58 protein-coding genes, 1 tRNA gene and 1 pseudogene (2 of these 60 only partly in view) are annotated in these 55,199 nt (G+C 71.7%); 18 read left to right on the top strand and 42 right to left on the bottom strand.

Annotated elements, in window-relative coordinates; genetic code table 11:
• The 3 genes from ACZ6Z8_RS26220 to ACZ6Z8_RS26230 all read right to left on the bottom strand — a co-directional run.
• Positions 1-47, bottom strand: partial view of an RICIN domain-containing protein gene (locus ACZ6Z8_RS26220; protein WP_465612500.1) — the beginning only. Its footprint begins 454 nt before the window's first position; only the first 47 of its 501 coding nucleotides appear in the window; the start codon lies at positions 45-47; its stop codon lies off the left edge, out of view.
• 252 nt (positions 48-299) lie between these two features.
• Positions 300-803 carry an RICIN domain-containing protein gene (locus ACZ6Z8_RS26225; protein WP_465612501.1) on the bottom strand — a complete coding sequence of 168 codons (504 nt, stop codon included), beginning with the start codon at positions 801-803 and terminating at the stop codon, positions 300-302.
• Positions 804-1,012: 209 nt separating this feature from the next.
• Positions 1,013-1,510, bottom strand: a complete 498-nt coding sequence (locus ACZ6Z8_RS26230; RefSeq protein WP_465612502.1) for a ricin-type beta-trefoil lectin domain protein — start codon at positions 1,508-1,510, stop codon at positions 1,013-1,015.
• Positions 1,511-1,868: 358 nt separating this feature from the next.
• Here ACZ6Z8_RS26230 and ACZ6Z8_RS26235 point away from each other — a divergent pair, with 358 nt between their 5' ends.
• From ACZ6Z8_RS26235 to ACZ6Z8_RS26245, 3 genes are all read left to right on the top strand, one after another.
• Positions 1,869-2,279 carry a VOC family protein gene (locus ACZ6Z8_RS26235; protein ID WP_465612503.1) on the top strand — a complete coding sequence of 137 codons (411 nt, stop codon included), beginning with the start codon at positions 1,869-1,871 and terminating at the stop codon, positions 2,277-2,279.
• Between the two features lie 282 nt (positions 2,280-2,561).
• A complete protein-coding gene (locus ACZ6Z8_RS26240) occupies positions 2,562-2,960 on the top strand; it encodes a hypothetical protein (RefSeq protein ID WP_402819914.1) in 399 nt (132 codons plus the stop codon).
• 119 nt (positions 2,961-3,079) lie between these two features.
• Positions 3,080-4,333 carry a serine hydrolase domain-containing protein gene (locus tag ACZ6Z8_RS26245; protein WP_465612504.1) on the top strand — a complete coding sequence of 418 codons (1,254 nt, stop codon included), beginning with the start codon at positions 3,080-3,082 and terminating at the stop codon, positions 4,331-4,333.
• Positions 4,334-4,485: 152 nt separating this feature from the next.
• Here the strand turns inward: ACZ6Z8_RS26245 and ACZ6Z8_RS26250 are convergent, their stop codons facing one another.
• The 11 genes from ACZ6Z8_RS26250 to ACZ6Z8_RS26300 form a co-directional block, all read right to left on the bottom strand.
• Positions 4,486-5,052, bottom strand: a complete 567-nt coding sequence (locus ACZ6Z8_RS26250) for a hypothetical protein (RefSeq protein WP_465612505.1) — start codon at positions 5,050-5,052, stop codon at positions 4,486-4,488.
• Between the two features lie 235 nt (positions 5,053-5,287).
• A complete protein-coding gene (locus ACZ6Z8_RS26255) occupies positions 5,288-6,058 on the bottom strand; it encodes an ABC transporter permease (protein WP_465612506.1) in 771 nt (256 codons plus the stop codon).
• A complete protein-coding gene (locus ACZ6Z8_RS26260) occupies positions 6,055-6,981 on the bottom strand; it encodes an ATP-binding cassette domain-containing protein (RefSeq protein ID WP_465612507.1) in 927 nt (308 codons plus the stop codon). Before ACZ6Z8_RS26260 ends, ACZ6Z8_RS26255 begins: the two co-directional genes overlap by 4 nt.
• Entirely contained in the window at positions 6,981-7,820 is an 840-nt protein-coding gene (locus ACZ6Z8_RS26265) for a DUF4097 family beta strand repeat-containing protein (RefSeq protein WP_465612508.1), read from the bottom strand. Before ACZ6Z8_RS26265 ends, ACZ6Z8_RS26260 begins: the two co-directional genes overlap by 1 nt.
• A gap of 91 nt (positions 7,821-7,911) precedes the next feature.
• Positions 7,912-8,484 (bottom strand): toxin-antitoxin system HicB family antitoxin, encoded by a 573-nt coding sequence (locus ACZ6Z8_RS26270; protein WP_465612509.1) that lies wholly within the window; start codon positions 8,482-8,484, stop codon positions 7,912-7,914.
• A gap of 141 nt (positions 8,485-8,625) precedes the next feature.
• Positions 8,626-9,645, bottom strand: coding sequence for an adenosine deaminase (locus ACZ6Z8_RS26275; protein WP_465612589.1), 1,020 nt, complete (start codon positions 9,643-9,645; stop codon positions 8,626-8,628).
• Between the two features lie 158 nt (positions 9,646-9,803).
• On the bottom strand, positions 9,804-11,099 hold the full coding sequence (locus ACZ6Z8_RS26280) for a DUF445 domain-containing protein (RefSeq protein ID WP_465612510.1): 1,296 nt from the start codon (positions 11,097-11,099) through the stop codon (positions 9,804-9,806).
• Positions 11,100-11,346: 247 nt separating this feature from the next.
• Positions 11,347-12,276: a hypothetical protein gene (locus ACZ6Z8_RS26285; protein WP_465612511.1), complete on the bottom strand. Its 930-nt coding sequence runs from the start codon at positions 12,274-12,276 to the stop codon at positions 11,347-11,349.
• Between the two features lie 142 nt (positions 12,277-12,418).
• The gene (locus ACZ6Z8_RS26290) at positions 12,419-13,378 is read right to left on the bottom strand and encodes an ABC transporter ATP-binding protein (RefSeq protein ID WP_465612512.1); all 960 of its coding nucleotides are present in this window, start codon (positions 13,376-13,378) and stop codon (positions 12,419-12,421) included.
• Between the two features lie 29 nt (positions 13,379-13,407).
• Positions 13,408-14,247 carry an ABC transporter permease gene (locus ACZ6Z8_RS26295; protein ID WP_465612590.1) on the bottom strand — a complete coding sequence of 280 codons (840 nt, stop codon included), beginning with the start codon at positions 14,245-14,247 and terminating at the stop codon, positions 13,408-13,410.
• Between the two features lie 55 nt (positions 14,248-14,302).
• Complete coding sequence (locus ACZ6Z8_RS26300; RefSeq protein WP_465612513.1) at positions 14,303-15,205, bottom strand: ABC transporter permease; 903 nt, start codon at positions 15,203-15,205, stop codon at positions 14,303-14,305.
• Positions 15,206-15,485: 280 nt separating this feature from the next.
• Here ACZ6Z8_RS26300 and ACZ6Z8_RS26305 point away from each other — a divergent pair, with 280 nt between their 5' ends.
• A complete protein-coding gene (locus tag ACZ6Z8_RS26305; protein ID WP_465612514.1) occupies positions 15,486-17,816 on the top strand; it encodes a transglycosylase domain-containing protein in 2,331 nt (776 codons plus the stop codon).
• Between the two features lie 93 nt (positions 17,817-17,909).
• On the opposite strand, the gene ACZ6Z8_RS26310 is transcribed toward ACZ6Z8_RS26305, so the two are convergent.
• Positions 17,910-19,085 carry a winged helix DNA-binding domain-containing protein gene (locus ACZ6Z8_RS26310; protein ID WP_465612515.1) on the bottom strand — a complete coding sequence of 392 codons (1,176 nt, stop codon included), beginning with the start codon at positions 19,083-19,085 and terminating at the stop codon, positions 17,910-17,912.
• Between the two features lie 9 nt (positions 19,086-19,094).
• Positions 19,095-19,985, bottom strand: a complete 891-nt coding sequence (locus ACZ6Z8_RS26315) for a LysR family transcriptional regulator (protein ID WP_465612516.1) — start codon at positions 19,983-19,985, stop codon at positions 19,095-19,097.
• Between the two features lie 127 nt (positions 19,986-20,112).
• Here ACZ6Z8_RS26315 and ACZ6Z8_RS26320 point away from each other — a divergent pair, with 127 nt between their 5' ends.
• Entirely contained in the window at positions 20,113-20,841 is a 729-nt protein-coding gene (locus ACZ6Z8_RS26320; protein WP_465612517.1) for an SDR family oxidoreductase, read from the top strand.
• A gap of 106 nt (positions 20,842-20,947) precedes the next feature.
• On the opposite strand, the gene ACZ6Z8_RS26325 is transcribed toward ACZ6Z8_RS26320, so the two are convergent.
• Both ACZ6Z8_RS26325 and ACZ6Z8_RS26330 read right to left on the bottom strand, forming a co-directional pair.
• Positions 20,948-21,250: a GroES family chaperonin gene (locus tag ACZ6Z8_RS26325; RefSeq protein ID WP_232543252.1), complete on the bottom strand. Its 303-nt coding sequence runs from the start codon at positions 21,248-21,250 to the stop codon at positions 20,948-20,950.
• Between the two features lie 188 nt (positions 21,251-21,438).
• Positions 21,439-21,780: a DUF3618 domain-containing protein gene (locus ACZ6Z8_RS26330; protein WP_465612518.1), complete on the bottom strand. Its 342-nt coding sequence runs from the start codon at positions 21,778-21,780 to the stop codon at positions 21,439-21,441.
• 156 nt (positions 21,781-21,936) lie between these two features.
• Here ACZ6Z8_RS26330 and bcp point away from each other — a divergent pair, with 156 nt between their 5' ends.
• On the top strand, positions 21,937-22,410 hold the full coding sequence (gene bcp / locus ACZ6Z8_RS26335) for a thioredoxin-dependent thiol peroxidase (protein WP_030284109.1): 474 nt from the start codon (positions 21,937-21,939) through the stop codon (positions 22,408-22,410).
• Positions 22,411-22,520: 110 nt separating this feature from the next.
• Here bcp and ACZ6Z8_RS26340 read toward each other — a convergent pair whose 3' ends face one another.
• Positions 22,521-24,878 (bottom strand): chitinase C-terminal domain-containing protein, encoded by a 2,358-nt coding sequence (locus tag ACZ6Z8_RS26340; protein WP_465612591.1) that lies wholly within the window; start codon positions 24,876-24,878, stop codon positions 22,521-22,523.
• A gap of 212 nt (positions 24,879-25,090) precedes the next feature.
• On the opposite strand from ACZ6Z8_RS26340, the pseudogene ACZ6Z8_RS26345 reads away from it, so the two are divergent.
• Together ACZ6Z8_RS26345 and ACZ6Z8_RS26350 are read left to right on the top strand one after the other, a co-directional pair.
• Positions 25,091-25,264, top strand: a pseudogene (locus ACZ6Z8_RS26345) (HNH endonuclease); the annotation flags it as partial.
• A 64-nt stretch (positions 25,265-25,328) separates the two neighbouring features.
• Positions 25,329-25,402: transfer RNA gene (locus ACZ6Z8_RS26350), tRNA-Leu, on the top strand.
• 66 nt (positions 25,403-25,468) lie between these two features.
• On the opposite strand, the gene rdgB is transcribed toward ACZ6Z8_RS26350, so the two are convergent.
• The 4 genes from rdgB to ACZ6Z8_RS26370 form a co-directional block, all read right to left on the bottom strand.
• On the bottom strand, positions 25,469-26,074 hold the full coding sequence (rdgB, locus tag ACZ6Z8_RS26355; protein ID WP_465612519.1) for an RdgB/HAM1 family non-canonical purine NTP pyrophosphatase: 606 nt from the start codon (positions 26,072-26,074) through the stop codon (positions 25,469-25,471).
• Positions 26,075-26,105: 31 nt separating this feature from the next.
• Positions 26,106-26,495, bottom strand: coding sequence for a hypothetical protein (locus ACZ6Z8_RS26360; RefSeq protein ID WP_465612520.1), 390 nt, complete (start codon positions 26,493-26,495; stop codon positions 26,106-26,108).
• A 144-nt stretch (positions 26,496-26,639) separates the two neighbouring features.
• Positions 26,640-27,365, bottom strand: coding sequence for a ribonuclease PH (gene rph / locus ACZ6Z8_RS26365; protein WP_402819861.1), 726 nt, complete (start codon positions 27,363-27,365; stop codon positions 26,640-26,642).
• Between the two features lie 106 nt (positions 27,366-27,471).
• Complete coding sequence (locus tag ACZ6Z8_RS26370) at positions 27,472-27,909, bottom strand: PTS sugar transporter subunit IIB (RefSeq protein WP_465612521.1); 438 nt, start codon at positions 27,907-27,909, stop codon at positions 27,472-27,474.
• A 202-nt stretch (positions 27,910-28,111) separates the two neighbouring features.
• Here ACZ6Z8_RS26370 and ACZ6Z8_RS26375 point away from each other — a divergent pair, with 202 nt between their 5' ends.
• From ACZ6Z8_RS26375 to ACZ6Z8_RS26390, 4 genes are all read left to right on the top strand, one after another.
• Positions 28,112-29,401, top strand: a complete 1,290-nt coding sequence (locus tag ACZ6Z8_RS26375; RefSeq protein ID WP_465612592.1) for a PTS transporter subunit EIIC — start codon at positions 28,112-28,114, stop codon at positions 29,399-29,401.
• A gap of 530 nt (positions 29,402-29,931) precedes the next feature.
• Positions 29,932-31,191, top strand: a complete 1,260-nt coding sequence (locus ACZ6Z8_RS26380) for a PTS transporter subunit EIIC (protein WP_465612522.1) — start codon at positions 29,932-29,934, stop codon at positions 31,189-31,191.
• A 361-nt stretch (positions 31,192-31,552) separates the two neighbouring features.
• Positions 31,553-32,647, top strand: coding sequence for an LLM class flavin-dependent oxidoreductase (locus ACZ6Z8_RS26385; protein ID WP_465612523.1), 1,095 nt, complete (start codon positions 31,553-31,555; stop codon positions 32,645-32,647).
• Complete coding sequence (locus ACZ6Z8_RS26390; RefSeq protein WP_465612524.1) at positions 32,644-33,930, top strand: LLM class flavin-dependent oxidoreductase; 1,287 nt, start codon at positions 32,644-32,646, stop codon at positions 33,928-33,930. The genes ACZ6Z8_RS26385 and ACZ6Z8_RS26390 overlap by 4 nt, the downstream gene beginning before the upstream one ends.
• 6 nt (positions 33,931-33,936) lie before the next feature.
• Here the strand turns inward: ACZ6Z8_RS26390 and ACZ6Z8_RS26395 are convergent, their stop codons facing one another.
• Together ACZ6Z8_RS26395 and ACZ6Z8_RS26400 are read right to left on the bottom strand one after the other, a co-directional pair.
• Positions 33,937-34,683, bottom strand: a complete 747-nt coding sequence (locus ACZ6Z8_RS26395; protein WP_465612525.1) for an MBL fold metallo-hydrolase — start codon at positions 34,681-34,683, stop codon at positions 33,937-33,939.
• A gap of 227 nt (positions 34,684-34,910) precedes the next feature.
• Positions 34,911-35,099 (bottom strand): MerR family transcriptional regulator, encoded by a 189-nt coding sequence (locus tag ACZ6Z8_RS26400; RefSeq protein ID WP_465612526.1) that lies wholly within the window; start codon positions 35,097-35,099, stop codon positions 34,911-34,913.
• Positions 35,100-35,287: 188 nt separating this feature from the next.
• On the opposite strand from ACZ6Z8_RS26400, the gene ACZ6Z8_RS26405 reads away from it, so the two are divergent.
• Complete coding sequence (locus tag ACZ6Z8_RS26405) at positions 35,288-35,740, top strand: type II toxin-antitoxin system PemK/MazF family toxin (protein ID WP_465612527.1); 453 nt, start codon at positions 35,288-35,290, stop codon at positions 35,738-35,740.
• Between the two features lie 46 nt (positions 35,741-35,786).
• Here the strand turns inward: ACZ6Z8_RS26405 and ACZ6Z8_RS26410 are convergent, their stop codons facing one another.
• The 7 genes from ACZ6Z8_RS26410 to clpS form a co-directional block, all read right to left on the bottom strand.
• Positions 35,787-36,755 carry a PLP-dependent cysteine synthase family protein gene (locus tag ACZ6Z8_RS26410; RefSeq protein WP_465612529.1) on the bottom strand — a complete coding sequence of 323 codons (969 nt, stop codon included), beginning with the start codon at positions 36,753-36,755 and terminating at the stop codon, positions 35,787-35,789.
• A 76-nt stretch (positions 36,756-36,831) separates the two neighbouring features.
• Positions 36,832-37,110 carry a MoaD/ThiS family protein gene (locus ACZ6Z8_RS26415; protein ID WP_030257420.1) on the bottom strand — a complete coding sequence of 93 codons (279 nt, stop codon included), beginning with the start codon at positions 37,108-37,110 and terminating at the stop codon, positions 36,832-36,834.
• Between the two features lie 121 nt (positions 37,111-37,231).
• On the bottom strand, positions 37,232-37,351 hold the full coding sequence (locus ACZ6Z8_RS26420) for a putative leader peptide (protein WP_317621128.1): 120 nt from the start codon (positions 37,349-37,351) through the stop codon (positions 37,232-37,234).
• Between the two features lie 139 nt (positions 37,352-37,490).
• Positions 37,491-37,922: a M67 family metallopeptidase gene (locus ACZ6Z8_RS26425; protein WP_465612530.1), complete on the bottom strand. Its 432-nt coding sequence runs from the start codon at positions 37,920-37,922 to the stop codon at positions 37,491-37,493.
• Positions 37,923-37,976: 54 nt separating this feature from the next.
• A complete protein-coding gene (locus tag ACZ6Z8_RS26430; RefSeq protein ID WP_465612531.1) occupies positions 37,977-39,431 on the bottom strand; it encodes an amino acid permease in 1,455 nt (484 codons plus the stop codon).
• A 222-nt stretch (positions 39,432-39,653) separates the two neighbouring features.
• Positions 39,654-40,226: a DUF2017 domain-containing protein gene (locus tag ACZ6Z8_RS26435; protein ID WP_465612532.1), complete on the bottom strand. Its 573-nt coding sequence runs from the start codon at positions 40,224-40,226 to the stop codon at positions 39,654-39,656.
• 83 nt (positions 40,227-40,309) lie between these two features.
• Positions 40,310-40,603, bottom strand: a complete 294-nt coding sequence (gene clpS / locus ACZ6Z8_RS26440) for an ATP-dependent Clp protease adapter ClpS (RefSeq protein WP_030284071.1) — start codon at positions 40,601-40,603, stop codon at positions 40,310-40,312.
• 140 nt (positions 40,604-40,743) lie between these two features.
• On the opposite strand from clpS, the gene ACZ6Z8_RS26445 reads away from it, so the two are divergent.
• Both ACZ6Z8_RS26445 and ACZ6Z8_RS26450 read left to right on the top strand, forming a co-directional pair.
• On the top strand, positions 40,744-42,060 hold the full coding sequence (locus ACZ6Z8_RS26445; protein ID WP_465612533.1) for a nicotinate phosphoribosyltransferase: 1,317 nt from the start codon (positions 40,744-40,746) through the stop codon (positions 42,058-42,060).
• Between the two features lie 241 nt (positions 42,061-42,301).
• On the top strand, positions 42,302-42,895 hold the full coding sequence (locus tag ACZ6Z8_RS26450) for an isochorismatase family protein (RefSeq protein ID WP_465612534.1): 594 nt from the start codon (positions 42,302-42,304) through the stop codon (positions 42,893-42,895).
• Between the two features lie 24 nt (positions 42,896-42,919).
• Here the strand turns inward: ACZ6Z8_RS26450 and ACZ6Z8_RS26455 are convergent, their stop codons facing one another.
• A complete protein-coding gene (locus ACZ6Z8_RS26455) occupies positions 42,920-43,924 on the bottom strand; it encodes a hypothetical protein (RefSeq protein ID WP_465612535.1) in 1,005 nt (334 codons plus the stop codon).
• 256 nt (positions 43,925-44,180) lie between these two features.
• Between ACZ6Z8_RS26455 and ACZ6Z8_RS26460 the strand changes: the two genes are divergently transcribed.
• Together ACZ6Z8_RS26460 and ACZ6Z8_RS26465 are read left to right on the top strand one after the other, a co-directional pair.
• The gene (locus ACZ6Z8_RS26460) at positions 44,181-44,876 is read left to right on the top strand and encodes a hypothetical protein (protein WP_465612536.1); all 696 of its coding nucleotides are present in this window, start codon (positions 44,181-44,183) and stop codon (positions 44,874-44,876) included.
• Between the two features lie 465 nt (positions 44,877-45,341).
• Entirely contained in the window at positions 45,342-45,782 is a 441-nt protein-coding gene (locus tag ACZ6Z8_RS26465; protein WP_465612537.1) for a hypothetical protein, read from the top strand.
• Positions 45,783-45,806: 24 nt separating this feature from the next.
• Here the strand turns inward: ACZ6Z8_RS26465 and ACZ6Z8_RS26470 are convergent, their stop codons facing one another.
• The 7 genes from ACZ6Z8_RS26470 to ACZ6Z8_RS26500 form a co-directional block, all read right to left on the bottom strand.
• Entirely contained in the window at positions 45,807-46,373 is a 567-nt protein-coding gene (locus tag ACZ6Z8_RS26470) for a DinB family protein (RefSeq protein ID WP_465612538.1), read from the bottom strand.
• 235 nt (positions 46,374-46,608) lie between these two features.
• Positions 46,609-47,871: a type VII secretion-associated serine protease mycosin gene (mycP, locus tag ACZ6Z8_RS26475; RefSeq protein ID WP_465612539.1), complete on the bottom strand. Its 1,263-nt coding sequence runs from the start codon at positions 47,869-47,871 to the stop codon at positions 46,609-46,611.
• A 96-nt stretch (positions 47,872-47,967) separates the two neighbouring features.
• Positions 47,968-49,206, bottom strand: a complete 1,239-nt coding sequence (mycP, locus tag ACZ6Z8_RS26480) for a type VII secretion-associated serine protease mycosin (RefSeq protein ID WP_465612540.1) — start codon at positions 49,204-49,206, stop codon at positions 47,968-47,970.
• 106 nt (positions 49,207-49,312) lie between these two features.
• Positions 49,313-50,560 (bottom strand): S8 family serine peptidase, encoded by a 1,248-nt coding sequence (locus tag ACZ6Z8_RS26485; RefSeq protein WP_465612541.1) that lies wholly within the window; start codon positions 50,558-50,560, stop codon positions 49,313-49,315.
• A gap of 75 nt (positions 50,561-50,635) precedes the next feature.
• Entirely contained in the window at positions 50,636-52,063 is a 1,428-nt protein-coding gene (locus ACZ6Z8_RS26490; RefSeq protein WP_465612542.1) for a WXG100 family type VII secretion target, read from the bottom strand.
• A gap of 29 nt (positions 52,064-52,092) precedes the next feature.
• Entirely contained in the window at positions 52,093-52,533 is a 441-nt protein-coding gene (locus tag ACZ6Z8_RS26495) for a hypothetical protein (RefSeq protein ID WP_465612543.1), read from the bottom strand.
• A gap of 95 nt (positions 52,534-52,628) precedes the next feature.
• Complete coding sequence (locus ACZ6Z8_RS26500) at positions 52,629-53,327, bottom strand: endonuclease V (RefSeq protein WP_465612544.1); 699 nt, start codon at positions 53,325-53,327, stop codon at positions 52,629-52,631.
• 199 nt (positions 53,328-53,526) lie between these two features.
• On the opposite strand from ACZ6Z8_RS26500, the gene ACZ6Z8_RS26505 reads away from it, so the two are divergent.
• Entirely contained in the window at positions 53,527-53,775 is a 249-nt protein-coding gene (locus tag ACZ6Z8_RS26505; RefSeq protein WP_465612545.1) for a hypothetical protein, read from the top strand.
• 34 nt (positions 53,776-53,809) lie between these two features.
• On the opposite strand, the gene ACZ6Z8_RS26510 is transcribed toward ACZ6Z8_RS26505, so the two are convergent.
• On the bottom strand, positions 53,810-54,580 hold the full coding sequence (locus ACZ6Z8_RS26510; RefSeq protein WP_465612546.1) for an RDD family protein: 771 nt from the start codon (positions 54,578-54,580) through the stop codon (positions 53,810-53,812).
• A 151-nt stretch (positions 54,581-54,731) separates the two neighbouring features.
• Positions 54,732-55,199, bottom strand: partial view of an RDD family protein gene (locus tag ACZ6Z8_RS26515; protein ID WP_465612547.1) — the end only. Its footprint extends 1,035 nt past the window's final position; 468 of the gene's 1,503 nt are visible here — the last part of the coding sequence; its start codon lies beyond the right edge, outside the window; its stop codon occupies positions 54,732-54,734.

The following is a 55,199-nucleotide window of genomic DNA, read 5'->3' on the forward strand; positions in this document are numbered from 1 at the left end:
GCCAGGGCGACGGCAGCGACTGCGGTGGCCTTCTTGGTGGTGAACAAAGGACTTCTCCTCCTGTGCTGTTCCCCCCGAACCCCCTGGCCGCCTCCGCGGTTCGGAGCACGGCCGCTGAGCTGCTAATGTTCTTCTCGTCGCGAGGGAGATGATCTTTCGTCAGGCGTCAGCGGTGCTACCAGAGCACGTCCTACTTTCAGTAGGAAGAGTCCGTGCAACCCGGGCCTGGCGCTCCACGGTCGGACGGGTCCGGCACCTCACCCAGGTGCCGGGCCCGTCCGCGTTGCGCCACCAGCGACTCAGGCGGACGTGATGTCCCACAGCTGACGCGGGTTGTTGTCACGCCAGGCCTTCACCAGGGACGCGCCCTTCGAGACGGCCTCGACGGCGAAGTCGGGGTTGTCCGCTTCGGCGATGACGTGCCGGCCGCTCACTCTCTCCAACGACCACCGCTGGGCCGGGGCGTCGGCCTGGCACGGGGCCAGCCCGACCGCGTCGCCGATGTTCTGCGGCGCCTCCAGGCAGAGGCCAGGCCACGCCGCGCTTTCGAGCTGGACCGACTTGGCGCCGGCGGAGTGCATGATCCAGCCCTGGCTTGCCACGTCGCTGGGCTCCGCCGTGATCACGGCGGAGCCCCCGAGGCCGTTGGCATCCGACGCGCCGCCCACGGCCTCGTTGAAGATACGGACGCCGTGCGTCATGTCACGGACGGAACCGGCCGAAGCGGGCGCCGCGACGGCGAGCACGCCGGTGACTCCCAGGGCGGCGGTGACGACGGCGGTGGCCTTCTTGATGGTGAACAAGGGATCTCTCCTTCTACGGTGTTCCCGAATTCCCGTGACCACGTGCTCGGTCACGAGGTCGAGGCGATCACCCCGCACCGCATGCACGCGAGAACGAGCCGTCCGGGTGGAGTGACCAGGCGCGCCGGCCACAGGGCCGGCGCCTTGCAGTCGGACGGGCCCGGCACCTGTGGAGGTGCCGGGCCCGTCCTCATTGCGCTACCGGCGGCTCAGGAGGGGCTGATGTCCCACAGCTGGCTCGGGTGGCCGTCGTAGATGCTCTCCACCACGGGGTTGCCGATCGTGGTCGCCTCGATGACCCGGTCCTGGTCCCGCTGCTGGGCGATGACGGTCTTGTCGCCCGACTTGTTGAGCACCCACCACTGGGTCGGAATGAGCTTGTTGCAGTCCACCACCTTGACCGTGCCCCCGAGGTTCTCGGGCGACTGGAGGCACTGGTTCCGGGCCTTGCTCCTGATCTGAACGCCGCCCTGGCTGCCGAAGTCCAGGTACCAGTCCTGGTAGTCCGTGCCGTTGGGCGTCCACAGGAGCGCGTCGTTGCTGCCGAGGCCGTTGGCGTCCAGCGCCCCGCCCGTGTGCTCGTTGAAGAAGCGGACGTTCTCCGAAACGGCGCGGACGCCCGCCGAAGCAGGCGCCGCGGTGGCCATGGCCCCGGAGACCGCCAGCGCCGCGGCAGCGATGGCGGTGGCCTTCTTGATGGTGAACAAGGGATTTCTCCTTCTGCGGTGTTCCCTCGAATGCGCGTGACCGTTCCTTCGGTCACGACGGCGAGGCAACCATCCGCCCCTGGAGCTGGCAAGAGTCAGGTAATCCGATCGGAGTCCGTATGCGAATCAGATTGCCTCGAATCGCCGCACTCGCGGGAGCTGTTCGAGTTCGTTGAGTTCATCCGTCAACAAATCCTCGTCGTTCACCCGGCCTGCCCAGGCCCCGCGGATCGGGGACCCGGAGATCCGGGGCCGACAAACTAGGACCAGCGCCCGATGACACCCCCATCACGTGATCCCTAGGCTCACTGCCACCGGGAGCCCGCCCTCCCCTCCCCGTACCCCTGGAGCCAGAACCATGCCGGCCGACGCCACCGCACACATCCGCATCGCCCGCCCCTCATCGGACTTGGCGGCAGCCGAGCGCTTCTGGGTGTCCGGTCTCGGCCTCGACGTCCTGTACCGGCACACCACGGACGGAACCCCCGGCGAACACTCGCTCCTCATGGTCGGCTGGCCCGCCGCCGCCTGGCACCTGGAACTCGTCCACGACCCGGCCGCGCCCGTCGAGCCGCGGCCCACCGCCGAGGACCTGCTGGTCGTCTACCTCGGCGAGCCGGTGGGCGACGCGATGGTGGAGCGACTGGAACAGCACGGCGGCAAGCGGGTGCCGGCCCACAACCCGTACTGGGACGCCTGGGGCGTCACCCTCCAGGACCCGGACGGCTACCTGCTGGTGCTGTCCAGCCGGTCGTGGTCCAACGCGTAGGGCCGCGACGGCCGTTGGACCGGGCGCCATGCCGAGCGCCGGGAGCCGGGAGCCGGGAGTCCTAAGCCGAGCGCCGGGAGTCGAAGGGGATTCCTGTGGGCCGGAACCGGTACGAATTCCCGGGATCCGGAGAACGTCCGGATCCCATCGCTTCCGAACGAACCCGCCGGAATCCGGTTTTCCGCTCTCGGCGGCCGGGGTAGTGCGGAGGCGTTCGCACTCCGACGGTTCCCACGTCCGATGCGGAGGCGAACCCTTGGCATTTTCACGGAAGGATTCCGCATGAACAGGAACGTCCGCAACGCTCTCGCCGCCGTCGCCGTCGCCGGTGCCCTCACCGCCGCCGTCGCCCCCGCCGCCGTGGCCGCCGACCAGACCCGGTCGGTGGCCGGGGTGCAGGCACAGATCCTCAACCCCAAGACGGTCAAGGCCGCCGCCTACAACCAGGCCCGCAGCATCCTCGCCCAGGCCGGCAGCCAGACGGCCGCCAAGTCCCACCCGGCCCACGGCACCAATGACGTCCCCGTCTCCTACGGCACCAGCCTGCTCGCCGCCGCCCGCGACGAGTTCCGCGCTGCCGACAAGCACCTCCCGGCCGGCCAGAAGAAGTCCGACATGTCGATCCCGCACTACAACGCCATCCACAGCGCCGCGAACACCATGGGCATCGACCGCTGGTGACCCGCCCGGCGTGAGGTCCGCGCCCTCCGGACGGGGCCCGGTTCTCCTCCGAAAGACGGAGAGCCGGGCCCTTCGCCGGCAGGAGGACCGTCGCCACCTGGCAGTGCGAGCGTGACGCCATGACCCCAACCCGCCTGTCCCGGCGCCGAGTCGGAACCACGCTCCGCACCGCTGCCGTCAGCCTCGCCACGCTCGCCACGCTCGCCACGCTCGCCGCGCTCACTCCGAACGCGGCCGCCGCCCCCGCCACCCCGTTCCCCGCCACCCCGTCGTCGGCCACCCGGTCGTCGGCCGCCGCCGACCTGCAGCCCGAACTCGACGCACTGGTCGACCAGGGCACCAGCACCGCCGCGCTCGCCGAGGTCCGCGACCACGGGCGCGTCACCTGGCGCGGCGTGGCCGGCACCGCCGATCTGGCCACCGGCCGACCGGCCCGCGCCGACGGGCGGTTCCGGATCGCCAGCTTCACCAAGACCTTCGTCTCCACCGTCACCCTGCAGTTGGTCGGCGAGGGCCGGGTCGGACTCGACGACCCGATCGAGCACTACCTGCCCGGCGCCGTGCCCAACGGCAGCGCCATCACCGTCCGGCAACTCCTCAACCACACCAGCGGGCTGGGCAACTACCTGGACGACCACCGGGTACGCGAGGACACCGAGGCGGGCAACCGGGAGTTCCTCGCCACCGGCCGCTGGATCGAGTACACCCCGGAACGGCTCCTGGCCATCGGCGCCGCCAGGCCGCCGTACTTCGCCCCCGGGCAGGGCTGGCACTACTCCAACACCAACTACGTCGTCGTCGGCATGCTCATCGAGCAGGTCACCGGGCACAGTTGGCGGGACGAGGTGCAGCGCCGCATCATCCGGCCACTCGGGCTGCGGCACACCACCCTGCCCACCACCTCCACCGCCGTCCCCGGCCCGCACGCCCACGGCTACTTCAAGCTCCCCGAGGGCCCTGGCGACGTCACCAGGCTCTCCCCCACCATCGCCGACGCGTCCGGCGCGGCCGTCTCCACCACCGAGGACCTCACCCGCTTCCACGCGGCCCTCTTCGGGGGACGGCTGCTCGCCCCCGCCCAACTCACCGAGATGACCACCACCGTCCCCATCCCCCAGGCGCCCGACCACGCCGAGTACGGCCTCGGCGTGGTCCGCTACGACCTTTCCTGCGGCCGGTTCTGGGGTCACACCGGCGACATCCCCGGCTACTCGACCGAGGTGTTCGGATCACGGGACGGCAGCCGCCAGTACGCCATCTCCTCCAACGAGTACGACAGGAGCGACCCCCAGAAGTCCGAGCGGCTCCACCGGGCCTTCAAGGAGAAGGCCCTCTGCGGCGACCCGGCCGGTACGCGTGCGGTCCACCGCTGAGCACGTCGACGGCGTGCGCCCCGGTCCCCTCGACGAACCCGGTCCCGTCCACCGCCGCCACCCGCCGCACCCGGCGCGGCTGAGCTCCCCACCGCTCACGCATCCGCTGCCGCATTCGTCCGGCCTGGAGAAGACGAGTGGGTCCTCGGGATTCAGGAGCCCGTTCCGGGGACGGGCTGCTGGGGCAGGACTCGGGGCTCGCTCAGGCTGCCGTCGGGGTGGACGTCGAAGACGGTGAGCTTCTTGCGGCCGGTCACGGTGATCCGGTCCGGGCCGGACCAGTCGATGCGGACGAAGTCGCCGCCCCTGGTGTTCCAGGTGCCCATGCTCCAGTGGCGGGCGGACCAGCCGGTGCCGGTCTCCAGCTCCACCTGGTAGATCGGGTCGATCGAGAAGGCGACGTTGGTGACGGTGAGCACCCGGTCCGGGCGGTCGGGATTGACGAAACGGTCCTCCCGACCCCCGTGGCCGCTGAACACCAGGAACAGGGAGAGCACCGGTACGCCGGCGACGACGAGGGGCACCAGCAGCACCGCGCAGCCGATCTGCGAGAACCGGGTGCGGAACTCCATCTCGACCACCAGCGAGACCACGATCAGCACCACCGCCGCCCCGATCAGCAGCCTCGGACGGTTGAGCCAGTGCTCGACCAGCACCAGGCCGCCCGAGCGGGAGGCGTGCCAGCCCGGCAGGTACGCCAGCAGCGGGACGAGGGCCACGGCTCTCAGCCCCCGGGCAACCCGTCTACGACGCGTCGTCGCCATCCGTCCCCCCGGGCGGTCCTTTGCCGATCTTTGCGCGGACTTTACTACAGGGGGCGTCCGCGCCCGGGGCAGTTGACGGACCGTCCGTTGTGCGACCAGGGGCTCGCCGGCGGTCATCGCACGCCGGTACGGCCCGGGGGCGGGACTTCCGCCTCCCGGGCCGCACCGACGACTACCGGCCGTACCCCCGTCACCGCCGGTAGAAGACGCTCCGCGACCAGACGTAGCCGACCAGGGTGAGGCCGGTGCACCAGGCGAGGGCTATCCAGCCGCTGCTGCCGATCGCGGTGCCCATCAGCAGGTCGCGCAGGGTCTCGATGATCGGCGTGAAGGGCTGGTACTCGGCGAACCACCGGAGCACGGTCGGCATCGAATCCGGCGGGACGATCGCACTGCCGATGAAGGGCAGGAAGGTCAGCGGCAGGGGCGTGTTGCTCGCGCTCTCCGGGGTCTTGGAGACCAGCCCGATGCCCGCTGAGATCCAGGTCAGCGTCAGTGTCACGAAGAGCAGCAGTCCGGCGGCCGCCAGCCACTCCACCGGCCCCGCGCTGGAACGGAACCCCATGGCGAAGGCCGCGCCGATCACCATCACCAGCGCGACCACGGTCTGTATCACGCTCCCGACCACGTGCCCGGTCAGGAAAGCGGACCGCGAAATCGCCATCGTCCGGAACCGGTTGACGATGCCCTCGGTCATGTCGACGCAGACGCCCACCGCCGTGGCGACCGAACCGGCCGTCGCCGTCATCAGGACGATCCCCGGCGTCACATAGTCGATGTAGCTCCCGCCCCCGATACCGGCTCCCAGTGCTCCGCCGAAGGCGTAGTTGAAGAGCAGCAGCATCATCACCGGCATCACGACGACGGAGAAGGTCATCGCCGGATACCGCTGGGCACGCTTGAGGTTCCGGCGCAGCATGGTCAGCGAGTCACTGACCGCGTAGCTCGTCATCGCGCTCATCGCGCACCCTCCCCGGTGAGTTGCAGGAAGACGTCGTCCAGGTCGGCCGTCTCGACGACCAGCGACTCGGCCTGTACGGAGGCGTTGTCGAGCGTGTCCAGCACGGCCTTCACGGTGATCACCGAGTTGTCCCCCGGGATGTCCAGTCGCAGGGCCTCCGTGTCGGCGGTGGCGTAGTCGAACAGGGCGGCGGCGGTGTCGAGTTGGCGGGAGTCGGCGAACTGGAGGCGGATCCGCCCGCCGGGGACGATCCGCTTCAGCTCCTCGGCCGTGCCCTCGGCGACGATCCGGCCGCCGTCCAGGACGGCTATCCGGTCGGCGAGTTGGTCGGCCTCCTCCAGGTACTGGGTGGTGAGGAAGATCGTCACCCCGTGGTCGGCGACCAGCCCCCGGATGATCTCCCACATGATGCGGCGGCTTCGCGGGTCCAGCCCGGTGGTCGGCTCGTCCAGGAAGATCACCTCGGGGTCGCCGACCAGGGTCATCGCCAGGTCGAGCTTGCGCCGCATGCCGCCCGAGAAGGTGACGACGGGCTTGCGCGCCGTCTCGGTGAGATCGAAGCGCCGCAGCAGTTCCTCGGCCCGCCTCCGCCCCTCCCGACGGCGGAGGTGGTTGAGGTCTGCCATCAGCATCAGGTTCTCCTCGGCGGTGAGGAGGTTGTCCACCGCCGAGAACTGGCCGGTCACCCCGATCGCCCTCCGCACCCCGTCGGCCTCCCGGACCAGGTCGTGGCCGGCCACCCGGACCGAGCCGCCGTCGGCCGGGACCAGGGTGGAGAGGATCTCCACCGTGGTGGTCTTGCCCGCGCCGTTCGGCCCGAGCAGGGCGAACACCGTGCCCGCCGGGATGGACAGGTCGATGCCCCGCAGGACCGCCTTGTCCCCGTAGGACTTGGTCAGCCCGACCGCCGAGATCGCCACCATCAGGCCCTCCGGATGGTGATGCTGCCGACCTGGGTGGTGCCGCGGACCTCGACGGTCTCCCGGGCGTCGCCCGGGCCCTGCGCCGGGCCGAGCTCGTTGCGGACGGCGCCGAACTTGCTGTGCACGTCGAGCCAGGCCGCCGTGCCCTCGGCGATGCCGACCTCGACGTCCCCGACGCCGGCCTGGAGGTTGACCTTGCCCCGGACGATCCGGCCGAGCCGGATGTGCCCGTTCGCCGACTTGGCCTCCACTCCCGCCTCGGCGGAGCCGACGTGGATCCGGCCGTTGGAGGAGTTGGCCGTCAGTTCGCCGCGCACCTCGTCGATCTCGGTGTCGCCGTTGCTGTTCTTGACCGTCAGCCGGCCGCCGACGGTGCCGACCTCGATCCGGCCGGAGCCGGTCACCTCGGCGTTCCCGGCGGCGGTGCCGAGCCGGATGTCCCCCATGTCGGTCTTGATCCGCGCGTTCTCCGCCCGGTCGAGCTGGATCCGGCCCATGGAGGTCTTGATCCGGCAGTCGCCGAGCGGGCCCTCGGTGACGAAGTCCGACATCGGGGACTCGGCGTGCACCTCGGAGCCGACGGGCAGCTCGACCGTGATCTCGATCGAGCCCTTCCGGCTGGAGAACACGGTGCGCTGCTTGGGGCCCTTGAGGGTGAGCCGCCCGCCGGAGAAGTCGACCTGGGTCAGCTCGGCGGCCTTGACGTCGGCGTCCCTGGCCGCGCTCGTGGGCCGGACGTCGACCACCGCGTCGGCGCGCTTGCTCGCCCGGATCCACACCGAGCCGATCTCGAAGTCCAGGGCGACGGAGATCGGTCCGTCGGTCTCGTACGTGGGCATGGGTGTCCCGTCCTCTTGGCTCGTGTGGGTGTTCCCGCTGGTCGGAGCGGGGGTGACGTCGCAGGGGCGGATGGTCTGTGATGCGGAGGTGTCAGTGGACCCAGCCGGTGAAGCCCTGGCCGCCCACGCTGCGCGTGCTGCGACTGCCGAGGTCGGCGGCCGGGCGGGCGACCGGGCGGCCGCCCTCCACCGCGCCGGCCACGGCCCGGACCAGCCAGGCGTTGAGCGAGAGGCCCTCCTGTCCGGCGGCTTCCTCCGCTCTCGCCTTGAGGTTGGCGGGCAGGCGCAGGTTGATCCGGGCAGTGCCCGCCTCGTCGGACTCCGGCGCCACGGGCGGCGCGGATGGTGCCACCGGTGGCACCGCCGACGGCGCCATCGACGGCTCGGCGGGCGACGCATCGCCGTGGAAGGAGTCGGCGCCGGGCGGGGCGGTCACCACGAACTCGGGATCGAGGCCGCGCAGCCGCACGTCCACCGAGCCCGGGGCGAGGTCACGGGTGACTTCGCCCATGGCGGCCGAGAGGGCGTTGAGCAGGGTGAGCCGCACGGCCGACTCCAGCGGAAGCGTCAGTCGCTCGGCCAGCGCCCGGGCTTCGTCCCCGCCGGTGGCGGCGGCCACCGCGAGCTCGTTCCGGAGGTTTTCGACGTACGGCGTGAGGTCCATGGCCAGAAGCATGGCACAGCCGTGGTGCCATGTCGAGTCGTTTGTGGCACCACTTTGGCGCCACGGCCTGAAACGGGTCGGCCCCACGAACGGAACCGCCCCGCCGACCTGGGTCGACGGGGCGGTTGACCTGCGGAGAGCTCAGCCCTGCTGCCAGCCCGCCAGGTAGGAGTCGATCTCCCCGACCAGCCGCGCCTTGCCCGCCTGCTCCAGGAACGAGGCCTCGACCGCGTTGCGGGCCAGCGCCGCCACGCCGGTCTCGTCCAGCCCCAGCAGGCGCGCCGCCACCGCGTACTCGGTGTTGAGGTCGGTGCCGAACATCGGCGGATCGTCGCTGTTGACCGTGACCAGCAGCCCGGCGTCCACCATCCGCTTGATCGGGTGGTCCTCGATCCGCTCGACCGCCCGGGTGGCGATGTTGGAGGTCGGGCAGACCTCCAGCGGGATGCGGTGCTCGCCCAGGTGGTCGAGCAGCGCCGGGTCCTTCACCGCCTGGGTGCCGTGCCCGATGCGCTCGGCGCCGAGCTCGCGGATCGCGTCCCAGACCGTCTCCGGACCGGTGGTCTCACCGGCGTGCGGGACGGAGCGCAGGCCGGCCGCCCGCGCCCGGTCGAAGTACGGCTTGAACTGCGGGCGCGGCACGCCGATCTCGGGACCGCCCAGGCCGAAGCTGACCAGGCCCTCGGGGGCCAGCTCGGTGGCGAGGCGGGCCGTGACCTCGGCCGCCTCCAGCCCGGCCTCGCCGGGGATGTCGAAGCACCAGCGCAGCACGACGCCGAGGTCCTTCTCGGCGCGCAGCCGGGCGTCCTCGATCGCCTCCATGTAGGCCACGTCGGGGATGCCGCGCCTTACCGAGGAGTACGGGGTGAGGGTCAGCTCGGCGTACCGGATGTTCTGCCGGGCCATGTCCTCGGCCACGCCGTAGGTGAGCGCGCGGACGTCCTCGGCGTCGCGGACCAGGTCCACCACGCTCAGGTAGACCTCGATGAAGTGCGCGAAGTCGGTGAAGGTGAAGTACTCGGCGAGCGCCGCCGGGTCCGTCGGCACCTTGGAGTTCCCGGCGTGCCGGGCGGCCAGGTCGGCGACGATGCGCGGCGAGGCCGAGCCGACGTGGTGCACGTGCAGTTCCGCCTTGGGCATCCCGGCGATGAACGCCTCGATGCTCCGGTCAGCGGCGCTGCCGCTGCCAGTGGGGCTTCCGATCCGACTTCCGTCCGGCTGGACCACGGTGGTTCCCTCTCCTTCTGCTCCGCGCCTCTACGCGCGTACCGCGAACATCGGCCAAGGATAGGCGCAACCCCGGGCCGCCGGGCCCGAGGTCACCCCCCGAGCGCGACCGCGACGGTGTGGATCAGCAGCCCGGCCAGCGCGCCGACCACGGTGCCGTTGATCCGGATGAACTGCAGGTCCCGCCCGACGTTGGCCTCGATCTTGTGCGAGGCCTCGTCGGCGTCCCAGCCCGCCACCGTCTCGGAGATCAGCGAGGTGATCTCGGCCCGGTAGGTGTCGACCAGGTACTGCGCGGCGTCCTGCAGCCAGCCGTCCACCTTGGCCTGGAGCTTGGCGTCGGTGGCCAGGCGCTCGCCGAAGCGGTGCACGCCGTCGCGGATGCGCCGGCGCAGTTCGCTGTCCTCGTCCTCCGCCGCGCCCATCACCAGGGTGCGCACGGCCGCCCAGGTGGAGTTGATCAGGTCCTGCACCTCGGGGCGGGCCAGTATCTCGACCTTGGCCCGCTCGACCCGCGCGATGGTCTCCGGGTCGGTCTGCAACTCGGCGGCGAAGTCGGCGAGGAAGTTGTCGATCGCGCCGCGGGCCGGGTGCTCGGGATCGTCCCGGATGTCGGTGACGAAGCGCATCAGTTCCTTGTAGACCCGCTCGCCGACCTGGTGGTCGAGGAACTTGGGCGTCCAGCCCGGGGTCTTCTGGGTGACCTTCCGGACCACGTCCTCGTGGTTGGCGGTCAGCCAGCCGTGCGCCCGGACGGCGACCAGGTCCACCACCCCGTGGTGCCCGCCGTCCGCGACCACCTTGCCCAGCATCCGGCCCATCGGCTCGGCCACCGAGGTGGCGGCGGCCCGCCTGGTCACCGCCTCGGCGACCACCGCCCGCACGTCGTCGTCGCGCAGCACCGCGAGCAGGCCGCGCAGCGCCGCCGAGGCCTCCTTGGTGACCCGCTCGGCGCTGCCCGGCGCGGCCAGCCACTCCCCCAGCCGACGGCCGACGCCGAGCGCGGCGAGCCGGCCGCGCACCACGTGGCCGGCCAGGAAGTTGTCGCCGACGAACTCGCCGAGCGAGCGTCCGAAGGCGTCCTTCTTGGTCGGGATGATCGCGGTGTGCGGGATCGGCAGACCGAACGGACGGCGGAACAGCGCCGTCACCGCGAACCAGTCGGCCAGCGCGCCGACCATGCCCGCCTCGGCGGCGGCCGCCACGTACCCGGCCCAGGCGCCGGCGCCGGCCGCCTTCGCCCAGGTGGAGAGGGCGAAGACCAGGGTCGCGAAGGCCAGCAGGCCGGTCGCGATGGTCTTCATCCGGCGGACGCCGCGTCTCTTCTGCTCGTCGGCCGCGGTGAACCGGACTCCGGGGCCGGTCCCGCTGAAGGCTTCGTCACTCACCCCGCCAGTCTGCCCGGTGCCCGGCGCGGATGGGGGCGTGCCCCGCGGTCACCCCGCGCCGACCCGCGACCGCACGCCGTTGTCGGCAACCGCACGCCCCGGGCGAGTGGTGTCGGTGGTGGCGCGCGGCCGGGCCCTCGGCGGCCACCCGCTTGAGCGCCACGCAGGAACCCTCCTCCCGGAGGAACGGCCGTCAGGGCCTTCTCGGCGGCCGACCGGGCAGCCGACCGGGCGGCCGACCGGCCGGTCATCCCCGGCCTCCGTTCACCGAGTTGGCGAGCCGGCGCCACCCCGGATGGCGCCGCAGCCCGCGCCGCAGCTGCTCCGGGACGACGCCGCGCCACAACTGCTGGGCGGGGTTGAGCGGCGGAGCGGCCTCGAACGGCGGCTCCTCGCGCAGCAGGAACAGCTCGTCCGGCAGGCGGAGCCGGGCGTCCCGGAACGCCGGGTAGCCCGCGTAGTGCCGCCGACCGTCGACCACCACCGGCGGTTCGCCGTGCGCGGCCTCGTAGCGGATCTGGTCGCGCAGCGCCTCCGGCCGCCCGGCGACCGCCAGTTCGAGGCGCAGCCGCTCGGAGACGGGCAGCCGGTGGTACACCTCGCGGGCGCCGAACCGCTCGACCAGTCGGCCGACCTCGGCGCACACCCGCCGCTGCAGACCGTCGTCCAGCAGCAGGAAGCCGGCCTGGAGCAGCCGGGGCACGTCCCAGGCGAAGCTGCGGACCCGGACGGCGTCCAACTCCTCGCCCGGATCGGCCAGTTCGTCGGCGACCTGCTGCAGTGCGGCGATCCCGCGCAGCCGGTCCAGCACCGAGGCCCGCCCGGTGGCGTTGCCCCGGTCCTCGCGCAGCACCAGGAAGGAGCAGTCGCAGTCCGACAGGACGGACAGCCGGCCCGCCCGCGGGCAGGCCTCCGGGGCGAACGGATGGTCCGGGAAGGCCTGCGCCCCCTCGTCTCCGAGCAGCCCGTGGCACCGGACGAGGTCGGGCCGGAGCGGCTCGATGCCGGCCGGCGCCCAGGCCGACGCCGGGTCGGTGAAGCCGACCGACTCGGCGTCGGCGGCCGTGACCAGCCGCCCCGGCGCCAGGGACTGCCCGACCAGCGAGTCCAGGCAGGCGGTGAGGTGCGGAATGGCGTTGTGGACCGCGACCACCACGCTCACGTCGGGTACGGGCATCGGGCGGCGCGCCTCCGGGCTGCGGTCGAACAGGACCTCGCCCCGTCAACTCGGCCGCCCGCCGGGGAGTCACGTGCCCTCCCCGTACGGGTGGCCGGATCCGGACGCGCACCCCGCACCCTGCACCCCGCACCGACCGGCCCTACCCGATCGCGACCTTCGCGTACATCCGCGCGATCACGTCCTCGATGGCCGGCTCGCGCACCGAGAGGTCCACCAGCGGGTACCGCGCCGCGACCTCCGCGACGATCGGCGCCGCGCTGTCCTGTGCCGGGAACGCCAACCACTGGCGCGGCCCCTCGACCTTCACCACCCGCGCCCCCGCCACCTCGATCGGCGGCCGGGCCTCGGCCAGGTCGACCACCAGGGTCCGCTCACTGCGCCCGGCGGCGTGCAGCCCGTCCAGTCCGCCGTCGTGGACGACCCGGCCGTGGTCGATCACCATCACCCGGTCGCAGAGCTGTTCGATGTCGGTGAGGTCGTGGGTGGTGAGCAGCACCGTGGTGCCGCGGTCGCGGTTGACCTCGCGCAGGAACTCACGCACCTTGCCCTTGCTGACCACGTCCAGGCCGATGGTCGGCTCGTCCAGGTAGAGCACCTGGGGGTCGTGCAGCAGTGCGGCCGCGAGGTCGCCGCGCATCCGCTGCCCGAGTGAGAGCTGCCGGACGGGGGTGTCCAACAGGCCCGCCAGGTCCAGTAGTTCGACGCAGCGCCCGAGGTTCTCGCGGTAGCGCCGGTCGGGGATCCGGTAGATCCGGCGGGCGAGTTCGAAGGAGTCGCGCAGCGGGAGGTCCCACCACAGGGTGGTGCGCTGGCCGAAGACGACGCCGATCCGGCGGGCCAGCGCGACGCGTTCGCGGGCCGGGTCGACCCCGGCGACGCGCAGCCGGCCGGAGCTGGGGACGAGGATGCCGGTGAGCATCTTGATGGTGGTCGACTTGCCGGCGCCGTTGGGGCCGATGTAGCCGACGCACTCGCCGGCCTCGACGGTGAAGCTGAGCCCGTCCACCGCGCGCACCTCGCGCCTGACCCGGCTGAACCGGCCGGTGCGGGCGCGCACGGTGAAGGTGCGGTGGACGTCCTGGAGTTCGATCAGTGCCATGTCGGCCTTCCTTGCGGAGAGAAGGGTGTTCAGCTGCCGGCGCCGCGGTAGGCGCGCAGTCCGGCCCGCCAGGCCGTCCCGGCGGCGGCGACGCACAGCACGGCGGCGACCGGGGAGGCGTACTGGAAGGCGGTGGGCAGCCCGAGCGGGTCGGGCCGGTCGAGGATGCGCAGGCTGGGCAGCCAGTTGACGAAGGCCAGCGGGACGCCGAAGACCACCCCGGCGACCAGTTCCTTGGCGAAGATGGTCGGCGGGTAGTGGAGCAGGGTCGCGCCGCCGTAGGTGAAGGAGTTCTGGATCTCCTTGGACTCGCCCCACCAGAACTGGACGGTGGCACCGCCGACGTAGATGGCGCCGAAGATGACGCTGCCGCACACCAGCAGGACCGGCACCAGCAGCACCCGGTCCCAGGTCCAGTGCACGTCCAGGGTGGTCAGTGACCAGCCGAGCACGATCACGGCCTGGAGCGGGCGGCCGAGCCGGCGCAGGCTGAAGCGTTCGGCGCACAGCTGGGAGAGCGCCGGGGCGGGGCGGATCAGCATGGTGTCCAGCGATCCGCTCACGATCCGCGCACCGAGGCCGTCGGCCGAGCCGACCAGCAGGTTGGCCATGCCGAGGGAGAAGGTCGCGGTGGCGTAGAGGAAGGCGATCTCCGGCAGGCTCCAGCCGCCGAGCCGGTCGGTGTGCTGGAACATGATCACCAGGACGACGAAGTCGAGGGAATGGGTGGCCAGGCTGGCCAGCAGGTTCAGGAGGAAGGAGGCCCGGTAGGCCATCGTCGAGCGCATCCACATCCGGGCGCACAGCCACCAGGAGCGGACCGCCCAGGAGGTCCGGACGAGGAACGACTCGGCGGCGAACGGCTCCAGGACGAACGGCTCCGGGGCGAACGACTCGGCGGCGGACGGCTCGGCGGAGAACGACTCAGCCACCCTGCACCACCACCCGACGGGTGGCCAGCCACTGCGCGCCCCGCCCGGCGAGCAGCAGCACGGCCGCCCAGCCGAGCTGGAAGCCCAGCGCGGGGAGCAGCCCGGCCCCGGCCGCCCGCTCCAGGAAGACGTCGGTCGGCACCTTGACCAGCGCCGCCCAGGGCAGCAGCGGGGCGAGGTCGCCGAGCCGGCCGGGGAAGAGCGCGATCGGCAGCAGCATCCCGGAGAAGAACATCGAAACCACCAGCATCACCGCGCGCACCCCCTCCGAGTCGTGCAGCCAGAAACCGGTGATCGAGACCAGGAACCGCAGCCCGAAGCTGGCCAGCACCGCGAGCAGGACGGAGAGCAGGAAGAACACCCAGGTCAGCGGGTGTTCGGGCATCCGGGTGCGGAACACCAGCGCGCCGACCAGCATCGGCACGGTGCCGCGGACCAGCGCCTGGAAGCCGGCCCGGCCGAGGTCCGTGGCCAGCCACCAGCACTGGAAGTCGACCGGGCGGTAGAGGTCGACGGCGATGTCGCCGCTGCGGAAGCGGTCCTGGAGGTCGTCCTGGAAGCCGCCGCCCCAGACGGCGACGGTGACCAGCAGGCCCTGGCTGACCCAGATGTAGGTGACGGCCTGGCTCTGGTCGTAGCCGCCGAGGTGGGGGCGGGCCTGCCAGAGGGCGAGGAAGGAGGAGGCCAGGATGATGCCGAAGACGGTGTTGGTGAAGGCGCCGGCCAGCGTGGCGGCCCGGTAGGTGGAGTAGCGGCGGAAGGCGCCGCGGGCGACGGCGGCGTACAGGGCGAAGGCGGCGTACAGCCCGGCGGCCGGCCCGCCGGCGGCGGACCCGGGCGCGGATCCACCGGAGGTATCAGGGGGCCTCGCCCCGACGAGCGCAGCGTTCTGCATATTGTCTCCTTGTCGACAAATAAGGGCGGACGGCTGCCCGCAGCCGTCCGCGCACGCCCCAGCGGCTCCGACCGGCCGAACCCGGGGGTACCGGGCGGACGGGCGGAGCTGTCAGAAGTCGGTGCACTATGCGATTTGCACCTTTCACCGTACCGCCGGACCCCACCGCCCGCACCCGGATTTCCGACGCACCCCAGGGCGCACGGCACCGCCCGCACAACCGCGCACCTCAGACCCCCGGCCGCCGCTGAACCCGCGTCAAATAGCAGATAATCCCGTCATGACCTTGAGCACCCGCCGCCAGGCCAAACGGGCCGCCCGCCGCGAAGCCCGCCGCGCCCTCCCCCTCTGGCGCCGGATGCTGCCCACCTGGCGAATCACCCTCGGCACCCTCACCGCGCTGCTGCTGCTCGCCGTCGGCGCCTTCGCCGTGCTCTACGTCATCGTCCCGGTGCCCGACCCCAACGCCCACGCCGTCGCCCAGAACAACATCTACCTCTACGCCGACGGCACCACCGAGATCGCCCGCACCGGCGCCGTCAACCGCACCGACGTCACCATCGACCAGATCCCGCTGCAGACCCAGCAGGCCGTCGTCTCCGCCGAGGACCGCACCTTCTACCAGAACCGCGGCATCGACCTGAAGGGCATGCTCCGGGCCGGCTGGAACACCCTGCTCGGCAAGGGCATGCAGGGCGGCTCCACCATCACCCAGCAGTACGTCAAGAACTACTACCTGACCCAGGACCAGACCTTCGAGCGCAAGGGCCGCGAACTCTTCATCGCCCTCAAGGTCGACCAGCAGCGCAGCAAGAACGAGATCCTCGCCGGCTACCTCAACAGCAGCTACTTCGGCCGCGGCGCCTACGGCATCCAGAGCGCCGCCCACGCCTACTACGGCGTCGACGTCTCCCAGCTCACCCTCGGCCAGGGCGCCTACCTCGCCTCCCTGCTCCAGGCCCCCAGCCTCTACGACGTCAAGACCGCCACCCCCGCCAACCGCGAGAAGGCCGTCGCCCGCTGGAACTACGCCCTCGACGGCATGGTCCAGCTCGGCTTCCTGACCACCGCCGACCGCAACGCCACCACCTTCCCCGAGCCCATCGACCCCCAGCCCGCCACCGGCCTCGCCGGCCAGGCCGGCTACCTGGTCGGCGTCGCCGACGACTACCTCATCTCCTCCGGCACCATCGACGCCGCCACCCTCAAGGCCGGCGGCTGGCGGATCACCACCACCTTCGACAAGCCCAGGCAGGACGCCTTCGTCAAGGCCGTCCAGGACGAACTCACCGGCGAACTCGACCCCAAGGCCCGCCCCACCACCGACACCGACGTCCGGGTCGCCGGCGCCTCCGTCGACCCCGCCACCGGCCGCGTCGTCGCCGTCTACGGCGGCCCCGACTACGCCAAGCAGCCCTTCAACGACGCCCTGCGCCAGGACAACCAGATCGGCTCCACCTTCAAGCCGATCGACCTCGCGGCCGGCCTGATCGCCCAGCACACCGTCGACGGCCGCCCCATCACCACCGAGACCCGCTACGACGGCACCAGCGAACGCCCCGTCACCGGCGGCCCCACCCCCTACGCGCCCCCCAACGAGGACGACGTCGACTACGGCAACATCACCCTGCGCTACGCCATGGTCAAGTCCGTCAACTCCGTCTACGCCCAGGAAGGCGTCGACGCCGGACTCGCCCGCGTCCGCGACACCGCCGTCAAACTCGGCATCCCCGACAGCGTCCGCGGCATGGACCCGGCCAACACCTCCATGACCCTCGGCACCGCCACCCCCAGCGCCCTCGACCTGGCCGGCGCCTACGCCACCCTCGCCAACCACGGCCAGGCCCACACCCCCTGGTCCGTCCAGAAGCTCGAACGCGTCAACCCCGGCGGCGCCGTCGACGTCCCCAAGATGCCCGACCACAAGGCCACCGACGCCGTCGGCCGCAACGTCGCCGACAACGTCACCGACGTGCTGCGCGACGTCGTCAGCCCGCGCGGCACCGGCGCCGCCGCCCTCGCCCTCGGCCGCCCCGCCGCCGGCAAGACCGGCACCACCGACGCCAACCTCTCCGCCTGGTTCGCCGGCTACACCCCCGAACTCGCCACCACCGTCGGCCTGTTCCGCGAGAACCCGAAGAGCCACGCCAAGGAACCGCTGGCCGGCACCGCCGGCCTCACCCGGATCAACGGCGGCGCCTTCCCCACCAAGATCTGGACCGACTACATGACCGCCGCCCTCGGCGGCACCCCCACCCAGCAGTTCGACCTGCAGACCGGCCGCACCGACCCCGGCCCCGACAGCTGGCCCACCACCGGCGCCCCCACCAGCAGCTCCCCCAGCGCCGGCCCCACCACCACCGGCACCGGCGCCCCCGCCACCACCCCCAGCCACGCCCCCAGCGCCCCCGCCGCCACCGAACAGCCCGGCCCCGGCCCCGGCCCCGGCCCGGTCACCCCCACCCCGCAGAACCCCCAGCCCACCCCCAGCCAGGAACAGCCCAGCCCCAGCAGCAGGCCCACCCAGACCCGACCCGCCCGGCCCAGCGAACCGCCCACCGCCACCGCCGGCCCCAGCGGCACGGCGGTCGCCCCGGCCCCGGGCCGATGAGCGGGCGGCAGGGCCACCGGCCGAGGAGCGGGCGGCGCGGCCCACGGCAGGGCCCGCTCCGCCGACGACTCGCGGCCGACCCGCCCGCCGCCGCTACCCCTTGGCGGTCAACTCCCGCTCCAGCGGCGTCCGGAAGCGCGGCGTCACCCGCACCTCACCCAGCCACGCCGCCAACCGCCCCGCCTCCGCCCCGACCGCCCGCTCCGCCTCCGCCCCGACATCCCGGAACAGCCGCCACACCAGTTCGCCGTCCGACCGCTGCGCCCAGCCGCCGACCACCTCCCCGCACCACCACACCGTCGGCCCGGCGTTGCCCGCCCGGTCGAACAGCGCCGGCACGTCCTCCGGCCGCAGGTACCAGTCCCGCCCGCGCCAGCCCATCACCGCCGGATCCAGCGCCGGCAGCAGCGCCGCCCACGGCTCCGGGGCCGCCACCGGCTCCTCGTCCCCCGGCAGCACCAGCGCCGCCGCGCCGTCCGCCAGCGCCACGCCCCGCGCCCCCACGTCCGCCAGCGCCGTCCGGACGTCCCCCAGCGTCCAGCCCGTCCACCACTTCACGTCCTCGACCGTGCCCGGACCGTACGCCGCCAGCCAGCGCCGCACCACCTCCGCCTTGGCCTCCCGCACCGGCACGTCCGACCACTGCGGCACCAGCGCCCACGGATAACTGCTGCTCAACCAGGACCCGCGCGGACGGCACCGGCGCACGTGCCCGTCCGAGGCCAGCAGCCGCAGCAGCCGGCTGCCCACGCTCTGCTTCGCCTCGTACGCCTTGCCCGCCGACATCAGCATCGTCTCGCGCAACTGCGGGACGTCCTCGCCGAGTTCCTTGGTCGTCGCCTCCCCGCGCACGGCCAGCGCGGCCAGCACCTCGCGCTCCGTCTGCGCCAGCCGGGCCGCGTCCCAGCCCTCGGCGTGGTCCCGCAGGTGCTTCAGCAGCGTCGCCCGCTCCTTCGCCGCGATCGCCCGCGCCGCGGCCGCGCTCACGTACGGGGCCAGCCCCTCCGTCACCGCGAAGATCGTCCGCCGCATCGACAGCAGCTTCACCAGCGAGACGTCCCCGTACAGCGCCCGGTCCACCTCCGCCGCCGCGGGCTCCGCCAGCCGCGCACAGGCCGACAGGTACACCGTCGCCGCGTCCGTCGCGTGCAGCCCGACCACCGCGTCGGCCACGTCCTCCACCCGCGCCGCCCGCACCGAGGGCGCCAACAGCTGCCGACGCCCCAACCGGGCCCGCCGCTCACCATCACCGATCACCGGGACACTCATGCCCGGACCCTAGCGGCTGCCACCGACAGAACCGGCGAACCCCGGGACACCACCTCCCGCCTCCACCAGCTCCGCCGCCAACCCCGCGAACTCGACCGGCAACGGAGCCTCCCGCCCGGCCGCCCAGACCAGCCCCACCCGGTTCGGCGCGATGTCCGAGACCGGCACGTGCACCACGTCCGCCCGGGTGTAGAACGCCGCCACCGACAAGGGCAGCACCACCGTCCCCTCCCCCGCCGCCACGTACTCCAGCTTCTCCTCGACCGTCTCCGCCCGCGGCCCGGCCGAACCCGGACCACCCCGCCACTCCGGCACCACCACCGGATCCTGCAACAGCCGCTCGCCCGCCAACTCACCCATGGCGACCGACACTTCACCCGCCAGCCGGTGCCCGACCGGCAACGCCGCCACCCGCGGCTCGGCGTACAACGGGCGCACCACCAGACCCCGCGGCTCCACCGGCAACCGCACGAAGGAGACGTCCGCCCGCCCGTCCAGCACCACCCGCGCCTGCTCCGCCCACGAGGTCCGCACCACCTCCACCGCCAGCCCCGGATGCCGCTCCCGCAGCGCCCGCACCGCCGCCGTCACCGCGATCCCGGGCATGAACCCCACCACGAACCGCCCCGCGCCGCCCTCCGCCCTGAGCACCCGGCGCCGCAACGCCTCCGCCGCCGCCAGCAACGGCGGCGCGTCCTCCAGCAACTGCCGCCCCACCTCGGTCAGTTCGGTGGACCGGCGGTCCCGCCGGAACAACCGCGCCCCGAACTCCGCCTCCAACGCCCGGATCTGCCGCGACAGCACGGGCTGCGCGATGTGCAGCTCCGCCGCCGCCCGTCCGAAGTGCAACTCCCGCGCCACCGCCACGAAGTAGCGCAGCTTCCGCAGATCGACGTCCACCGCCACCCCCGAGAACAGCCTGATACCCCGAGGGTATGACAGCCGACCGAACAGGTCTTGGACGCCACCGCGAACCCCGGCGCAGGATCGGAACGACCCCGCACCGACCACGAAAGGCACCACGACCATGCCCACCGCACCCCTCAAGGACCGGCGCGTCGTCGTCCTCGGCGGCACCTCCGGCATCGGCTTCGCCACCGCCGCCCTCGCCGCCGACCACGGCGCCCGGGTCACCGTCGTCTCCAGCCGCGCCGCCAGCACCGAACGCGCCCTCGCCACCCTGCCCGCCGGCACCACCGCCGAGACCGCCGACCTCACCGACAGCCGGCAGGTCAGCGCCCTCTTCGACCGCCTCGGCCCGATCGACCACCTCGTCTTCACGGCCGGCGAACCGCTCACCCTGGCCACGATCGACGCCCTCGACCTCGACGCCGCCCGCGACTTCTTCACCCTGCGCTACTTCGGCGCCCTCGACGCCGTCCGCGCCGCCGTCCCCCGCCTGCGCCCCGGCGGCTCCGTGACCCTCACCTCCGGCACCGCCGGCCTGCGCCCCAGCCCCGGCTGGAGCATCGCCGCCAGCATCTGCGGCGCCATCGAGGGCCTGGTCCGGGCCCTGGCCGTGGAACTCGCCCCGATCCGGGTCAACGCCGTCCGGGCCGGCATGGTCCGCACCCCGCTCTGGTCCGGCCTCCCGGAGCCCGACCGCGAGCAACTGTTCGCCGGGATCGCCGACACCCTCCCGCTCGGCCGGATCGCCGAACCCGAGGAGGTCGCCGAGTCGTACGTCCACCTGATGAACCAGCGCTCCGCCACCGGCACGGTGATCACCGTCGACGGCGGCACCCTCCTGGCCTGACCACGGCGAACCCGACCGCGGCGAACCCGACCACGGCGAACGGGCCCGAACTCGACCACGCCGAACGGGCCCGCCGGCCGCATCCCGGCCGACGGACCCGTCACGGTCACAGGTACAGGCCGGTCGAGCCCTCCGTGTCACCGAAGCGGCTCGCCGCCACCGCGTGCAGGTCACGCTCGCGCAGCAGGACGTAGGTGGCGCCGCGGACCTCCACCTCCAGCTTGTCCTCCGGGTCGTACAGCACCCGGTCACCGGGCTCCACGGAACGCACGCTCTGGCCCACCGCCACGGCCTCGGCCCAGGTACAACGCTTGGACAGCTCCGCGGTCGCCGGGATCAGGATGCCGCCGGTCGAGCGGCGCTCGCCCTCGCTGCCCTCGATGCGCACCAGCACGCGGTCGTGCAGCATCCGGATCGGCAGCTTCTCGCCCAGCCGGTCGTGCCGCGCGGTCTCGTGCTCGTGGTCGGAATGCGTCGGGTTGTCGTTCGTACTCACGATCCCGAAGGTACCGCCCCGGCGCGCCCGGTGTGACGCTGGCCCGGCATGCGGAAGGACCGGCCCCGCCCGACGGCGGTCCGGTCCTCCGGAACCACGGCTCAGTCCTTGCGGCGCTTGCGGGACGAGGCGATCAGCACCACCAGGCCGACGCCGACCAGCGCCGCCGGGACGATCCGCTCCTTGCGCGGCTGCCCCTGCTCGTCCACGAACTGCGCCCTGACCTTCTCGACCAGGCCGTTCGCGGCCACGTACGCCTTGGCCGTCTTCTCCTCGACGGTGGCCATCGCCTTCGCCTTGACCTGGGCGGAGATGGTGCTCGGGTGGACCCGCACGGCCAGCTCGTCCAGGTTCGCCGCGAGCCGGTCGCGGGTGCGCTCGATGTCCGCCTCGATCTGCGCAGCCGTCCGCTCCGGCTTGTCCTGCGTGCTCGCACCGCCCACTCGGGCCACCCCATTCACTTGCCGATGTCGTCCTGTCGTCCTGTGCGACCAGCCCAGTCTGTCAGCTGCCGGGCACGGACGCGCGGCCCCACCCACCAACGGGGGTAAGTTTGCCGTGGTACGACCGTCCGTCCCAGCCTCCAGGAGAATACGACCGTGACTGAGCGCCTCCAGCCCGGCGACACCGCGCCCGCCTTCAGCCTGTCCGACGCCGACGGCAACCAGGTCTCCCTCGCCGACCACCTGGGCCGCAAGGTCATCGTCTACTTCTACCCGGCCGCCCTCACCCCCGGCTGCACCAAGCAGGCCTGCGACTTCACCGACAACCTGGAGGTCTTCGCCGGCGCCGGCTACGACGTCATCGGCATCTCTCCCGACCAGCCGGAGAAGCTCGGCAAGTTCCGCGAGAAGGAGGACCTCAAGGTCACCCTGCTCTCCGACCCGGACCACCAGGTGCTGGAGGCGTACGCCGCCTACGGCGAGAAGCAGAACTACGGCCGCACCTACCAGGGCGTGATCCGCTCCACGATCGTCGTGGACGAGCAGGGCAAGGTCGAGCGCGCGCTGTACAACGTCAAGGCCACCGGGCACGTCGCCAAGCTGCTGCGCGACCTCAAGGTCGAGGCCTGACCCCTTCCTTCCTCCCTCTCGCGGCGAACGCAGCGGTGGCGGCCCACCCCCCGACCGGGTGTGCCGCCACCGCCGTTCCTCACCTCCGGTGACCGCCGCCGCCGTCAGGCTCAGCAGGCACCGAGGTCGCTCCAGACGCCCCAGGCGCCGCCGGCGGCCGGGTCGTCGCCCTTGGTCCACCACTTGTTCTGGTAGTAGCGGCCCTTCCAGGACACCTTGGTCGGCGTCGCGTAGGTGCTCCCCGCGTCCCAGCCGGGGGCGGCCGTGCAGGTGCCCGAGGTCGGGGTCGGCGTCGCGGTCGGCGTCGGGGTCGCGGTCGGGCTGGGCGTCCCGGTGGGGGTGCCCGTCGGAGTCGGCGTCAGGGTCGGAGTCGGCGTCAGGGTCGGAGTCGGCGTCGGCGTACCGCCGTCCACCGCGCCCCGGGTCAGGTCGCCCTTGATCCCGTACAGCGTCCCGCCCACGTTGACCGTCCAGTTCGACGGAGTGGACACCGGCAGGTAGTAGACGAAGTCCATGTCCACCGAGGCCCCCGGCGCCAGCGACTGCCAGCCCGGCAGCTTGACCGACACCCGGTTGTAGGTGCCCTTCAGCCCGCCCGCGTTGCCCGGGCCCGGATTGTCCTGCCGGATCACCTGCAGCCCGAAGCCGGACTGGTCCTTGGCGTTGCCCGGGGCCGAGTTGCTGTAGTCGAACTGGAACTCGGTGCCGCCCGGCAGGGTCAGCGTCGAGTTGTTGACGATGTGCAGCTTCGGGTTGATCGGGTAGTTGGAGTCGCCCAGCGCGAAGTTGGTGAACGACACGTCGATCGGCAGGGTCTGCTGCGGCAGCGGGACGGTCGAGCGGGTCGCGCCGTACGGGCTCGCCGCCTTGAACCTGTCGTACATCAGCGAGGTCAGCGTCGAGCCGGGGACGTACTCGCCCTTGCCGCCGTTGGCGGTGGCGTCCCACCGGTAGTCGCCCGCGAGCTCCCAGATCATCGCGCCGCCGGCGCCCTGGTTGACGATGTAGTCCGCCTTGGCGCCCACCGACTGCTCGTCCTCGGTGGACAGGAACACCTTCTTGGCGTCGTTCCACAGCCACGGCGCCACCAGCGAACTGCTGTAGTTGCGGGTGTAGCTGCCCTGCAGCGCGGTGTCGGCCACGCCGTACCTGGCCAGGTAGTCGGGCAGGATGCCCTTCTCCAGGTTCTTGGCGTGCCACATCGGGTTCGACCCGGCCGGGGACTCCTTGCCCGCGTCGTCCTTGTCGTTCCAGATGTTGTCGATGCCGACCGCGCCGTCACCGCAGGCGGTCAGCCCGGAGCCGGCCGGGCAGGCGGTCGCGGCGGCGGAGCCCCACAGACCGTTGGTGCCGCCCTGGACGTTCTTGAAACCACGGGTGTAGTACGGCAGGCCGACGTTGATCCGCCCGCCCGGCATCGCGCCGCGGAAGTAGTGGTACGACCAGTCGGCGTTGAGGTAGCCGATACCGCCGTACTGTCCGGTGCCGTACACGTTGGCGGCCGCCAACTCGCCGTCTCTGCCGTCGTCGTAGAGCGAGGCGTTCGGGCCGACGTACTTGTTCCAGGCGCCGTGCAGGTCGTACGACATGATGTTGACGTAGTCCAGGTACTGGGCCACCTGGAAGGTCTCCATGCCGCGCAGCAGGTAGCCCGAGGAGGGCGCCGCGACCGACAGCAGGTAGTGCCTGCCGTCGGCGGCGCCCGCCCTGTCCAGGCTCTCCCGCAGGGTCTTCATCAGCGCCGCGTACCCCTTGGCCAGCGAGCCGCGCTTGGAGTTGGCCAGCTGCCAGTCCAGCGGGTTGCCGGCGTCCTTCATCGAGGTCGGGTACTCGTAGTCGATGTCGACGCCGTTGAAGCCGTACCTGCGGACGAAGTCGACGGAGGAGGCGGCGAAGGTGTCGATGCCGGCCTGGTTGACGCTGCCGTCCGGGTTGACCGTCATCGAGTAGAAGCCACCGGAGTCGACGCGCTTGCCGTCGTCCCCGAAGTAGCCGCCGGTCTCCGTCCAACCGCCCACCGAGATCAGGGTCTTGACGTTCGGGTACTGCTTCTTGAACTTCGTCAGCAGGTTGAAGTGGCCCTTGTACGGCAGTGTCGGGTCCAGCTCCGCGCCCGGCACCCCCGGGAAGGAGATCCCGGTGGCCTCGTTGGTCGGGCCGTCCGCGCCGACCGAGAGCTTGTTGTCCCCGCCGACGTGCCCGAAGGCGTAGTTGAGGTGGGTGACCTTGTCCCAGGGGACGTCGCTCACCAGGTACGGCTGGTCGCCGTTCCTGCCGGTGCGCCAGCCGGTGAAGTACCCGATGATGCGGCGCTGGTGGTCCGCGCCCATCTTCTCCCGCCCGGCGGTGTCGTAGACCGAGCAGTACGGGACGTCCACCCCCGGCGTCCGGTACAGCCCGTCCGGCCGGCACGCCGCGTTGTCGACCGCCGCCGACGCCTGCGAGGGCACCGCGCCCAGCGTCGCCATCACCAGCCCGGCCAACGCCGCCGCCGCCAACGAGGCCCTACCCGCCCGGGCGGCGGAGCTCTTTCGGATCAACACTCGGTCCTCCAGGAGAGAGTGTCGGCACGCGCCCGTGGGGAGAGCACGCACGTGGGGGATTCAATTGGCGCCGAAGCTATGTGGTCTGGACCACGCAGGTCAATAGGTCTGTACCAATTGGCAAACACTTCCCAAACCCCGGACTGCTCGGACACCCGAGGACCCTGGAGGTCGACCACATCAACGGCGACTGGCCGGATAGCCGGCGGGAGAACCTCCGCCTGCTCTGCCCCTACTGTCACTCCATCACGCCGACCTACTGCGGCCGGAACATGAACCGCACCGGCCTCCGGAGGGACGTCGCCGCATAGCTCAGTCCGATTTCGAGAAAGCGGCCGCAGCGGGATCCACCTAACGGTAGGCTTGCTTTGACGTGCGCCCGTACTCCAGCTGGTAGAGAGGTGCGGTTTAGGTCCGCAATGTCGTGGGTTCGAGTCCCACCGGGCGTACTCAGCGAAATGGCCCGTTGCCCTTCGAATCGAAGGGCAACGGGCCACCGTCGTTCCTTCGGCCCGTCAGCCGATGAGGTCCTTCACCACCGGGGCGAGGGCGCGGAAGGCCTGGCCGCGGTGGCTGATGGTGTTCTTCTCCTCGGCCGTCAGCTCGGCGCACGTCCGCGTCTCGCCGAGGGGCTGGAGGATCGGGTCGTAGCCGAAGCCGTTGGTGCCGGCCGGGGTGGTGCGCAGGGTGCCGAGGAGGCGGCCCTCGACGACGCGTTCGGTGCCGTCCGGCAGGGCGAGGGCGGCGGCGCAGAAGAAGTGGGCGCCGCGGTGGGGTTCGGCGATGTCGGAGAGCTGGGCGAGCAGCAGTTCCAGGTTGGCGAGGTCGTCGCCGTGCTTGCCGGCCCAGCGGGCGGAGAAGATGCCGGGCGCGCCGTTGAGTACGTCCACGCAGAGGCCGGAGTCGTCGGCGACGGCGGGCAGGCCGGTGGCGCGGGCGAGGGCGTGGGCCTTGAGGAGGGCGTTCTCGGCGAAGGTGATACCGGTTTCGGGGACGTCCGGGATCTCGGGGTAGGCGTCGGCGCCGACGAGTTCGACGTCCAGGCCGGCGTCGCCGAGGATGGCGCGCAGTTCGGCGACCTTGTGCTGGTTGCGGGTGGCGAGGATCAGACGGGTGGACATATCGCCCACCCTACCGAGCGCGCGGAGGGGATCAGCCGGTGCAGACCGAGGTGAGGTTGCCCGCCGCGTCGCCGAGCGGCTTGAGGTCGGGGGCCTGCTTGTTGTCGACGGCCTGCTGGACCTTGTCGGCCTGCTTCTGGAGGTCGGTCACGGCCTTGGCGACGTCGGTGTTCTTGGCGCTCTTGCCGACCTGGTCGAGGTCGCTCCTGAGCTTCTGGAGCGCCTTGCCCGCGGCGGCCGAGTCGTTGCTGGAGTTGTCGTAGGCCTTGGTGAGGTCGGCGATGTCGCCGGTGACCTTGACGGCGGTGTTGCCGCAGTCGATGGCCTTCTGGGCGGCGGAGCAACTGACCATGCTGAGCGGGAGGATCGCGATGAGTCCGGCCACGGCGAGGGCGGCGGGGCGGGCGATGCTCGACGGCATCCGGTCCTCCTGGTGGGCGGGGGTTCCGTGGGGAGGGACGCGCGCCACCGGGTGCGCGGTTCCCGCAGCGAGGGCGCTGCGGGAACCGTACGGGCTGTGGGCCGCGCGTGTACAGCGGTCCGCACAGGTGTCCGGGGAGGGGGTTCAGCCCTCCAGGGCCTTGCGCTGGATCTCGTCGAGTTCGGCGCAGCCGAGGCTGCCGAGGTCGAGGAGCTGGTTGAGGAGGTCGCGGTCGAAGGGGGCGCCTTCGGCGGTGCCCTGGACCTCGACGAAGCGGCCGTCGGCGGTGCAGACGATGTTCATGTCGGTCTCGGCGCGGACGTCCTCCTCGTACTGGAGGTCGAGCATGGGGACGCCGTCGATGATGCCGACGCTGACGGCGCTGACGCCGCCGGTGATGGGCTGGCCCTTGGCGCGGAGGAGCTTGCGGTCGCGGGCCCAGGAGACGGCGTCGACGAGGGCGACGTAGGCGCCGGTGATGGCGGCGGTGCGGGTGCCGCCGTCGGCCTGGAGGACGTCGCAGTCGAGCACGATGGTGTTCTCGGCGAGGGCGCGGTGGTCGACGACGGCGCGCAGGGAGCGGCCGATGAGCCGGCTGATCTCGTGGGTGCGGCCGCCGATGCGGCCCTTGACGGCTTCGCGGTCGCCGCGGGTGTTGGTGGCGCGCGGGAGCATGGAGTACTCGGCGGTGACCCAGCCCTCGCCGCTGCCCTTGCGCCAGCGGGGGACGCCTTCGGTGACGCTGGCGGTGCACAGCACCTTGGTGTCGCCGTAGGAGATCAGGACGGAGCCTTCGGCGTGCTTGCTCCAGCCCCGCTCGATGGTGATGGGGCGGAGCTGGTCGGGGGTGCGGCCGTCGATGCGTGACATAGCCACTGAGCGTAGCCGCTCGGCTCGGTGGCCCGGACACGCATCGGCCCGCCGTCCTCCTGAGCGGGTCGGCGGGCCGTGGGCGGTGGAGCCTTGGTGGCTCAGCTCACATCATGTCCTCGATGTCGGCGGCGATCGGGTCGGCGTCGGTGCCGATGACGACCTGGATCGCGGTGCCCATCTTGACGACGCCGTGGGCGCCGGCGGCCTTGAGGGCGGCCTCGTCGACCAGGGCGGCGTCCTTGACCTCGGTGCGCAGGCGGGTGATGCAGCCCTCGACCTCTTCGATGTTGTCGATGCCGCCCAGACCGGCGACGATCTTCTCAGCCTTGCTGGCCATCTGGTTTCTCTCCCTCTGTTTCGGCCCTTCGGCGGCTTTGCCGGGTGCCGTCCTGCGCTGTGCTGGGGTGGTCCTCGACCGTCGGGTGGCGAGGTCCGTGCCGGTGGCTGACGCGGGTTCAGCTGCGGTCGCGCTGCCGGGTGGCGCGCGACCAGCATGACCCGAGCCGGGCCGGTCTGCCACGTTAGTCCACTTTTGGCCCATTCCGGCGCGCAGGCTCCGGACCGCCGCCCGAGGATGACGATCAGCGGGGCCCGCGTCCCGGTGTCCGGCCTGCGTCCCAGGTGGTCTACGCCAATATAGGCGTTGCTCCGACGAACGTGGGGAGGACCCCGGCTGTTCCCGGGGCCCCGCCCGAGGGTCCCGCACGGGTCTCCCGACGGCAACCGCGCCCGGAGGGCGGATGATGAGTTCGGCAGGCGCCACGGCCCCGCGGACCACGTGGTGGCACACCTTCTACGGCGGGCTCCAGAAGATGGGCCGCTCGCTGCAGTTGCCGGTCGCGGTGCTGCCCGCGGCGGGCATCCTCAACCGGCTCGGCCAGCCGGACGTCTTCGGGAAGGACGGCCTGGGCTGGACGAACGTCGCCAAGGTGTTCGCGGCGGCCGGCGGCGCCCTGCTCGACTCCGCGCTCGGCCTGCCGATGCTGTTCTGCATCGGGGTCGCGATCGGCATGGCCAGGAAGGCGGACGGCTCGACGGCGCTGGCGGCCGTGGTCGGCTTCCTCGTCTACTACAAGGTCCTGCACGCCTTCCCGGAGAGCTGCAAGCCGCCGACCGTGCTGGTCAGCGACCAGTGCGTGGACTACACCTCGGCGAAGGCGGCCAACGCGACGTACCAGAACCCGGGGGTGCTCGGCGGCATCCTGATCGGCCTGATGTCGGCCTGGCTGTGGGTGCGCTTCCACCGCACCAAACTGGTCGACTGGCTCGGCTTCTTCAACGGCCGCCGTCTCGTGCCGATGATCACCGCCCTGGTCGGCATGCTGACCGCGGTCGTCGCCGTGTGGGTGTGGCCGCCGATCGGCCGCGGCCTGAACGACTTCTCGCAGAACCTCGCCGATCTCGGCGCGGGGGGCGCGGGCATCTTCGGCGTCTTCAACCGCGCGCTGCTGCTGATCGGTATGCACCAGCTGCTGAACACCTTCGTGTGGTTCCAGTTCGGCGAGTTCACGAAGGCCGACGGCACCGTCGTGCACGGCGACATCCCGCGTTTCCTGGCGGGGGACCCGACGGCCGGCCAGTTCCAGTCCGGATTCTTCCCGATCATGATGTTCGCGCTGCCCGCCGCGGCACTCGCGATCGCCCACTCGGCCAAGCCGCACCGCCGCAAGGAGATCTACGGCCTGATGCTCTCGGTCGGCCTGACCTCCTTGGTCACCGGCGTCACCGAACCGATCGAGTACTCCTTCGCCTACCTCGCCCCGGCCCTGTACGCCGTGCACGCGCTGCTGACCGGCGCCTCGATGGCGGTCACCTGGGGGCTGGGGGTGCACGACGGCTTCAGCTTCTCGGCCGGTCTGATCGACTACGTCATCAACTGGGGGCTGGCCACCAAACCATGGATGATCATCGTCATCGGCGCGTGCTTCGCCGTGGTGTACTACGCGCTCTTCCGTTTCATCATCGTCAAATTCGACCTGAAAACCCCGGGGCGCGAGGACGAGGCGGAGGTGGAGGACGTCACCAAGGCCTGAATTGCGCCGCGGGCGCCGCCCGCAACGGCCCTCGGACCCGCCGGTCCGGGGGCCGTCGGCATTTCGCGAACGGGCCGAATTCCCTATTCGATGCCCGCCGAAAAGGTAATTCGGTCGCGATCCGCCCGGCCGGCGGCGGTCCGGACGGGTGCCGACCACGGGCGCGGGGACGTCCCACCGGCCCGTCCGCGACCCTCCGGTCACTCTCAGCAGCCGCCGGACGGGCCGGGAAGCGGGCCGCTCGCCCGGCTCCGACCCACGTGCCCGCCCCGACCCGGGCGCCGCAAGGGCTCCGCGCTTTTTGTTGCGCAAATAGCCAAAATCACAATCGCGACTGAAATCATGATCGTCGCCCCGGGGTCAGGTTTCGATTTCATAGCGCTTCCCGGCGGCGGCGCTATCCGGGGTTCCCCGAGTTCTCCACCCGTGCTACAAAACTGGTCTACACCACGTGTGGTGTAGACCAGTTCGCGGTCCGGCCCCGTGTGCCTTCCCCCGACCGACCGCCATGCCGTTAGGAACCCACCCCCATGAGTCAGTCTGCGCAGGCACCGGCGCCCGCCAAGGCTCCGACGCCGATCAAGAAGTTCGGCAACAGCGTCCTTCCCGGCCTCCAGAAGGTCGGCCGCAGCCTCCAGCTGCCGATCGCCGTCCTCCCGGCCGCCGGTCTGCTGGCGCGCCTGGGCCAGCCCGACGTCCATGAGAAGTGGCACTTCCCCGCGAAGCTCGTCGAGGTCTTCGGCGCCGCGGGCACCGCCGTCACCGGCGCGCTGCCGCTGCTGTTCTGCGTCGGCATCGCGATCGGCTACGCCAAGAAGGCCGACGGTTCCACGGCGCTGGCCGCGCTGGTCGGTTACCTGGTCTTCAAGAACGTCCTGACCGCGTTTCCGGCCCACGGCACCGTCACCGAGGCCCTCCCTGCGGGCAAGCCGCAGGACCCGGGCGTGCTCGGCGGCATCGTGGTCGGTCTGCTCGCGGCCATCCTGTGGCAGCGGTTCCACCGCACCAAGCTGGTCGACTGGCTCGGCTTCTTCAACGGCCGCCGCCTGGTGCCGATCATCATGGCCTTCGTCGGCACCGGCCTGGGCGTCATCTTCGGCCTCGGCTGGCAGCCCATCGGCGACGCGATCTCGCACGTCAACAACGGCCTGGTGGGTGCGGGCGCGGTCGGCGCCGGCCTGTTCGGCCTGATCAACCGCGCGCTGATCCCGATCGGCATGCACCAGTTCGTCAACACCTACGCCTGGTTCCAGACCGGTGACTACACCGACGCCCACGGCACCGTCGTCCACGGCGACATCAACCGCTTCCTGGCGGGCGACCCGACCGCCGGCCAGTTCCAGGCCGGCTTCTACCCGATCATGATGTTCGCGCTGCCGGCCGCCGCCCTCGCGATCGCCCACTGCGCCCGCCCCGAGCGCCGCAAGGCCGTCACCGGCATGATGATCTCGATCGCGCTGACCAGCTTCGTCACCGGTGTCACCGAGCCGATCGAGTTCACCTTCCTCTTCATCGCCCCGGCCCTGTACGCCCTCCACGCCGTACTGACCGCCGTCTCGATGGCCCTCACCTGGGCCCTCGGCATCCACCACGGTTTCAGCTTCTCGGCCGGTCTGATCGACTACACGATCAACTTCAGCCTGGCCAAGAACCCGCTGCTGATCATCCCGATCGGCCTGGTCTTCGCCGCGATCTACTACTTCGTGTTCCGCTTCGCGATCACCAAGTTCAACCTCAAGACCCCCGGTCGCGAGGACGACGCCGAGATCGAGGACATCACCAAGGCCTGACGCCCGCTCCGAAGGCCCCGCCCACCGCCGCTGCCCCGGCGGCCGGGCGGGGCCTTCGGCGTGTCCAGCGGGCGGGAACGGCGGTTGACGAACCGACGGACGCCCTGGTCAACTGAAGCCGTGTACCCCTCGTGCCCACTGGTGACCCGCAGCCACATCGACTTCGGTCGCGTGTGGTCCGCGGCGTGTCGCGGCTGAGCCGACCCCTTCCCCCGCCGCCGCCCGGCTGACGACTCCGCCCGGCGCCGGCCGTCCTCCCCCTTCCGCGCGGCCGCGCGCCCGTACCCGTGCCCGTACCCGGCGCCGGAACGGGCCCAGCCGCTGCCCGCGCGCACCCGCACGAGGAAAGCCAGGCCCCGCCATGCCCCGCCAGTTGCACCTCTCCGCCGCCATCGACGTCGCCATCGACGTTGCCGCAGACGCCACCGCAGCCACTGCCGCCGACAGCCCCCGCCGCCTCGACCCCGGCCACTACGCCGCCCTCGCCCGCCTCGCCGAGCGGGCCGGCCTGGACTTCGTCACCCTGGACGACTCCTTCACCGCCGAACCGACCCGCCCCGACGCGCTCGCCACCCTCGCCCGGATCGCCCCGCTGACCTCGCGGATCGGCCTGGTCCCCACCGTCACCACCACCCACACCGAGCCCTTCCACACCTCGATCTCGCTCAACACCCTGGACTGGGTGAGCGAGGGCCGGGCCGGCTGGCTGGTCGGCGTCTCCACCACCGAGGCCGAGGCGAAGGCCTTCGGCCGCCGCCCGGTCGCCCCCGAGGACGAGCTGTGGGCCGAGGCGGCCGACGCCGCCGAGGTCGCCGCCCGGCTCTGGGACAGCTGGGAGGACGACGCGGAGATCCGCGACACCGCCACCGGCCGGTTCGTCGACCGCGACAAGCTGCACTACATCGACTTCGAGGGCCGGCACTTCTCCGTCCGCGGCCCCTCCATCACCCCGCGCCCGCCCCAGGGCCGCCCGGTGGTCGCCGTACCGGTGGCCGCCGCCGACCTCGCCCGCGACGCCTCCCCCGGTGGCCGAGCCCGCGTCGCCACCGCCATCCGGTACGCCGACGTCGTGCTGCTCGACGCCCCCGACCGGGCCGCCCGGCTGACCGCCGCCACCGAACTGCGGCTGCGCTCCGGCGAACAACTGCGCATCCTCGCCCGGCTCGACGCCGCCCTGCCCGACCGGGCCGCCGAACAGCGGCTGCTCGCCGAACTCACCGCCACCGGCACCGGCGTGGACGGCTTCCACCTCGTCCCCGCCGACCCCGAACGCGACCTGGCCGCCCTCGCCGGGCGGATCGCCCCCGCCCTGCGCGAGGCCGGGCTACTGCGCACCGGGTACTCCGGCCGCACCCTGCGCGACCACCTCGGCCTGGCCCGTCCGGCCAGCCGCTACGCCGTCGCCCGCACTCCCGCCCCGCGTACCACCACCGCCCTGGCGGAGGTGACCCGATGACGGACCGTCCGCTCAAGCAGGTCCACCTCGCCACGCACTTCCCCGGTGTCAACAACACCACGGTGTGGAGCGACCCGGCCTCCGGCAGCCACATCGAGTTCGACTCCTTCCGCCACCTCGCGCGGACCGCCGAGCGCGGGAAGTTCGACTTCTTCTTCCTCGCCGAGGGCCTGCGGCTGCGCGAGACCAACGGCCGCATCCACGACCTCGACGTGGTCGGCCGCCCCGAGTCGATCACCGTGCTGAACGCCCTGGCCGCCGTCACCGAACGGATCGGCCTGGCCGCCACGGTGAACGCCACCTTCAACGAACCGTACGAACTCGCCCGCCGCTTCGCCTCCCTGGACCACCTCTCCGGCGGCCGCGCGGCCTGGAACGTGGTCACCTCCTCGGACGCCTTCACCGGGGAGAACTTCCGTCGCGGCGGCTACCTGGACCGCGCCGACCGCTACACCCGGGCCGCCGAATCCGTCCAGCTGGCACGGGAGTTCTGGGACGCCGGGGAGGAACCCGTACGGCACCGCGGCCCCCAGTTCGAGGTCGAGGGTCGGCTCTCGCTGCCCCGCCCGCCGCAGGGCCACCCGGTGGTCATCCAGGCCGGCGACTCCGCCGAGGGCCGGGAGTTCGCCGCCGCCACCGCCGACGTCGTCTTCAGCCGGCACTCCGACCTCGACGCCGGCCGGGCCTTCCACGCCGACGTCAAGGGCCGGTTGGCCGGCTACGGACGCGAGCCGCACGAGCTGAAGATCATGCCCGCCGCCACCTTCGTCCTCGGCGACACCGACGCCGACGCGGCCGAGCGCGCCGCCGAGGTCCGCCGGGCCCAGGTCGGGCCGCGGACCGCGATCGCCTTCCTGGAGCAGATCTGGGGCGTCGACCTCTCCGACCACGACCCGGACGGGCCGCTGCCGGTCGTCGACCCCGACCCGGACAGCGCGCTGGTCCAGGGCCGGGTCCGCGTCCCCGACCCGCTGGGCACCGCCGAACGCTGGCGCGCCCTGGCCGCCGAGAAGGGGCTGAGCAGCCGCGAGCTGGTCATCGAGGTGACCGGTCGGCAGACCTTCGTCGGCTCCCCCGCCACCGTCGCCGAGCGGATCGACCACTTCGTCCAGCAGGACGCGGCCGACGGCTTCGTCCTGGTCCCGCACCTGACCCCGGGCGGCCTGGACGAGTTCGTCGACCGGGTCGTCCCGCTGCTCCAGGAGCGCGGGGTGTTCCGCACCGAGTACACCGGCCCGACCCTGCGCGACCACCTCGGCCTGCCGGTCCCCGAGCGGCGCTGAGACGGGTCAGATCTCGTACACCGCGCCGGCCCGGGCCAGCTCGACCGGGCCGGCGTAGGCGGCGGCCGCGTCACGGCGGTTGCGCTCGGCGTCGGTCCACGGCGGGATGTGGGTGAGGACCAGCCGGTGGGCCCCCGCGGCGGCGGCGTGCTCGCCGGCCTCCCGGCCGTTGAGGTGGACGGCCCGGTAGGTGTCGCGGCCGTCGAGGTACGCGGCCTCGCAGAGGAACAGGTCGGTGTCGCGGGCGAGTTCGACCAGTGCGGGGCTCTCCCCGGTGTCGCCGGAGTAGACCAGCGAGCGGCCGCCGTGCTCCAGCCGGAAGGCGAAGGCGTCGACGGGGTGGTTGACCTGGGCGACGGAGATCCGGAACGGGCCGAGTTCGAAGCTGCCCGGGGTGAGCGTGCGGAACTCGAACACCTCCTTCATTCCGGGATTCTCCGGCATGTCGTACGCGCGGGCGAGCCGCTCGGCGGTACCGGCCGGGCCGTACACCGGCAGCAGGTCGGGGCAGCCCTCGGCGCGGTAGTTGCGGGCGACCCAGTAGGCGCACAGGTCGACGCAGTGGTCCGCGTGCAGGTGGCTGAGCAGGACGGCGTCGACCTCGTAGAGGCTGGTGTACTTCTGCAGCGCGCCGAGGGCGCCGTTGCCGAGGTCCAGCACCACCCGGTAGCCGTCGGCCTCGACCAGGTAGCTGGAGCACGGCGAGTCGGCGGACGGGAAGCTCCCCGAGCACCCCACCACGGTCAGTTTCATCCGAGCCCCTCCGCCCCGACACGTCCTGGCTGCTGCTGGGCTGCTTTTCATGCTGTTGGAGCGGCATGGAAAACAGCATGGAAAACCGCAGGCCGGGCCGGTGGACCGGCCGGTAGCACTGCGTTGGTGTGTCGAGGGTAAGGGCGGAGCGGCACTTTGCCCCCGTCCCCGTGCCGGGCTGTGGCTGGAATCACCCAGACCGCCGGGGCGGGGGCGGCGCGGTCGGTTCAGCGGTGCCGGGGGCGGTTGCGGGCCCAGGAGCGGACGGTCCCGGGGTACCAGCGGGGGTGTCCCCTGTCGTCGACCACGTCCGGGTCGGGCAGCAGGCCGTGCCGCCGGTAGCTGCGGACGGTCTCGGGCCGGACGCCGATGTGCCGGGCGATCTCGGCGTACGACCAGAGTTCGGAACTCCTCACGAAGGCACCTCCGGGGGGACGGGGGCGGACGTTCGTGAGGCAGCCTCCCGGGCGGCACCGGGGCGTAGCCGACAGAACGGGCTTCGTGGCCGTTCCGTGACGAACCGGGAGCAATACCCGGACAAATGCCCAACTTCCCCAGCCGCCACGGTGGTGGCGTTCACCACCGGCCCGGTACGGTTCGCCGCATGACTGGTATCTGGGTGGTCCTGGCCGTGGCGGGCGTCGCCGTCCTGGCGGCCGTCGCGGCGGCTCTGGCGAGGCGCACCCGGCCGGCCGCGCGTCCGACCGGCCCGACCGGCCCGCGGCCGCGCCCGGGTGCCAAGGCCGGCCCCGAGCCGCAGGAGATCTGGTGGGCGGAGGTGCCGTTCGAGGACGGCCCGGGCTCCAAGGACCGCCCCTGCCTGGTGCTGCGGGTGCACGGCCGGGCCGCCACCGTCGCGAAGATCACCAGCAAGCACCACGCCGAGCGCCCGGGTGTGGTGCCGCTGCCGCCCGGTTCGGTGGGCGACCGGCAGGGCCGGGCCAGCTGGCTGGAGACCGACGAGCTGCGCGAGGTGCCGCTGTCGGCCTTCCGCCGCCGGGCCGGCACGGTGGACCGCCAGGTCTGGGCCCGGGCCCAGCGGTCGCTGCAGAACTAGCCGGTCAGGGCCTGTCCGGCGGATCGTGCCGGGCGGGCCCTGCTGGTCAGGCCCAGAGCTGGCCCTGCAGCGCCTCGACCGCCGCCTCGGTGGACTCGGCGGTGTAGATGCCGGTGGACAGGTACTTCCAGCCGCCGTCGGCGACCACGAAGACGATGTCCGCGCGTTCCCCGGCGGCCGCCGCCTTGCGGCCGACGCCGAGCGCGGCGTGCAGGATGGCGCCGGTCGAGACGCCCGCGAAGATGCCTTCCTGCTGGAGGAGTTCGCGGGTGCGGCGGACGGCGTCCGCGGAGCCGACCGAGAAGCGGGTGGTGAGCACCTCGGCCTCGTACAGCTCGGGCACGAAGCCCTCGTCGAGGTTGCGCAGCCCGTACACCAGGTCGTCGTAGCGCGGTTCGGCGGCGACGATCTTCACGCCGGGGACCTTCTCGCGCAGGTAGCGGCCGACGCCCATCAGGGTGCCGGTGGTGCCGAGGCCGGCCACGAAGTGGGTGACGGTCGGCAGGTCGGCGAGGATCTCGGGGCCGGTGGTGGTGTAGTGGGCGCCCGCGTTGTCGGGGTTGCCGTACTGGTAGAGCATCACCCAGTCGGGGTGCTCGGCGGCGATCTCCTTGGCGATCCGGACGGCGGTGTTGGAGCCGCCGGCGGCCGGGGAGGAGATGATCTCGGCGCCCCACATCCGGAGCAGTTCGCGCCGTTCCTCGCTGGTGTTCTCGGGCATCACGCAGACCATCCGGTAGCCCTTGAGCTTGGCGGCCATGGCGAGCGAGATGCCGGTGTTGCCGCTGGTGGGCTCCAGGACGGTGCAGCCGGGGGTGAGCCGGCCGTCGGCCTCGGCGCGCTCGATCATGTGCAGCGCGGGGCGGTCCTTGATCGAGCCGGTGGGGTTGCGGTCCTCCAGCTTGGCCCACAGGTTCACCAGGCCCCCGTCGTTGCCGGGGACGGCGGCGGACAGCCGCGGCAGGCGGACCAGCGGGGTGTTGCCGACGGCTTCGAGCGGACTGTCGTATCGCAAGGGAGGCCTCCGGCCACGGCGGTGAGGGTGAACAGGGGTGGTGCCCCCGGCCCTGTGGGCGGGGGGCACCAGGTCGTCAGCGGGCGCCGCCGGCCACGGCGGGCAGGATGGTGACGCTGTCGCCGTCGGCGAGGGCGGTGGAGATGCCCTCCAGGAACCGGACGTCCTCGTCGTTCAGGTAGACGTTGACGAAGCGGCGCAGCTCGCCTCCCTCGACCAGGCGGGCGGCGATGCCCGGGTGGCGGGCGTCGAGGTCGGCGAAGAGTTCCCCGAGGTTGCTGCCGTTGCCCTCAACGGCCTTGGCGCCGTCGGTGTAGGTGCGGAGGATGGTCGGGATGCGGACCTCGATGGCCATGGGTGCGCTCCTGTGCGAGTCGTGGAGGTGGGTGGGCCGCAGCGGGCGCGGCAGGGCGGAGGGTGCCCGGGGCTCGACGCCGCCGGGAGGCGGCGGGGCCCGGGTGGGGCGGGGGCGGCTCTCAGCGCGAGCGCGCGGGCGTGCCGGGACAGATCGCGCCGGCGTGCCGGCACAGGTCGATGTGCAGGCGCGCCACGAGGCGGGTGCCCGGGGCCTGGTTGCTCACATCGACGGAACGCATGGGCTCATCGTATAGATTCCCGGGCCCGCTCCGACATGCCCGTCTCGTGATCCGGATGTTGTCGTTTCCGATGCTGAGACGAAGCGGGCCCGCCGCCCGCGCGCGGTGGGTCGGCGGGCCGGGTCCAGGTGGGTGCCGGTCAGGCCGGGTAGGCCTCGACGACCTGGACGTCTTCCTCCGTGATCACGCCGTCCACGATGCGGAACGAACGGAACTGGTAGGGGTCGTCCTCGCCGTTGCCGTCGGCGGTGGAGACCAGGACGTAGTGGGCGAAGGGCTCGGAGGCGTAGCTCACGTCGGTGCGGGAGGGGTAGGCCTCGGTGGCGGTGTGCGAGTGGTAGACGATCACCGGCTCCTCGTCCAGGTCGTCCATCTCGCGGTAGAGCTTCAACAGGTCGCCCGAGTCGAACTCGTAGAAGGTGGGCGAGCGGGCCGCGTTGAGCATCGGGACGAACCGCTCGGGGCGGCCGCTGCCGGCCGGTCCGGCGACCACGCCGCAGGCCTCGTCCGGGTGGTCGGCGCGGGCGTGGGCCACGATCCGGTCGCGGAGTTCTCGGGTGATGGTCAGCATGTGGTCAGGATAGACACGCCCCGCCGGATGTCCGGCGGGGCGTCCGAGGCGCGGTCAGCGGGCGTCCACGTTTCCGCCGCCGACGTGCACGTGGTCGTGGGCGGGGCCGTCGACGGCCTGCGGGTTGCGGCGCTTGAGCAGCTGGTAGCCGACCACCAGCAGCAGGGCCCAGCACGGGAAGACGTACAGCGAGATCCGGTTGTCCTCGTCCAGGGCGATCAGCACCACGACCATGGCCAGGAAGGCGAGGGCGGTCCAGCTGACCCAGGCGCCGCCGGGGGCCTTGAAGGTGGGCGGCGGCAGGTGGCCGGCCCGCCAGGCCTTGCGGTAGCGGATCTGGGAGATCAGGATCATCGCCCAGGTCCACAGTCCGCAGACCGTGGCGACCGAGGTGATGTACTCGAACGCCCGTGCCGGGACGAGGTAGTTGAGCACCACACCGGCGCCCATCAGCAGGCAGGACAGGGTGATCGCGACGGCCGGGGTGCGGCGGCTGTTGAGCTTGGTGAGCCGACCGGGGGCCTGGCCGCGCAGGGCGAGGTCGCGCAGCATGCGACCGGTGGAGTACATCCCGGAGTTGCAGGAGGAGAGCGCGGCGGTGAGCACCACGAAGTTGATGATGCCGGCCGCGGCCGGGATGCCGATCTTGCCGAAGGCGGCGACGAACGGGCTGACGCCGGGCTGGAACTCGCGCCACGGCACGAGCGAGAGGATGACCACCAGGGCGCCGATGTAGAACAGCGCGACGCGCCAGGGCAGGGTGTTGATGGCGCGCGGCAGGGTCTTCTCGGGGTTCTCGCTCTCGCCCGCGGTGACGCCGACGAGTTCGACGCCCAGGTAGGCGAACATGACGATCTGCAGGGTCATCACGGTGGCGCCGATCCCCTTGGGGAAGAAGCCGCCGTCCTGCCAGAGGTTGCTGACCGACGCGGTGTCACCGGCCTTGCTGAAGCCGAGGGTCAGCACCCCGATGCCGATCAGGATCATGCCGATGATGGCGGTGACCTTGACCATGGAGAACCAGAACTCGATCTCGCCGAACAGCTTCACCGAGATCAGGTTGGCCGCGTAGAGGATGACCAGGAACGTCAGCGCGCTGGCCCACTGGGGTATGCCGGGTGCCCAGAACTTGACGTAGACGGCGGCGGCGGTGGTCTCGGCCATGCCGGTGACGACCCAGAACAGCCAGTACGTCCAGCCGGTGACGTAGCCCGCGAAGGGCCCGAGGAACTCGCGGGCGTACTCGGCGAAGCTGCCGGAGACCGCGCGGTAGGTGAGCAGTTCGCCGAGCGCCCGCATGATCACGAAGATCACCAGGCCGGCCACCGCGTAGGAGAGGATCAGGCTCGGTCCGGACTTGGAGATGGCGGTGCCGGCGCCGAGGAAGAGGCCGGTGCCGATCGCGCCGCCGATGGCGATCATCTGGATCTGGCGGCTGCCCAGCCCCCGCTCGTAGCCCTCTTCGTCCGGTTTCGCATCAACCGCCTGGTCGTAGATCTGCTCGGCCATGCTCACCGTCCTGGGTGGGTCTCGTTTGTGGGGGAAAGTCGTACCACGCACGATCCGAATAGCGGTGTTCATCTGAGCGATATTTGAGCATGTCCTGTTATATTTTGCCCGTTTTATGAGAAAATGCCCCGGCTGATCGTCCACATGCTGGACGGAACGGCCGGGGCGTGCCCGAAAGCGGGCAGGATCACCCGGGAGAGTGGGGGCGTGAACCGCCCGGGCTCAGTCGGTGATCGCCTCCAGCAGCGACTCCTGGAGCGCTCCCAGCCACAGGTAGGCCATCACCAGCGGCTTGCGCTCGTCGCCGTCCGGCAGTTCGTAGAGGCCCTGCTCGTCCTCCTCGGAGACCTCCAGCCGAACCCCGAGGGTCAGCCGCAGGTCGTTCAGCGCGCCCAGCCAGTGCAGGCAGTCGGCGGCCGCCAGCTTGAGCACCCCCGCGCCGCCGAGGCCGTCCAGCGCCCGGACCACCTGCAGCGCGTCGTCCCGCTTGCGGGCCCGCAGGTCGACCTCGGTGTAGCGGCGGAACTCGGCGGCGGCGGCGCGGGCCTCCTCGTCCGCCGGCGCGGCCGGGTCCCCGTAGGCGTCCGGGAAGAGCCGGGCCAGCGCCGGGTCGGCGGGCGCCTCGGACGGACCCTCGGCGAACAGCGCCGCCAGCGGGTCCTCGCCGTCCCCGCCCGGCCCGGGGCCGATCAGCTCCAGCATCTGCACTTCCAGCGACCGCAGGATCGAGGCCTCCACCTCGTCCAGCGCGATCGCCGCGCCACCACCGCCGGCGCTCTCGAACAACCCAGCCATCTGTATCGGTCAGCCCGTCTTCGTCGTCTTCGGCCGCGCCGCCGGACCGGCGGGCGGTCAGTCACTGTGCGCCGGATGGGCGGTCAGTCGTGCTGCAGCGTCGCCCACAGGCCGTAGCCGTGCATCGCCTGGACGTCCCGCTCCATCTCCTCGCGGGAACCGCTGGACACCACCGCCCGGCCCTTGGTGTGCACGTCCATCATCAGCTTCCGGGCCTTGTCCTTCGGGTACCCGAAATAGGCCTGGAACACGTACTGGACGTAGCTCATGAGATTGACCGGGTCGTTGTGCACGATGGTCACCCAGGGCGTGTCCGGCTCGGTCACCGGTTGTCCTTCGACCTCCGGGCGCTCGATCTCCACGGGCGCGACACTCACCGCCGGGCCTCCTCGTTGCACACTCGTCCGTGACTCCTCATGGCCCATGCTGCCATCCGGGGGACCCCCGGGCGATTCCGGCCCGGCTCCCGGGACGAGAAATCGTCACTCTGACGCTAAGTGGTAGTAGCATCATCTCCATGGACGCCACTTCAGTGCGCGCGGCCGGGTCGACCGCGCTCCTCACCGACCGCTACGAGCTCACCATGCTGCAGGCCGCCCTGCGCAGCGGGGCCGCGCACCGCCGCTCCGTCTTCGAGGTGTTCACCCGGCGCCTGCCCAGCGGCCGCCGCTACGGCGTCATGGCCGGCACCGGCCGGGTGCTGGACGCCGTCGAGGACTTCCGCTTCGGGACGGCCCAGCTGGACTGGCTCTCCGACCAGCGCGTGGTCGACGAGGACACCCTGCGGTTCCTCGCCGACTACCGCTTCCGTGGCGACATCCACGGCTACCCCGAGGGCGAGGTGTACTTCCCCGGATCGCCGGTGCTCACCGTCGAGGGCAGCTTCGCCGAGACGGTGATCCTGGAGACGGTGATCCTCTCCATCCTCAACTTCGACTCCGCGGTCGCGGCCGCCGCCTCCCGGATGACCGCCGCGGCCGGCGCCCGTCCGGTGATCGAACTGGGCGCCCGCCGGGCCCACGAGCAGGCCGCCGTCGCCGCCGCCCGGGCCTCGTACGTGGCCGGCTTCGCCGCCACCTCCGACCTGGAGGCCGGCTTCCTGCACGGCATCCCGACCACCGGCACCTCCGCGCACGCCTTCACCCTGGTCCACGACAGCGAGCGGGACGCCTTCCGGGCGCAGATCGACTCGATGGGCCGGGGCACCACCCTGCTGATCGACACCTTCGACCTGCGCGAGGCCGTCCGCACCGCCGTCGAGGTGGCCGGACCGGAGCTGGGCGCGGTCCGGATCGACTCCGGCGACCTCATCCTGGCGGCCCACCGGGTCCGCCGTCAGCTGGACGAACTCGGCGCCGACAAGACCCGGATCATCGTCACCTCGGACCTCGACGAGTACGCGATCGCCGCCCTCGCCGCTGCCCCGGTGGACGGCTACGGCGTCGGCACCAGCCTGGTCACCGGCAGCGGCCACCCGACCTGCGCGATGGTCTACAAGCTGGTCGCCCGCGCCGAGACCCCGGACGGCCCGCTGGTGCCGGTCGCCAAGCGCGCGGCCGGCGGCAAGACCAGCATCGGCGGGCGCAAGTGGGCCGCCCGCCGCCCCGACGCCGAGGGCGTCGCCGAGGCCGAGGTGATCGGCACCGGGCCGGTCCCGGACGAGCTGCGGCCGCACCTGATGCAGGTGCCGCTGGTGCTGGCCGGCGAGACCGTCGGCCGCGAGCCGCTGACCGCCGCCCGCGAACGGCACATCCGGGCCCGCGCGGCGCTGCCGCTGTCGGCCACCCAGCTCTCCAAGGGCGACCCGGTCATCCCCACCGAGCTGGTCGACTGACCCGCCGGTCCGCACCGGGGGCGTCCGCGCGGCCCGGCGTCGGGCCGCCGGGCCCGCCCCCGGACTCCCGGCGCCGCCCCGCGGGAGGGGCGCCCGAAGCCGGGCCCCAAGCCTTCCGCCGCCGCACGCCACTCCCTAGAGTCGACCGTAGAGTTCCCCTGGAGTTCCGCCCCCGCCGTCCGGCGTCGGCGAGGACCCCCGCCACCGGGGCGCACCGCCCCCACATCCGAGGACGCGAACCATGCACCGGGCACTGATCGTCGTCGACGTGCAGAACGACTTCTGCGAGGGCGGCAGCCTGGCCGTCGCCGGCGGCGCCGAGGTGGCCGCCGCCATCACCGACCTGATCGCCGAGTCGTCCCCCGGCTACCAGCACATCCTCGCCACCCGCGACCACCACATCGACCCCGGCGAGCACTTCTCCGACGAGCCGGACTACGTCTCTAGCTGGCCGGTGCACTGCGTGGCCGGCACCGAGGGCGTGGGCTTCCACCCCAACTTCGCGCCCGCGGTGATCTCCGGGGCGGTCGAGGCGGTCTTCGACAAGGGCGCCTACTCGGCGGCCTACAGCGGCTTCGAGGGACTGGACGAGAACCGCCGCGGCCCGGTGGAGTGGCTGCGCGAGCGGCAGGTCGACGAGATCGACGTGGTCGGCATCGCCACCGACCACTGCGTCCGGGCCACCGCCCTGGACGCGGCGCGGGCCGGCTTCACCACCCGGGTGCTGCTCGACCTCACCGCCGGGGTGTCGCGGGAGACCACCGCCGCCGCGCTGGAGGAGCTGCGGGCGGCCGGGGTCGAGCTGGTCGGCGAGCCGGTGGTCCGCCCGTCCTGAGCCGTCCGCGAGGACGGGCGGCGCTCAGACCACCAGCAGCTCCACCACGTCCGTCCCGCCGGCCCGGTAGGCCTCGCGCAGCTCGCCGCCGACCGCCTCCGGGTCGGCGGCCAGCCGGGCTCCGCAGACGTACACCACGCGGATGCCGAGGTACTCCATCCGGTGCTGGCCGCCGCGCACCCAGGCGGCCTCCCCCTCGCTCACGCAGCGCAGGTCCGAGTCCACCTCCACCGCGACACCGCGCTCCGGCCAGTAGAGGTCCGGGATGCCGATGTACGTGCCGCCGCGCATCCGCAGCTCCGGGGCGGCCAGCGGGGCCGGCAGCAGCCACTCGTCCACCAGCCGGTCCACCTGCTCCATGACGAAGTCCCGTTCGGAAGCGAGGAGTTCGTCCAGCGCGGCGCGCACCCGGGGCTCCCCGGTCAGCCCCGACTCGACCAGCTCGGCGGCCAACTCCCGCACCGTGCAGCGGCTCTCCGGGCGGGCGACGGCCTCGCGCAGCACCTCGCGCACCGGCACCGCCACGTCCCCCTCCGCCGTCCACTCGCACAGCGCGTCCGCGACCGCCCGGGCGACCGGCGCGCAGGCCAGGCCGTGCACCGAGCGCGCCACCAACTCCCGCTCCGTGCGCAGGATCCGCACGTCACCCGCGTCCTTGAGCCGTCGCTGACGGGGCACCAGGACGTCCACCCCGGTGACCGCGGGAAGCCGGGGTACCGAGGCGAAGCCGTACAGCGCCAGCGCGGCCGCGCCGGTGATCACCGCACCCTCGCGGCGGCCCTCCTCCCGGCCGTTCTGCGCCGCGTACAGCAGCGCCGCCCACATCCGCTGCTCCGGGGTGGGTTCGCCGGACTGGAGCAGGTAGACCCTCGGGAGCAGCCGCTGCCAGGGACCGCCCCGGCGGCAGTGCTCGGTGATGACCCGGGCCGGCACGCCCCGGGCGCGCAGCTGGCTCGCGGTGACGACGTTCTGCTGACGCTTCGCCAGCTCCTCCAGGGAAGGCGGCGGCGTGGGGATCCGGTAGCTCATGCCGACACCATCCCCAACCACCGCGACCCGCGTGACACAGCCTGACGCACTGTTACCCAACCGTCGCGAAACCGGGATCAGCCTGCACTAAAGTCCCCATACCCTCACTCATTTGGAGTAAATGACGTTCATATGGCTATCGGATCTGATCGAAAACGATCGCCGACCTGGTGGCCTGACCCAGAGTGATCAAGGGCATACGGCGAGGAACCCTCCGGGCGTCACTCGCACCTCCGGGATTGCCTAGGCTTACGTCATGTCACGTGACGAGACCGCCGGCCTCCGCGCGGCCCAGCTCCGCCTCGGCCGTCTGCCCGGATACGTCCGCCGCCCGGACCCGGCGCGCCGCAGCGGCGAGAAGGGCCATACGTACAAGAAGGGCTGGGAGGTCCGCTTCACCGCCCGGAGCGAGGCCGAGATAGCAGAGATCCGCGACCTGGTGGTCGCCGCCGGGTTCGCCCCGGCCAGACCCTTCTTCAAGGGACACCAGCTGATCCAGCCGGTCTACGGCATGGCTGCCGTGCAGGCCTACCTGGCCGCTAGACAGGCGGCCGAGGAACACGCCGAGCGAGCAGCGCTCGGCCGCCGACGGCGCGCGACGGGGGCGCACTCGGGTACGACGCACACCGGAGGGGCGCATGCGAGCGGCGGGCACGCCCCGGGGGCGCATGCGGCGGGTGCGCACATCGCCGGGGCCCATGCGGCGGGTGCGCACGCCGCCGGAACCCACGCGGCGGGAGCGCACGCCGCCGGGACGTCCGGGACGTCCGGCATTCACCGGTGCGAGCGCGAGGAGACCGCCGCGGGAGCAGCTGCCACGGCGGCGGCCACGGCGGCGACAGCGGCTCAACTGGCCCGGTGCCGGGCCGTCGAGTCCTTCCCCTCCCAGGTCGAACGCGGCCACGCCGCCGACGATCTGCTCTCGCCCACGGAGGCACTCCACCGCTCCTGACCGGGCGGCACCGCGACGCCGCCCCGATCCGCGCCCCGGTCGCCACGAGCCGCCGGGGCGCGTTCGACGCCCTCACCACCACCCGACCCGGCGCAACCCCCGCCGCGAGTGCGGTTGCGCAGGCGGTTGTGCGCACGCGACTTCGCGCCCTGGGCGTGGACGCCCGGTCCGACAGGCCCTACGGTGGCACCTCAACTGCCGTGCGACCACTGCCGCCCCACACACTCTGACCAGCTGCGACACCCTCGTACCCACGCCCCCCGCACCACTGTGCGGCACTCCCCCGACCGACCCCCGACCGGCAGCACCGCCGCCGCGCCGCACCGACCGCCGACGGAACCGGCCGAGCGTCGGCGGGTTCCGGGCATTCCATCGGATTGGTCACCCAGCGCACCGAGGGCCTACCGTAGAGTGAGCACAGATGATCGACCGTCAGAAGTCCATCTCCCTTTCCGAGAAGACGAGATGACCAACCGTCGCACGAGCGCCGCCGAGCCTCCCCCGGGGCCCGGCGAACCGGAGGACGTTCCGCTGGAGTTCGCGGCCTTCTGCGAACTCCACCGCCCCCGGTACCTCAGCTACGCCCGGGTGTGGCTGACCGAGCACGCCCAGGCGGCCACCGCCGTCCAACAGGCGTTCTCCGAAATCGCCGTCCAGTGGCGGGAATTACTCACCAGTCCGAACCCGACCGCGCTCGCCTGGCAGATCCTGCGCGGCACCGTCGCCGAACACACCCGGCAGGAGACCCCCGCCCCGGACCGCCACCCCGCCGACGACGACCTCGCGATCCTGCACTACGTCGTCGGCCTCGCCGCCCCCGAGATCGCCGACGTCATCGGCACCGACACCGCCAGCGTCGCCGGGCGGCTCCGGCGCACCATGCTGCACGAGGCCTCCGGCTGGTGACCCGTCCCGCGTGCCCCGGTCGCTTCAGACCCGCTCGCCCGTCACGTCGAACAGGTGGTGCACCGGGTCGTGGATCAGGTAGCGAGCGAAGGTCTCGACCGTGAACCGCGCCCCGTCGCTACGGTCCCCGGTCCGCCGCCACTGCTCGTCCGACACCGCCTCGAACGCCGCAGCCAGCGCCTCCCCGGCCTCCGCCAGCTCCCCGGCCACCACCTGCGGCAGCTGCTCCCGGTAGCGCTCGGCGACCGCCGTCTCGTCTTGGTCCCAGTTCGGGAAGAGCGGGCCGTCCTGGTCGAGCATCAGGTTCAGCCGGACCAGGAACAGCCGGAAGACGTCCCGGACGTGGCAGGCGTACTCCAGGTCCGACCAGATCTCCGGGCTCGGGCGACGGCGCAGCCCGTCCTCGTCGCCCGCGAGCACCGCCAGCCAGCTCCGCGCGTTGTCCCGGAGCATCCCGGCGACGTCCGTGACGGGCACCGCCGGGGTGTCCAACCCGCAGTCGGGGCAGGAACGTTCCAGCACCCAGGTCCAGTCCTTGGTGTCCGGGACGATCGCGTCATCGGGGCTCGCGTGGTTCTCAGAAGCGCTCATGGCCCCAGCATCATCGCCCCACACCCCCGCCCACCAGCGGCAGGGGCGCCAGCGACCGCCGAAATGCTGCCAGGAGCGCTCCCGGCCGGCTGTCATCGTTCAACGAACGCGCCGCCCGCTCCTGCACCAAGGCCGGGTTCGTCCTCGAAGGCCGCGCCCGTCCGGCCCACCACTGGGACGACCGCTACTGGGACGTCCTGCACCTGGCCGCCCTACGGGACGACTGGCTCAGCACTCACTGACCGGGTCCCTGGTACGGCGGGTACGGTGGCACGCCAGCGGCTCGCCTACGGCGGCGCGCCATCACCACAGCGGCCGCGGACGCGCCGACGACCACGGCACCGGCGGCCACGGCGGTGATCACCAAACCGGTGTCGCCTCTGCCGCCGGAGGTGGCTTCGGGGACCACGGAGGGCTGATCCGTCGCGTCGGTCTCGTCGTCAGTCGCCGGCGTGCCTTTCGACTCCGGCCTGTTCGCAAGCGGGTTTTCCTTCGGCCCATTGTCCACAGCGGGGTTCGCCTCCAACGCCTTCGCGGGTGAGACGGTTCCGTAGCCGTAGTGATTGTTCGGCACCACAGTCCCGTTGACAGGAGGGGTGGCCGACTTGATCATCCGGTTGATGACCTGACCGGCGGACAGGTTCGGGTACTTCGAGCGAATCAGCGCGGCAGTGGCGGAGACGTACGCAGTGGCGTCAGAGGTGCCGCTCACCCGGTCGTAGCTCGTCGATGACTTCGCCGTAGCTCGGTAGATCCCCACACCGGGTGCCACAAGGGTGGTTTCGGGACCAGAGGTGGACTTTTCCCACACAGCCCCGTTGGAGTCCACCGCTCCTACCGCGACCACCCCCGGGAAGGCGGCCGGATATTCAACGTCCTTGTCCGCCCCGGTGTTGCCCGTGCCGGAAACCAGCACGACATCCTTCGACACTGCGTAGTTGACGGCTTTCCGCAGATTCGAGTTGAAGCGCGAGTCACCTGCGAGGGAGATGTTGATGACGCCCGCGCCATGATCTGCCGCGAAGCGGATCGCATCTGCCAGATCATGCTGTCGAGAATTGGGGTTCGGCTGGGCGCTGGGGCCATCGCCATCCGTCCCCACCTTCACCGGCAAGATCTTCGCCTTCGGAGCCAGCCCCATGATCCCGGTTTGTGTGCCATGCCCGTGGCCTGCGATCAGGCTGGCCATCCCCGTGCCGTGACCGTCGCCGTCGACGCGGCCATCCGTTTTCCCGCCGGAGAAATCCGCCCCGGGAAGGACCTGGCCGACGAGATCCTGATGGTCTTGGTTCACCCCGGTGTCGATCACGGCAACGACCACCCCGTCGCCCTGGCTCGTCGTCCAGATCTTCGCCTCGGCCCCGAAGGTTTTCAAAGGCCACTGCTGGTCCCTGATCTGATCAGCAGATGCCGGCGGAACCGCGACGCTCGCCATAAGAGCCGCAGCGGCGAAAGCCGCTCCACCGCGCGCCACCCAGCGGCTCGCCAATTCGGTCACCCCTCCCAACGAGGCATCCCGCAGATCACCGACCTGCGGGATGCGATCAGCGCGCCATCCGTCTCTAGCCGCCCTACGGGACAACTGGCTCAGCACTCACTGACCGGGCCCCTGGTACGGCGGGTACGGTGGCACGGCAGCGGCTCGCCTACGGCGGCGCGCCATCACCACAGCGGCCGCGGACGCGCCGACGACCACGGCACCGGCGGCCACGGCGGCGATCACCAAACCGGTGTCGCCGCTGCCGCCGGAGGTGGCTTCAGGGACCACGGAAGGCTGATCCGTCGCGTCGGTCTCGTCGTCAGTCGGCGGTGTGCCTTTCGACTCCGGCCGCTTCACCAACGGGTTGTCCTTCGGCCCGTTGTCCACAGCGGGGTTCGCCTCCAACGCCTTCGCGGGTGAGACGGTCCCGTAGCCGTAGTGACTATTGGGCACAACCGTCCCATTGACGGGGGCGGTGGCCGACTTGATCAATCGATTGATCACCTGTCCCGCCGACAGGTTCGGGTACTTCGAGCGGATGAGCGCGGCGGTGGCAGACACGTAGGCAGTGGCGTCAGAGGTACCGTCCCCCTCCCCATAGCTCGACGAGGACTTGGCTGTGGCGTGGTAGATGTCCACTCCAGGCGCGACAAGCGTGGTCTCAGGGCCCGATGTGGACTTACCCCACACGGCCCCCTTGGAGTCAACCGCCCCGACGGCCACCACTCCCGGGAAGGCGGCCGGATAGTTGACGTCATTGTCCGTTCCGGTGTTGCCTGTGGCAGCGACCAGCACAACGTCCTTCGACACGGCGTAGCTGACGGCCTTGCGCAACGTCGAATCGAAGCGGAAATCCCTCCCACCGAGGGACATGTTCACAACCTTCGCGCCGTGGTCCACCGAAAAGCGAATAGCGTCCGCGAATGCCCCCGGCTGAGGAGTGGAATCATCGCCCTTTGTTCCCACCTTCACCGGCAGGACCTTCGCCTTAGGGGCCAGGCCCTCCACCCCTGCCTGTGCCCCGTGCCCGTGCCCCGCGATCAGGCTCGCCATACTTGTGCCGTGACCGTCACCGTCCACCCGGCCGTCCGTGTTGCCGCCGGAGAGATCCGCGCCGGGAAGCACCTGCCCGGTAAGGTCCTGGTGATCTTGGTTCACTCCAGTATCGATAACAGCGACGATCACTCCGTCACCTTGACTGACCGGCCAGAGCTTGGCCTCAGCCTCGAAGGACTTCAGCGCCCACTGCTGATCCCTGATCTGATCGGCCGATGCCGCCGGTACGACAACCGTGCAGACCACTGCGCCAGCGGCAAGCGCCGCCGCACCACGCGCCAACAGGCGGCTCGTCAAACCCGGTCACCCCACTCAACGAGGCATCCCGCAGATCACCGACCTGCGGGATGCGATCAGCACACCATCCGTCTCTAGCCGCCCTACACGACGACTGGCTCAGCACTCACTGACCGGGCCCCTGGTACGGCGGGTACGGTGGCACGGCAGCGGCCCGCTTACGGCGGCGCGCCATCACCACAGCGGCCGCGGACGCGCCGACGACCACGGCACCGGCGGCCACGGCGGTGATCACCAAGCCGGTGTCGCCGCTGCCGCCGCCAGAGGTGGCTTCGGGGACCACGGAGGGCTGATCCGTCGCGTCGGTCTCGTCGTCAGTCGGCGGTGCGCCCAGCGACTCCGGCCGGTTCACGAGAGGGTTCTCCTTCGGACCGTTGTCCACAGCGGAGTTGGCCTCCAACGCCTTCCCTGGCGAAAGGAGTCCATAGCCGTAGTGGACGTTCGGTACCACCGTCCCGTCTGGCGGAGGGGTCGCCGACTTGATCATCCGGTTGATCACCTGCCCTGCGGACAGATTCGGATACTTGGACCGGATGAGCGCGGCAGTGGCGGACGCATAGGCGGTGGAGTCGGATGTGCCGTTGCCGATCGCGTAGCTTGTCGGGGATTTCGCCGAGGCACGGTAGATCTCCACACCGGGTGCGAGAAGCGTGAGTTCAGGGCCCGGCTTTGAGCTGCCCCACACGACCCCCTTGGAGTCCGCCGCCCCGACTGCCACGACCCCGGGAAAGGCGGCCGGATAATTGACGCTCAAATCCGCAACGCTGTTGCCTGCTCCTCCAATCAGGACAGCGTCCTTCGACACCGCGTACGCCACGGCCTTACGGACCTGGGAGTCGAAGTGGAAAGGCCCTCCGACGGACATATTGATAACCGTCGCACCGTGATCCACAGAAAAACGGATCGCCGCCGCGAGGTCGTTCTGTTCAGGCATGGGACCGCCGTTGCTCGTCCTCACCTTGACCGGGAGGATCTTCGCTTTGGGTGCCAGGCCCATCACTCCGTCGTGTGTGCCGTGCCCGTGCCCCGCGATAAGGCTCGCCATTCCGGTGCCATGGCCGTCGGTGTCGACACGGCCGTCCGTCTTGGTACCAGAGAAGTCAGCTCCAGGCAGCACTTGTCCGGTCAAATCTTGATGCTCCGAGTCCACCCCGCTGTCGATCACTGCAACAACGACACCCTCGCCCTGGCTGACGGGCCACACCTTCGTCTCAGCCTCGAACGTCTTCAGGGCCCATTGTTGGTCCCTAGTCTGATCCGCCCACACTGCCGGCGCGGCAACCGACCAGACCAGCGCCCCAGCGGCAAGGACCGCCGTACCACGCCCCAACAAGCGGCTCGTCAATCCGGTCACCCCACTCAACGACGCATCCCGCAGATCACCGACTGCGGGATGCGATCAGATCACCCGTCCGACTGCGGACCGGCCTCATTCCACCACGTTCGGATTGGCTGGCTTATCCGACGCCCAGGTCTCCTCGTCCTCGACGAGGTAGTCAGGCCGCTGGCCGTCCTTCCCTCGATCCTTCTTGCGACGTTGCGCCTCGCTCATCGGGACACCGGGAGACATGACGCCCGTGCCACGGCCCTCAGGTTCGGCGATCGTGCGACCACGGGCACCCAACCCGGATCCGCCTTCGGTAAAAACCTGCTTGCCACGTGCATCCGCACCGGGTGGCGCCATCTCACGGACGGCGCCACCGGGCCGGGCCAGCGGACCGCTCGCCTGCTTGGCTCCGGACACACCACGCCCCCCGGCCCCGATGCCCGGATAGACCTCTCCACCACCGGTGCTGGCGCCTCGGCTTCCACGAGTGCTCATGCCCTCAGCCGATGCCGTTCCTCCGGGAAGGCCCTTACTCCCGAATCCGATCTTGCCCTGCTCGAAGCCAGGGCCGACAGGCGCGTTCTGCATCAAAGGCCCCGCAGGAGTGGCAGTCGCTGGGCCACCGCCAGCGGTCGGTGCGCTCGCAGGGGGCGTGGGCGACGGGACGTTCAAGCCAGACGTCTGGGTCCCGGAGGTCACGGGGCTCGGCATACTTCCGCCTGGACGGGATACCGGGGTACCCGAGATGCCTGCATCAGAGGCGCGGCCTGCGGTGGTCAAGGGTTTCGACGACGACTGGGCGACCCCTCCCTTGATTCCGGAGTCGGTGGGAGCGACCGTGGTCTTCGGATTGGAGCCAGCCACCATCGGAGGCTGGGAGGACTTCGGTCGCACCGGCGCGGCCGCGCTCGCCGACCGTGCCGGCGTGCCTCCGGTCCCAAACGAGGTTCCCGAAACCACTGCGGCTGCCACGGCTGCGGCCCCATTTGGGTCGTTCTGCGGTCCAGCGTCCCGGCTGTCGTCAATCGGCGGCCGCTGAAGTGGCGGCGGAGCCTTCAGAGCCGGCGTCGCGACGCGGTAGTGCATCGCGAGGGTCTGCATGACGGCGGCCGCTTCGGCCTTCTTCCGGTCGGCGATCTGGATGTGGTCGTCCTCGCTGCTGAAGAAGTCGCCGACGGTGTCCTTGATCTTGTCCCAGTTGCCGGGTTCTTCGGGCATGTTGCGCTTGGCCGTGGCCATCGCCTCGGACATGTTGTGGAGGGTGTTGGCCGCGTCGTTGGCGTAGGCGGCGACCTCGTTGATGTTCGAGGCGAGGGTGAGCATGGAGCTGTGGAAGGTGTCGCTGGTCGTGCCTTCCCAAGAGGTGGCCGCCTCGGTGCTGACCTTGGTCAGGGTCTTGCGGATCTCCTTGAGGGTGGTCGCCGCCTTGCGCCACGGGTCGCCGGCGGCCATCACCGCGCCGGGGTCGAGGGACTGGGCCATCTTGCGGAGATCGGCATGGCTGTACTTGGTGAAGTCGGTGTAGACCACGGGCGGTTCACCTCCGGTCGGGTGGTGGGTCAGATGGTGGCGTTGCCGCGCTGGGACGGGACCTGGTTCGCCTCGTACGCGGCCTCGCTGGCGGCCGAGGGATCGGCTACGGACCAGCCGTCACCGGACAGCGTCAGCTTCGTGGCCACGTGCTGGTCGTGTTCCTCGTAGTTGGTCGCAGTGAGTTCGGCCTTCTTCTGGGCCTGGTCGATCGCCTGCTGGAGCTGGTTGAGCACGTCCCGCAGGGCGTCCCGCATGGTGCTGTAGTGGCCGTGGATCTCGGTGGCCTCGGCGAAGGTGCCGAAGGCGGTCTTGCCGATGCCGCTGCGCCCGTGGGTGGCGTTGCCGTCCGCGTCCTTCTCGAACTCCTTGAGCAGAAGCCGTACTTGGCCGGCGAACGTGCGCAGTTGCTCGATCTCGACCCGGTAGCCCTGGTTGGCCCCGCCGGTCGAGCCGGTCCCTGTTCCCATTGCGGCGCCCCCCGTGCGTCCGTTCCTGGCGTTCGGGGCCGGGCCCCGGTGCCCTATGTCTAACACACCGGGTCGGAAGCCCGCCCGGTACACGGTCAGTTCGCGGGCGTCCGGCCGCGCTGGGCCTCGGTGAGGGCGCGGCGGCAGAGGGAGTCGGCGTGCCGGGTGGTCTCGGGCAGGCGGTAGCGGCGGGCGAGTTCGAGGGTGGTGTGCACGGCGGTGTCGAGGCCGATGCGGTGGCCGACGGAGACGAAGACGGGTTTGACGCCGGGCCGGGTGCGGACGGCGCGGCCGACCTCCTCGCCGGTGGCGGGGTCGGTGAGCGGGGTCCAGGAGCCGCGGTCCGGGCCCGGGGTGTGGTGGTCGAAGGTGAAGGGGGTCTTGGCGACGCCGAGGGTGCGCAGGCCGGTGAGGACGCCGAGGTGGCTGGCGAGGCCGAGGCGGCGTGGGTGGGCGAGGCCGTAGCCGTCGCAGACGACGGTGTCGGGGGTGCGGGTGAGGGCGGCCAGTGCGTCGAGGACGGCGGGGAGTTCGCGGAAGGCGAGCAGTCCGGGGACGTACGGGAAGGCGATCCGCCCGACGGCGGTGGCCTCTTCGACGACGTCCAGGGTGTCCCGGTCGAGCAGGACGGCCGCGGCGACGACGAGGTCGCGGTCGTCGTCGTAGGCGACGTCGACTCCGGCGATCAGCCGGCACGGGGCGTCGTCGTCCACGGCCCGGACGAGCGGCCGCAGTCGTTCCTGTTCGGCGAGCGCCTGGGCCTCGGTGGTGGGCCAGTCGGCGGGGATGGGCACGGTCGGTTCCCCCGGTCTGCGCGGTGTCGGTCGGGTTCCACCGTACCGAGGGGTGCGGACGACCCCGGGGTGAGCCCGTGCGCCCCCTGTGCCCCTGACCCCGCGGGCTAGCCTGGTCGTACGAACTCCCTTGCCGGGCAGGCCTCCTGGAACCGGCGCCATTCCCGCCCGTTCCCCCGACGTGCGAAGGACCCCCGCCATGCCGCGTCCGTCCGCTGCCCAGTTCTGCCTCGGCTCGTTCACCGTCGTCGCCACCGCCGTGGCACTGCTGGCCGTATCCGGCGCCGCGGGCGTCCTGGAGGTCGCGGTGCTGGTGGCCTTCGCGCTGGCGCTCGGCACCGTGGTGACGGTGCTCTCGGCGTCCGTCTCGCACCGCTCGGCGGCGGTCACCGACGGCTCCGGGGCGTCTCCGGCCGCGGCCGGGCACGAGTACGCCCGGCAGCGCTGATCCGCCGCCGGGCGCCGTCGTCCCGCTGCCGCGCTCAGACCTCGGTGGTGACCACCACGGTCTTCGCGGCCTTGTCGTGGATGCACTGCCGGTAGGGCCTGTCGAAGACGCCGAACAGGCCGTCGATGATCCACCACAGGGCGGCGCAGCAGATCACGGCCGGGAGGATGTAGACGGCGGCCCGGGTCCAGGCGGCGGCCTGGGTGGGCGTGTTCCCGTCGACCAGCATGGCGACGCGGATCTTCATCGCCTTCTTGCCGAGGGTCTGGCCGTCCCGGCCGAGCATCAGGGCCTCGTAGACGAGGTAGATGGCGCAGCCGAGCCAGAAGGCTTCGGTGCTGCCCTGGCGCGTGCCGAGGTCGACGAAGGGGCCCACGACGAGGACGGCGATGACCTGCATGAGGAGGTAGTCGATGAGGCGGGCGAGGATCCGCTTGGGCCAGGTGCCGATCGGCGGCATGCCGGGGACGGGGCCTCCGCCGGGGGCGCCGTACATGCCGGGGCCGGGGCCGTAACCGGGCGGGGGCTGGTCGTACGGCGAACCGCCGTAGGGCGGCTGGCCGTAGGGGTCCTGACCGGGGGTCGGTCCGCCGTAGCTGCCCCGGTAGGCGCCGGGGCCCTCGGAGGGGGCGCCGGACGGGGCGTCCGACGGGCCGTCGGCCGGGCTGCCGTGGGGCTCGTCGGACGGGGTGGGGCGCGGCGGTTCGCCTTCCGGCGTGCCGCCGCCCGGGGTGGGGGGCTGCTTGTCGAAGGAGGGCTGACCGCCCCCCTCCGGCTGGGGGCCTGAGGGGTCGTGGGTGCTCATCCCCCGAGTAGAACATCACACATTCTCAAGGCTTGGAACATTTTGTCCGTTTTGCCGTCCACCGCCCGGCCCGGCCACCGGACGCACCGGGCCACCGCGCACCCGGACGCACCCGGCGCCACGCCATCGGGCGCACCCGGCCACCGCGCCCTCAGGCGCGGACCACCCGGGTCCGGGCCGCCCGGTCCTGCCAGCCGCGCCGCGCCGGACGGTCGAACAACGGCCAGACCAGACCGAGCAGCAGCACCACACCGAGCTGCCGGACGATCCACCGCAGCAGCGAGCGGCCGAGGCTCAACCGGGCCCGGCTGCGGGGGGCGGTGGCGTCCACCACCCGGATCCGGGCCAGTCGCTTGCCGAAGGTCTGGCCGCTCCGGGCGATCGGCAGCACCTCGTAGACCAGGCTGACGAACACCAGGATGCCGATCAGCGCGGCGAGCTTGCCCAGCACCACGTCGTCCACCAGCCAGACCTGGACGTGGCGGCGGGCGAGGGAGCTGGCCATCCTGGCCTGGTCGAGCTTCTGCCGGAGGTGCTCGGCGACCGAGCCGCCGAGCGGGATACCGGCCGCGACGGCGACCACCAGCAGCACCGCGGTGTCCACCGCCCGGGCGGCCAT

It is taken from the genome of Kitasatospora sp. NPDC101108 (genome assembly GCF_055584725.1).

Coding starts and splice junctions, on each gene's coding strand:
- ACZ6Z8_RS26235 (WP_465612503.1), top strand. CDS start 1,869: ATGCCGGCCGACGCCACCGCACACATCCGCATCGCCCGCCCCTCATCG.
- ACZ6Z8_RS26240 (WP_402819914.1), top strand. CDS start 2,562: ATGAACAGGAACGTCCGCAACGCTCTCGCCGCCGTCGCCGTCGCCGGT.
- ACZ6Z8_RS26245 (WP_465612504.1), top strand. CDS start 3,080: ATGACCCCAACCCGCCTGTCCCGGCGCCGAGTCGGAACCACGCTCCGC.
- ACZ6Z8_RS26255 (WP_465612506.1), bottom strand. CDS start 6,058: ATGAGCGCGATGACGAGCTACGCGGTCAGTGACTCGCTGACCATGCTG.
- ACZ6Z8_RS26260 (WP_465612507.1), bottom strand. CDS start 6,981: ATGGTGGCGATCTCGGCGGTCGGGCTGACCAAGTCCTACGGGGACAAG.
- ACZ6Z8_RS26265 (WP_465612508.1), bottom strand. CDS start 7,820: ATGCCCACGTACGAGACCGACGGACCGATCTCCGTCGCCCTGGACTTC.
- ACZ6Z8_RS26270 (WP_465612509.1), bottom strand. CDS start 8,484: ATGGACCTCACGCCGTACGTCGAAAACCTCCGGAACGAGCTCGCGGTG.
- ACZ6Z8_RS26285 (WP_465612511.1), bottom strand. CDS start 12,276: ATGCCCGTACCCGACGTGAGCGTGGTGGTCGCGGTCCACAACGCCATT.
- ACZ6Z8_RS26290 (WP_465612512.1), bottom strand. CDS start 13,378: ATGGCACTGATCGAACTCCAGGACGTCCACCGCACCTTCACCGTGCGC.
- ACZ6Z8_RS26300 (WP_465612513.1), bottom strand. CDS start 15,205: ATGCAGAACGCTGCGCTCGTCGGGGCGAGGCCCCCTGATACCTCCGGT.
- ACZ6Z8_RS26305 (WP_465612514.1), top strand. CDS start 15,486: ATGACCTTGAGCACCCGCCGCCAGGCCAAACGGGCCGCCCGCCGCGAA.
- ACZ6Z8_RS26310 (WP_465612515.1), bottom strand. CDS start 19,085: ATGAGTGTCCCGGTGATCGGTGATGGTGAGCGGCGGGCCCGGTTGGGG.
- ACZ6Z8_RS26320 (WP_465612517.1), top strand. CDS start 20,113: ATGCCCACCGCACCCCTCAAGGACCGGCGCGTCGTCGTCCTCGGCGGC.
- ACZ6Z8_RS26325 (WP_232543252.1), bottom strand. CDS start 21,250: ATGCTGCACGACCGCGTGCTGGTGCGCATCGAGGGCAGCGAGGGCGAG.
- ACZ6Z8_RS26340 (WP_465612591.1), bottom strand. CDS start 24,878: ATGGCGACGCTGGGCGCGGTGCCCTCGCAGGCGTCGGCGGCGGTCGAC.
- rdgB (WP_465612519.1), bottom strand. CDS start 26,074: ATGTCCACCCGTCTGATCCTCGCCACCCGCAACCAGCACAAGGTCGCC.
- ACZ6Z8_RS26360 (WP_465612520.1), bottom strand. CDS start 26,495: ATGCCGTCGAGCATCGCCCGCCCCGCCGCCCTCGCCGTGGCCGGACTC.
- rph (WP_402819861.1), bottom strand. CDS start 27,365: ATGTCACGCATCGACGGCCGCACCCCCGACCAGCTCCGCCCCATCACC.
- ACZ6Z8_RS26370 (WP_465612521.1), bottom strand. CDS start 27,909: ATGGGCCAAAAGTGGACTAACGTGGCAGACCGGCCCGGCTCGGGTCAT.
- ACZ6Z8_RS26375 (WP_465612592.1), top strand. CDS start 28,112: ATGAGTTCGGCAGGCGCCACGGCCCCGCGGACCACGTGGTGGCACACC.
- ACZ6Z8_RS26380 (WP_465612522.1), top strand. CDS start 29,932: ATGAGTCAGTCTGCGCAGGCACCGGCGCCCGCCAAGGCTCCGACGCCG.
- ACZ6Z8_RS26385 (WP_465612523.1), top strand. CDS start 31,553: ATGCCCCGCCAGTTGCACCTCTCCGCCGCCATCGACGTCGCCATCGAC.
- ACZ6Z8_RS26390 (WP_465612524.1), top strand. CDS start 32,644: ATGACGGACCGTCCGCTCAAGCAGGTCCACCTCGCCACGCACTTCCCC.
- ACZ6Z8_RS26395 (WP_465612525.1), bottom strand. CDS start 34,683: ATGAAACTGACCGTGGTGGGGTGCTCGGGGAGCTTCCCGTCCGCCGAC.
- ACZ6Z8_RS26405 (WP_465612527.1), top strand. CDS start 35,288: ATGACTGGTATCTGGGTGGTCCTGGCCGTGGCGGGCGTCGCCGTCCTG.
- ACZ6Z8_RS26415 (WP_030257420.1), bottom strand. CDS start 37,110: ATGGCCATCGAGGTCCGCATCCCGACCATCCTCCGCACCTACACCGAC.
- ACZ6Z8_RS26420 (WP_317621128.1), bottom strand. CDS start 37,351: ATGCGTTCCGTCGATGTGAGCAACCAGGCCCCGGGCACCCGCCTCGTG.
- ACZ6Z8_RS26425 (WP_465612530.1), bottom strand. CDS start 37,922: ATGCTGACCATCACCCGAGAACTCCGCGACCGGATCGTGGCCCACGCC.
- ACZ6Z8_RS26430 (WP_465612531.1), bottom strand. CDS start 39,431: ATGGCCGAGCAGATCTACGACCAGGCGGTTGATGCGAAACCGGACGAA.
- ACZ6Z8_RS26435 (WP_465612532.1), bottom strand. CDS start 40,226: ATGGCTGGGTTGTTCGAGAGCGCCGGCGGTGGTGGCGCGGCGATCGCG.
- ACZ6Z8_RS26445 (WP_465612533.1), top strand. CDS start 40,744: ATGGACGCCACTTCAGTGCGCGCGGCCGGGTCGACCGCGCTCCTCACC.
- ACZ6Z8_RS26450 (WP_465612534.1), top strand. CDS start 42,302: ATGCACCGGGCACTGATCGTCGTCGACGTGCAGAACGACTTCTGCGAG.
- ACZ6Z8_RS26455 (WP_465612535.1), bottom strand. CDS start 43,924: ATGAGCTACCGGATCCCCACGCCGCCGCCTTCCCTGGAGGAGCTGGCG.
- ACZ6Z8_RS26460 (WP_465612536.1), top strand. CDS start 44,181: ATGTCACGTGACGAGACCGCCGGCCTCCGCGCGGCCCAGCTCCGCCTC.
- ACZ6Z8_RS26465 (WP_465612537.1), top strand. CDS start 45,342: ATGACCAACCGTCGCACGAGCGCCGCCGAGCCTCCCCCGGGGCCCGGC.
- ACZ6Z8_RS26470 (WP_465612538.1), bottom strand. CDS start 46,373: ATGAGCGCTTCTGAGAACCACGCGAGCCCCGATGACGCGATCGTCCCG.
- ACZ6Z8_RS26495 (WP_465612543.1), bottom strand. CDS start 52,533: ATGGGAACAGGGACCGGCTCGACCGGCGGGGCCAACCAGGGCTACCGG.
- ACZ6Z8_RS26505 (WP_465612545.1), top strand. CDS start 53,527: ATGCCGCGTCCGTCCGCTGCCCAGTTCTGCCTCGGCTCGTTCACCGTC.
- ACZ6Z8_RS26510 (WP_465612546.1), bottom strand. CDS start 54,580: ATGAGCACCCACGACCCCTCAGGCCCCCAGCCGGAGGGGGGCGGTCAG.